The following is a 57671-nucleotide window of genomic DNA, read 5'->3' as shown; positions in this document are numbered from 1 at the left end:
GTTGAAAAATGAACGGCAACACCTCTTGCCCTGTGTATTGTGATAACGCTTCTATGTTGATGTTTTGAATCCTTTTCGGCGTCGTGTTTTCTAGCCCAAGTTCCTGACTTAATGGATTCACTGAACGAGTGTACAATCGCCCAGACATCTGGATAGGTAGCGTGATCTTTCCTATTTGTGGTAGCTCCCTTCTGTCATTACTTGCTGCAACGAATCCAAGATCGATCAAAAGCTGTTTTCTTCCATCTTGAGTTTGGACTTCGCTCAGCATGTAAATAACATACCCCACCGTTCCTTGATTGATTTGATTGTCCAGCAAGAGAATTAAACCACTCGATTTCACTAATTCGACGTCAGCTTTCAAGCCATTTAAGGTCGAAGGGGGCACCGGCTGCTGAGTTCCAACGCTTGCCTCTCGCCATTCATTGAGCACTGCATCTAGTGGTTTAGAAGGTTGCATAGCTCTCTGCGATAGCTGCTGCTCATAACGTAGTTTCTCGTTACCTCTGTCTAACTGCCATAAACCCAACTTGATTAAAGTGCCGACTGAAACCAAAGTTAAAGCAACCGCAAACCAAAAACCTTTACTGCGGAACGTTCGTTCATCATGATTCAAACGGTTTGGAGTTATCACTATGGCGTCACCTACCTTTATCCTGTTATTCAAAGTTGTGTTAGTTGCCCTGCTGTTTTTCATTGCATTCAACTTAATGAAAGGGCTCATTCAAATCGCTTCTAGCAAACACAATGGCAAAAAGCTGAGTCACTTCTTGGGGCGTCGAGTCATGTGGTCAGCTGTTGCTGTGTTACTGCTATTGCTTGCTTTAGGGTCAGGAGTGATAACTCCCAACCCTCGTCCTTATTAAGCCCTTTAGCTCTGTCGCTTCACTAAAGTACGTATACAAACACGAATAATCCTAACCAAACCACATCAACAAAATGCCAATACCAACTGCCTGCTTGGAACGCAAAATGGTCTTTGGGTGTAAAATGATCTTTGGCAACCCTAGCCAACAGGACGATTAAAAAGATCGTCCCTAAGCAGACATGTAAACCATGGAAACCCGTCAGTAAGAAGAAGGTGTTGCCATAGATTCCCGATTGAAGGGTAAGGCCCATATCTTGATAAGCATGGATATACTCTTCAACTTGGAAAAATAGGAAGAACCCAGCCAGAACGATGGTGATCTCTAACCAAACGATTAATGCCATGCGCTTGTTTTGTTCGAGGCTTAGATGGGCCATATGCAGCGTGATAGATGAGAGCAGTAGGATAATGGTGTTTTTGAGTGGAATTCCTTGCCATGGCATAGCTTGTGTTGTTACGCCATCCGGTGTCGTAGTCAGCGGCCACATTGATTGGAACATTGGCCACAACACTTCATGAGTCATTTCATTGTTGCCCGCCCCGCCAATCCATGGGACAGAGATCATCCGAGCGTAGAACAGCGCACCAAAGAAAGCGCCAAAGAACATGATTTCAGAAAAGATGAACCAACTCATACCTTGCCTGAAAGAGCGAGATATTTGCTCAGAATAGAGACCGCTCAAGGATTCTGTAATCACGTTGCTAAACCAACCCGCAAGCATGTAAAGCAACACCGCAAACCCGACGAACAACACAGCCTTACCGAAAACACCGCCAGCGGCATCAGTGCCCATGTTTTGCACGGTTAACCCTGCTCCAACCGCAACAAGAAATAGCGCAACGGCACCGACTAATGGCCAATGGCTTTGATGTGGAACGAAATAAACTTCCTTTTTAGAACTCATCGCTCAACTCCTTTTGTTGATTCTGGTTCCTAGTTACTCGCGATTACATTAGGCTCGGCACTACTTGATTCCCCGGCCACCTCATTCGTAATGTTAAATAGCGTATAAGAGAGCGTCAGTGTGTGAATCGATTCTGGAATATCTGGCTCTATGTAAAATATCAAACCCATTTCAGCGCTTTTATGCCCCTCTAATGGCTGTTGGTTAAAGCAGAAGCATTCCATCTTATTAAAGTAAGTCGCCCCCATCCCTGGAGATACTGAAGGCACAGCCTGCCCCACTAGAGAGTTTCCTGATAAATTTTTGGCGATGTAATTCGTTTGAATTACCTCACCAGGGTGAACCTCTAACACACGATCTTCAGGAACGAACTGCCAGGGCATATCAGGTTTGATGTGCGACATAAACTCCACACGAACCGTGCGAGAATAATCTGGCTGCATCCCACGTGGCTGTACCGCAGACACCGTATTAGTTTTGCCGTTGATTCCCAAAGCCTCGCACATGACATCGTAGAGCGGCACCAAAGCGAAACCGAAGCAAAACATCGCAACCACGCTCAACACCAAGTAGCCCGTCAGCTTTTTGGTCGATCGCTTATTAGACAGGCGCTTAGGTTGTTTTTTATCTTGATTGGGATCGCTTTGCTTATCACTCATGGTTCTGCCCTCTAATCCACTTTCGGCGGATGGGTAAAGGTGTGGTGAGGCGCAGGGCTTGGTACTGTCCATTCAAGACCTTCAGCTCTATCCCAAGGCTTACTTGGCGCAGGCTCTCCCCCTCTTACGCACTTAATCGCTAGCCATAAGAAAATTAGCTGAGACAACCCAAACGCAAAACCACCAATCGACACGACTTGGTTAACGTCAGCAAACTGAATCGCATAATCAGGAATACGACGCGGCATACCCGCTAACCCTAAAAAGTGCATCGGGAAAAACAGTACATTAACTGAAATCACCGACGTCCAGAAATGCCACAGGCTGAGCTTGTGGTCGTACATATGTCCGGTCCACTTAGGCAGCCAATAATAGGCAGCAGCCATAATCGAGAACACGGCACCGGTTACCAGAACATAATGGAAGTGAGCCACAACAAAATAAGTATCGTGGTATTGGAAATCAGCTGGCACGATAGCGAGCATCAATCCAGATAACCCGCCAATCGTAAACAAAACAATGAAGGCAATCGCAAACAGCATTGGTGTTTCAAAGGTCAAAGCACCGCGCCACATGGTCGCCACCCAGTTGAAGACTTTCACACCGGTCGGCACCGCTATCAACATGGTGCAATACATGAAGAACAGTTCGGCAAATACTGGCATACCCGTGGTGAACATGTGGTGTGCCCAAACCAAAAATGACAACAGTGCGATACTACAGGTCGCATAAACCATCGAGTGATAACCAAACAGGCGCTTACCACTGAATGCAGGGATGATGGCTGAGACAATACCAAAAGACGGCAAGATCATGATGTACACTTCGGGGTGCCCAAAGAACCAGAATATGTGCTGGAACATGACGGGATCACCACCACCAGCGGCATCAAAGAAACTAGTCCCAAAATATTTGTCAGTCAGTACCATGGTCACCGCACCCGCGAGCACGGGCATCACGGCTATCAGCAAGAAAGCGGTAATTAACCAAGTCCATACGAACATCGGTAGCTTGAACCAAGTCATGCCCGGTGCGCGCATGTTCACTATGGTTACGATCACGTTAATCGCCCCCATGATCGAACTGATCCCCATAATATGAACTGAGAATACGAATAGCGCGGTACTGTCTGGCCCATAAGTTGTCGAGAGTGGCGCATAAAAGGTCCAACCAAAGCTCGGGCCGCCCCCTTCTGTAAACAAAGATCCGATTAAGATTAGAAACGCAAAAGGCAAGATCCAGAAACTGAGGTTGTTCATTCTCGGCAGTGCCATATCTGGTGCACCGATCATCATCGGAATCATCCAGTTAGCCAAACCCGTAAATGCAGGCATTACGGCACCAAATACCATGATTAAACCATGGACTGTAGTCATCTGATTGAAGAAATCTGGCTCAACAAGTTGTAAACCCGGTTGGAACAGCTCCGCACGGATCACCATCGCCATGGCGCCGCCCGTTAAGAACATTGCAAAGCTGAACCACAAATAAAGTGTACCAATGTCTTTATGATTGGTTGAATACAGCCAACGAGCCCAGCCTTTAGGTGCCGCATGTGAATCGTGATCATCAACAGGCAAATCATTATTGCCCAAGGTGCCTTCCACAGAATGGCTCAGTACTTGATCTTCTGCTGGAGCCGATTTCACCGGCTTATTGATTGGTGAACTCATAACTGATCCTTAGCATCATTTTGTGCATCATCCGTTGAGCTTTCAGAACTGCCTTCTTGCTTCGCCTTATAAGCGTTGATATCTGAGGCCTGAACAATATCGCCGGTATCATTACCCCAAGCGTTTCGTTGATAAGTTACTACCGCTGCGATCTCTTTCTCGGTTAACTGATTATCGAATGCTTGCATCGCCGTACCGCCACGACCATAAACAATTGTGTCGATATGAACATCCACATCACCAAGGGCAATAGGACTTCCTTTGATGGCAGGGAATGCTCCAGGAATGCCCTCACCGTTTGCTTGGTGACAAACCGCACATCGAGTTTTGTAAACCTCTTCACCGATGGTATCCAACTCCGCCAAGGAAAGTGACGCATCTAATGCATCTTTTGCGGCTTGTTGTTCGGCTATCGCTAACTCTTTCTGCTCCGCTAGCCATGCGTCAAACTCATCTTCTTCCATGGCATGCACCACGATCGGCATGAAACCATGGGCACGACCACACAACTCTGCACACTGCCCTCGGTAAACACCAGGCTCATCTATCTTAGTCCAAGCCTCATTAATAAAGCCCGGAATGGTATCTTTCTTAACGGCGAATGCTGGCACCCACCATGAGTGAATCACATCATCGGAAGTCATCAAGAAACGGACTTTACGGTCAACAGGCAGTACCAGCGGCTTATCAACTTCTAGCAGGTAATGCGCGCCTTTCACTTCGAGGCCTTCAATCTCTTTGTCACTGGTCGCTAGAAGGCTGAAAAATTCGACGTCTTCACCAAAATAGCTGTAATGCCATTTCCATTGTGACCCGGTGATTTTAACGGTCAGATCTGATTGGGAGGTATCTTCCATCGCTATTAAGGTTTTGGTGGCGGGTATCGCCATAGCGATGAGAATGATGATAGGGATGATGGTCCAAAGAATTTCGACTTTCGTGCTTTCGTGAAAATGGGCAGCAACTGCGCCCTTCGATTTCCTGTGCCTCAAAATCGAATAAAACATCACACCAAAAACAACAAAGGCAATCGCACAACAGATGTAGAAGATCAGCATATGAAGTTCATACACCTTACCACTGATCTCAGTGACGCCTTGAGTCATGTTGTAATCACTGCTAGCGTGCACTAAAGGCGATACTAAAAGCACAACAAAACTCTTCAAAAGCCACGCTAGCCTAACCAGTAATCTTTTCAAAAGATCTCTCCTTGTCCTTCCTAATTGGATACTTGCGACCTAAATGTCGTTGCGAACTGGACAACATTCATTGTTATTCCGGCTACACATGAAAAGGCTGAATCTCAATCTACAACTCACATGGAACTAGCCTGTGAGCAGGCTACTGACCTCATATAAACCCAAGAACTAATACGGTTCAAAAGCGTTGGAGGTTTCCATGAAAGATTCAAAAACGGCGAACTTGTTAAATTTTGTTATATTTATGTAAAAGGCTAGTTAGTGATATCCAATTATTCAAGGTAAGTTTACTTACTAAACAGTCAATTATTTGAAGTGGCTTAATCTACGTGCCCTCTTGCCGTTGGAATTTATTTTATATCGAGTTTTACGATTGTCTCCATGGAAATGAGAATCAATATCACTTAAATTAAATCAACGGTAAGTCATACAGACATTAATAGGTTTAGTGATTATGCAAGATGCAATGAATTGGTTAGCGAGAGACCCAGATCCAAGAACTCGTGAAGAACTTCAACACCTCATCGATGAGGGAATGCACGACGAACTTGAAGACCGCTTTACTCAACGATTAGAGTTCGGAACGGCAGGACTTAGAGGCAAAGTTGGATGCGGCCCAAATCGAATGAACCGTTTAGTCATACAGGAAACAGCAACCGGGCTCGGCCACTACTTAATCGAACATGTCGCTAATGCGACCATTCGCGGTGTGGTCGTCGGTTATGACGGCCGTTTAGATTCAAAGCAGTTCGCGATTGATACCGCTTCCGTACTCACGGCTTTAGGCATTAAGGTTTATCTAACCTCGAACGTCGCGGCGACCCCTATCGTTGCCTTTGGTATTGAGCACTTCAACGCTGCAGCTGCCGTTGTGGTGACGGCCAGCCACAACCCACCGGAATACAATGGTTTCAAAGTGTACTGGGAGAATGGCGCTCAAATCATTCCTCCTCACGATGCGGGTATTGCCGCTGAAATCGATATCGCATCGACCAAGCCGCTCCCTTTAATGAGCCTAAGTGACGCTGAATCGCAAGGAAAGTTGGTGTGGTTAACTGAAGGCTATTATCAAACCTACCGCGCTGCGATAAATCAGAGCCCATACGTGAGTGACGAGATCGAATCGGCGAACACCACTATCACCTATACCGCAATGCATGGTGTCGGCGCACAAATGGCCGAGGATCTACTTCACGATTCTGGTTTCCATAAGGTATTCAGCGTCGCAGAACAAAGAGAGCCCGATGGTAACTTCCCGACCATCAACTTCCCGAATCCGGAAGAAAAAGGCGCGATGGATCTGGTGGTTAACCTAGCCAAAAGTGTCGATGCCGACATTGCTTGTGCCAACGATCCAGATGCAGACCGATTTGCGGTTGCAGTGAGAACATATGATGGCTCTTACAAAATGCTAACAGGTGACCAAGTTGGTGTGCTATTCGCGCATTACTTGTTATCAAAACCTCATACCAAAAACCAGTTAGTTGGTAACAGTATCGTATCTTCAACATTGCTTGAAAAAGTAGCTCAATCCCACGGGGCGACTTATTTCCAAACGCTGACAGGCTTTAAATGGTTAGCCAATATCGGCATGCAATTAGAAGACGAAAGCAATGAGTTCTTATTCGCCTATGAAGAAGCGCTAGGCTATACGATTGGTACTCAGGTTCGAGATAAGGATGGACTGTCTGCCATCGTTGTTTTCGCTCAACTGGTTGAGGAGCTGAAATCTCAAGGCCGAACAGTTTGGGATCTTCTTGCTCAGATATCGTTGGAACATGGTGTCCACACCAACGCACAACGCAGTATCGCGCTTGACCCAGATTCACCATCGTTAGGTTCGAAGCTTAGGTCTGCACAACCTAAAGCAATCAATGGCGTCGCTATATCAGTGATTGAAGATCTGCAGTCGTCTTTACGCTTTGTTATTGGTGGTAATACTGAGGCGATTAACCTGCCCGCAAGTGACGTACTCATCTATCACCTCGAAGACGGCTCACGCATTATCGTAAGACCTTCCGGCACTGAGCCAAAAGTTAAGGTCTACTATGAGACGGTGACAAAATTTGAAGGGACAGAAACCTACGAAGACACTCGCCTGCGCGGTGAGAAGTACATGGACAAACTCATCGAACAACACCAGCAAGAGCTGAATTCATAGCGATTTAGCGCGTTCAACATGTAACGGTTAAATATAAAAAATGGACGCTCGTAGCGTCCATTTTTGTCTCAGCGGCTAACCACGAGAAGATGTCTGATTTGATTCGCCTACGAAGTAAAGAAAGAAGACAACATCCAGATAGCTAACACGATGAAAACTCCGCCCATGACTTTCTGTTGATAGGTACGAAACTTCGCGTTTTCTACGAGAGACTTACCAATCGTACCGACCAACGCTACTAGTAAGAAATTGAACGTTAAACCTAAGACATTCAGTAGCAAACCAAGCACTAACATTTGCTCGCCCGAAGTCGCTTCAATATTCGTTGATACAAACTGAGGTAAAAACATCACGAAAAATACCAAGGCTTTAGGGTTAAGCAGGTTGCTGATCAGCGCTCGTTGATAATAGGCTTTTGCAGCAAAATTATCGTTTAACTCCGGCGCATTACCCTGCTCTGTTCGCAGGCAGTCCCATCCCATCTTCAACAAGTACGCGCCGCCTAACAAATGTAGAGCTTTAAGCGCTATTGGGCTCATTGCGATCAACGCTGATACACCCATAGCCGCTAATACTGTCAGAATGATTCCAGAAGTCGCATTACCTAGGCTTGCAAACACGCCGACCTTACGGCCATAGCTCATGCTTGAACTCGCAATCAGTAACATATCAGGGCCAGGTAAAAGAAGAAGTGCAACAACGGCAGTCAGGTAGACAGGTAAAATGGTTAAGTCGATCATGAGGGTCAGCATTGATAAAAACGGAGGCGGATTTTATATCAATTACCAACACCCTTCCAGATGCAATCAGTTGTTCGACGTTTATTTAATCGAATTAAAAACCAACATTAAGCGACAAAACCAATTTATTAACTAAATAGAAAAGACTAATTAACTTGCTACCCATTCGATCTCAATCAATGTCGTATCGCCACACTTTAGGCGACCAAGGAAGATATCGCCTCGATGTACGGCCCCAACACCTTTTGGCGTACCTGTCATCACAACATCGCCGTCTAGTAAGGTGGTATAAGAAGACAGCTCTTCTAGGATAGTTTTTGGAGAGTAAAGCATCTGCTCAACATGTCCTTTCTGAACACGAACACAGTTAATAAACAACTCTAGGTTTAAGTCTGCAAGGTCTAAGTTATCAATTGGAACAAAGCGACTCAAGACAGCGGAACCATCAAACGCCTTGGCGCGCTCCCAAGGTAGGCCTTTCGCTTTTAAGCTACTTTGTAATTCACGTTTGGTGAGATCTAGTCCTAAACCCACAGCGGAGTACTGGCCATTTTCAACAATAAAACAGATTTCTGCTTCGTAGTGCAGCGCTTCTTGATGAAAAGAAGACAGGGATGACGTAACGCTGGTACTTGGCTTATTGAAAACCACCATAGAGTCAGGGATCGCATTGTTAAGTTCTTCAATGTGATCGACATAGTTACGCCCAACACACAGTACTTTTGTTGGGGTTGCTGTTCGTCTCGAATTCATCAATTGTTTCTGATCTACAACGCTGCTCATAGTTTATCCCTTAACTATTTTTAGAGAGCAGAGTTTAGCGCATCATAAAATGAGAGTCTTCGACAAGATGATTACCGATCTCTAAATTCTGATCTTGAGCTCAATTCATTGATTTGAATACTTTTAGGTAAATATCGGTGTATATCTCGACCGACCCACCAGGAATAGAGTCATCGGCTTACATAAATTAGAGAAAATGAAACTAAAGTAGGCAGTTAAATTTGAAGAGCATTAAAACGAAAGAAGCCCTCTTAAACCATAGGTTTGAGAGGGCTTAGCATGGTGTCTAGGACAGTATCCTAAAAGGTAAACTTAAGGAGTAAACACTATGCTAAATAAGTCTGCGACTTATAGGTAGTAACGAGCACCAAGTAGCCACTGGTCGTCAGCTTTTTCTTTGTACACGCCAGAACCTTGTAGATCGAACTGGTAACCAGCAAAGCCTACGAACTGAGATGTGAAGTTGTATTCAGCTTGTAGAGCAGTTGTAGCAAATACTGTTTCGCTCATCTTGTCATCTTCTACAGCTTCGTAGTTAACGCTTAGGTTAAGGCTGTTAGACAATGCGTAAGAAGCTAGCAATTCAACTGCAACTGACTCTTCAAGAATCTGGCCGTTACCAGAGTTCATGTAGTTATTCATTGCGTAAACACCAGCAAGGTAAAGACCTTCAGCGCCGTATGAACCGTAAGTTGCACTCAACACGTGAGAGTCAGCAGTTTGTGAGCCAGCACCAACGTACTTAACATCACCAGTGTTGTAAGCGTAGTTTGCAGTAACGTCAGCAATAGCGTAGTTCAAAGCAATTTGACCACGGTTGCCGTATTCATTCAAACCGTCAGCTTTACGACCTTGCCATGCAACAGCTGCGCTTAGAGAACCTGCGTTACCGAAATCGATAGCATTGCCGTAGCTCACCATCTCTTCACCACGACCAGTACCTAGGTTACCGTGATCTTCGTAGATGAAGTCATTCGCGAATGCGATTGGCATATCTGCTACGCCAGCAACGTTGTAGTAAGGTGCCCATTGAGTACCTACTGCTGTACGACCGTAATCGTCGTGAGAAAGACCAACGTAGCCAAGACGAGTCGTGAATGACTCATCACCACCGTCAAGCATGTTTAGCGCCCATTCACCTTTAGCGTCAGCAGTAAAACCGTTGCCAAGATCGTGAGTTGCACCGAAGTTGATACGTGGAGATACAGACTCAACACCGATGTCATCGCTATTAAGGCGGTCATCACTGTTTACGTCGCCAACTGCAACTGATACGTGACCACCTACAGAGAATGTTGTGCCGTCTTCGTTGTAAAGTTCTACAGCAACTGCCTGTGTACCAAATACTGCACCAGAAATTGCTAGCGCTAAAAGTTTCTTATTCATTGTCATATCCATTATGTAACTGGGTGAGTTATTCACTAACAACCTCGTGCTTACGGAGAAGTTGTTACCTGCATTTAACAAGTAGGCAAACCCTAATATACGAATGACAAGAAAGTTGCATTAAAATATATAAAATAAAAAAATCGCACTATAAAAACAAAAATACCTTTTAAAACAGTTGATTAACACGACAATTGCTGGGATCTCCTTTCATTCTTTGAGATAAATACTTTGATTATTTTTGATTTTATAATCACTAAAAAAGCATTAAAAATCTAAACCCAAGGTAACTCATCAGACCATCGAGAGGCTCGCCTTTGCCTTTGAAACATTTTGTAACACGTAGAGCTCAGCTGAAATATTTAGCTTTGTGAAACAAATCCCAATATGAGCTAGGAAAAATCGTTCAATAGAAAGTTCATTAGAGAAAAACAAAAAAAGGGCAACCAATCAGCGACTGGTTGCCCTTCATAACTCATCATTGAACTCTTATTTGAAGCAAACCTCAGCCCAACGAGCTAAACCTGCAGTTACTGAACCGAAGTAATTACCACTCACAATCGGTACATTCGGCACAGCTTGTTGTACGGCTTCACGAAGTATCGGTGAACGAGCGGAACCACCCGTCATGTAGATTACGTCTGGCTTTTTCTGGCCTTGTTGAATCGCTTCTTTAACCAACTCAATCATCTTAGACTTTGGTGTTTCAATCGCTTCAACCATCTGTTCGACTGAGATATCTACCTCGACCAGTTCAGAGGCAACATTAATCGCAGCACGATATTGAGGGGATTCTGCCAGCGCAATCTTGGCCTCTTCCGCTCTACGCACAATACCGTAACCCAAAGTGTCGTGATAAACCTTCATCAAACGTTCTAGCTTTTGAGGCTCTGACGCTTCTTTACGAAGTAATTTTAATGCCGCTAGGTTTTCTCTTGAATAGAAGTTCTTTTGAGCTTCAACATTATTAATCGCAATTGGGTTCCAGAATTGAGTCAGTGGCATATCAATACCCGAAATGCCTTTGCTGCCCATACCAAAAGGTGACATCAGTTGTTTGAATGCAAGATAGATATCGAGGTCATTCCCCCCTACCCTTTGCCCACTGTGTGCCAACAAGCTCTGGGTACGATCCGCTTTACCAGACCACGTTGGTCCCATTTCTAATAATGAGCAATCGGTGGTACCACCGCCAATATCAACAACCAATACTGTTTGGTTTTCAGTTAATGTGCTTTCGTAATCAAGGCCTGCGGCTACGGGCTCAAATTGAAAAGCGATATCAAGGAAACCGGCACGCTTAGCTGCGCGAGACAGTATGTCTTCAGCTTGTCTGTTCGCCTCTTCACCACCTCGACCGTGGAAGTTAATTGGTCGGCCGATAACAGCTTGCTTGATCTGCTCTTGAGTCGTGAGTTCGGCTTGATTCTTGATATTTGCCATCATGGCGCACACTAAATCTTCGAAAAAGCTCACCTGCACATCATGCAGTCCACTCGCGCCAAGGAAAGATTTAGGGGACTTAACATAATAAACATCGCGAGGGTCTTCTAAATATAAGTCCAACGCAGCCTGACCAAATGCCATGTCTTCTGGCACTAAGTCGATACTCTCTTCTCTGTTCAGCGCAATCGCACGTCGTAGTACTTGCTCACCGATCGCATCACTCGGCTTGATATTCAAGTGGCGGAATAGATGTTCAGAAACACTCTCACGAGTAGGCGCAAACACGGTTGAGGGAATATAGTGGTTGTTACCTTCTAGCGGTAACAGGCTTGGCTCTCCATTAACCATCGCCGCGACAGAACAGTTCGCTGTTCCATAATCAAATCCAATAAACATAATATCCCCCCACTCAACAAAAGGGGCGAGATGCTACATGAAAAGCCTAAAAATTACGAGGTCATTTCTAAATTTAACTGAGTAATTTCTTAGCTTAACGGCTCTTCAAGAAGAAACAAATATGCTACATTTCAGCCCAAATGAATCACAGGTTAGAGAAATGAAAACACCTTGCCGAGCGGCTTGTAAAAATAATGGCGGAATGTGTAGTGGCTGCTTTCGAACAATGGATGAAATTATAGGTTGGAAAGGCTTATCTGAAGAAGAGCAAACGTCGGTTATGGATAATCTTAGTGGCGCGAGTTCGACTCACCAATGTCCACAGTGTAATGAGCCAGCTCAATGCGATATCAGTGCGGGCAAAGAGACGTGTTGGTGTTTTGAGTTAGAAAAACGAGATACTAGCGATATTCCAAAGGCTGGAGTTTGTATATGTCGTAAGTGCTTGTCTGCCCTGCCCGTTCAGTAGTTTAGAGCCCATTTAGTAAGTTACTGGATAGCAAGTTACTAGCCAGTTCAACATAGACAAAAAAAGCGAGAGGTTGTTTTCTCGCTTCAAAATACTGAGATTAAATTTCGACCTAATCGTTACCTGGTTAGTGTCTACTTCACTTTTGCAACCAGCGCAGGTTGAGAAAACTGGATACCATTCCAGCCATGAACCATAAAGTTACGAATATTTTGATGGTCGCTGTTCTCAGGAAAACCTAGCACGTCGTTACGATAAAATTGACCAAAACAAGCAAGTGTTTGCTCTGCTGATAGGCCTTGCTCTAAACCAAAAGCAAAAATCTTACACGAACCATTATTCTGCCCTGCAGCGTTCACTACCTCACCATTGCGAAATTCGCGCTCAGAAAAATCATAGTGAGCTTCGATCACTTGCATTGTATCTTCAAATTGCACGGCCTCTGGGGTTTCAGCCAGAGTATTCAATAAGGTTTCCAGTTCCATTTACTATTTCTCCATCAAGTATATATCTGTCAGCAGTGTATCTTGTTTTACGACAAGAGTAAGCCGTTGTTTACTTGAGATAGCGATTCACTTTTTTGTTGTACGCTGCTAATTACTTCAATGAAACTAATGACATAGTTTTATCAGGGCGTTATATTATTTTATCAAACGATTAACATTGTTCAGTAACGAATATGCATAAAGATAAAAACTTAGAACTGTTCAGATACCTAAAGCCAGGTACAAAAACAGCAGGTGTATTGGAATTTGGCCCAGACGACTCAATCCAGATCAGTACACTTTATATCGGACACAAAGAAGATCAGTACCTCATCCTAGAGCTTACGCAAAAAGCGACAGAAGCACTGACGCTGAGAAAGCTCACAAACGTTGATATTATTGTTCGTGCGATTACCGACACCGAACTTGGGCACATTGTCGCGTTCAAAACCAATGTACTGGCTCATATCACCTCTCCAGCACATCTAATCTTCCTTCGCCCACCCTCAAACTTTGCAAGCAAGCCTATTCGTGAACACGAAAGGTATAAAGTACGTCTCAGCTGTGAAGTCACTTTTGATACCTTGTCGCTGGATGCCACACTAGTCGACTTTTCAGCGTCAGGGTGCGGTATCTATCTTACCCAGCAATCAGATCTTGATGTCGGCTGGAAGATAAAAGTCAATTCTGACTTAAATGAGTACTTAGATGACGATCTTGTCTACAAGGTGGTAAGTAAGAAAAGGCAAAGACAAGGCTGGCTGCTAGGTATCCAATTCCCTGAACACCTAGATATGAGTGATGAGTTGAAAACGCTGCTATTGGAACAAGCCTTTGTCGCTGGCTCGATATAAAGGCAGAAAATTAGTTACTTCTCTTCAACAGACTCCATTAAAGAGCACTAAGTTAAAGCCTAGTGCTCTGTGTCATTCCAGTATGAGTTTTTGAAATGAACAAACGCTTGGTGGAGCGACTCTTCTTTAATCGGCTTTACAATCACGTAATTCGCCCCTGCGGCCATAAAGCTGTCTCTAGTTGACTCTTGAGCATCAGCGGTACACGCATAAATAGGGGCTGACACACCAATCTCACCTCTTAGCTGCTGAGTGGTTTCAACACCACCGAGATTAGGGAGTTGGTTATCCATCAAGATCAAGTCATAGGTAATCGTCTTAGCCATCTCAATCGCTTCTAAGCCATCTTTTGCCCAGGTGACGACCATGCCATATTTCTTACAGAAAGCCTGAGCAATAAAGGCGTTGGTGTGATTGTCTTCCACCAGCAACACATTCAAAGGTCGACTAAACAACGCCTCTGGCTCAACCTCAGCTTGTTGCTTAGCATCGACTAATAGCGGCTTGGCGTGTACGACTACAGGAATTTCTATCGTGAACTCTGAGCCTTGACCTATCACGCTGCGGACTTGAATGTCCCCTTCCAGCATATCGACCAGATTTTTTACAATTGTAAGTCCTAAACCAGTGCCACCATATTCACGAGTGGTGGTCTCTTCGGCTTGAACAAAGGGTTCAAAAACAGCATCAATTTTGCTTTCATCAATACCAATGCCAGAATCTTTCACTCGAACGATCAAGCTGGCGTGATCGGAGTTAAAGATACTCTCGATCTCAAAGCTGACGGAGATACCGCCTTGATGAGTGAATTTAAAAGCATTACTCAACAGATTAAACATGATCTGATTGAGGCGTACTTGGTCGGTATTGATTTCAATGTCATCAACCAAGTGATTCACAATGGTAAATTCGACGGATTTATCTTCACACAGCGGTCGATAGATGCTGTCTAAGGTATTAACTAACTCCCCTAAACGGAAGTCTTTCTTTTGAATATTAAACTGCCCTTGCTCAATCTTTGAGAAGTCCAAGATATCGTTAAGTACCGCCAGTAAATGTTCCGCACTATTACACAGTACATCCACCTGCTCGCGATTATCTTCATTGTGCATAGAGCGCTTGAGCAGCTGAGACACACCGAGAATACCGTTGAGCGGCGTGCGAATCTCATGACTCATCTTAGCTAAGAAGTCTGCTCGCACATTCGCATGATGCTCAGCTTCTTCTCTTGCTCGATCAGCCTGTCTTTCCGCCTCGATAAGCTTAGTAATATCTTGCCCTTGTACCACCACTCCTGTGATGCCGTGTTCCACGCGAATAGCAGACATGTTCCAACGAAACACCTTTTCACCAATGGGTACGTTAATACCCGTCAGTTTAGAACCCTGAACCACCATTTGAATATTAGGCAGCATTCGCAGCTCAAACTCTTGGGCAATTGGACCATAATTGTCATCAGCATCGAACAACGCCATGCGAGCGGCGGGGTTCATCTGAATCAAATCGCCTTTTTTCAGACCAAACTAAGATAGGCGAATGAGCAAAGTTAAAGAGATCTTGGAATTTTTGATTCTGTTCAGATAAGCGCTCAAAGGTGTCTTCAAGAGTACAACCAATATGATGAAATTCGAAAATGTTAGAACCATCGAACTTGTTGTACTCTTCGCTAGCACTTGCCGAACGAGTAAAGTCCATTAGCTTATCAAGCTCGGCTGAGACTCTCTTTTGAATCCAAGTTCGAGCAAAAAAAGACATCAATATGATCACCACAATCACCACGCTGATCGCACGCTGATAATTCTCTTCTAACGCAATGAAATTATTATTTTTTTGAACAGCTCGAATGATTAAAGGAGTTTCAACAAGCATTAATCTTAATGGTTGCGATGGTAACGAAATGACGCGGCAACTGTTCGTACATTTGGTAATTGAGGATGTCAGTAATGGTGTAGCTTTCATCACCACTGAATGTCGATGTCACCGGTGTACCGTGCGCTTCAATCACGATATTTTCGCTATTACTGCCCTGTTGGATTGACTCAGCCAAAGAGAAGTTGTTGTCAAGCACAATGGCGATATAGAGTTGACCAAGGACTTCCCCAGTAGCGTTATCAACAATAGGGGTACGGCGAGCCAACAAGTGACGCTTACCTATATCTGTCCTCAGTTTAATAAAATGCCAATTACTGCTGAACGAAACCTCATCAGAAATATGCTTTAAGTTGGACTCATCCAAACCATAAAATTGACTGTTGCCGTCTTCCCAAGCCAAACCATCGTGGGTTGAGACAAAGCGTAAATCTGGTGCATGATCCGGTTCACGTTGGTCAACACCAAAGAAAAAGTAGCTCAGAGTCTCGTCATTACCCGTATCAAAATACTCTCTGAGAGTTTCACTGTGTGAGCTACTGTCTTGATGGATTTGCAGCACCGACAAACGATAATCAAACATGTTTTGGATCAGGCTTGAGGTTTGCTGTACCGTTCGATTCGTCTCTTGCTGTACGATATTACTGCTGGTTTCATAATTATGAATAAGCACGCCAAGTGCCATCACGCCTATCACCAAAATAACGATACGCGTAATGAGTCTAGCTAAAGTGTTTCTAGGTGTGCTGGCGTAACTTTTCTTCATTAGTGACCTGAGTACCTAAATGCTCGCTGTTTAAGTTCTGAAATACGTTCTGGGGAATCTTCCTTGGTGACAATTTCAAATTCACCAGAGTAAACGGTAGGCACTTCCAAACCGGCTAGATCCCACTTGATCGCCTCTGCCATTGCAATGCCTGTATCGTCGTTCATACGCATGACAGTAACATCTAGGTCGCCCCTTGCAATGGCTTCAAGTTCAGCAGAGCCGCCTCCCCAACCATTCACTAAGATGTCTTGGCCCGATTCACGAATCGCTTCCATTGCACCGAGAGCGACATCCGTTGAACATGCATAGATAAAGTCTAGATCCTTATCGTTCTCTATGCTGATTTTAGCCGCTTGGTAGCCACTGTCTTTGTTTGATTTTGTGTAAAACGAAGACTTAAGGGTAAAGTTGGTATCCGTATTCACTTCATGGATAAAAGTATCTCCACGCGCATCACTGATATAGCCTTGTGAGTAATACAAAACAGAATACTTACTGTCTGGCGGACTTACTTGTTTAAAATAGTCCGCCAGTTTTAAACTGCCTGTCGCATGGTCAAAACCCACATACATAAATGGCTGTCTATCTGCCCAAGCTCGCACTGGCGTCGTGATATTTTGAAGAATCAGTTTGGTGTCTGTAGAGGTCAACACGTGCTCGATAAACTTGCGGTGGCGCGTGGTATCTAGCGTGAAAATCAAATAATCCGTCTTGTTTTCAATCGCTTCTTGCAACGAAATACTCTGCTGCGCGAGATCGGCATTAATACGGGTAAACACTTGATTTATTTGATAGCGGATCTTCAGCCTATCGAGACGCTTCTCAAAAGCTTGAATATTGCGAACCCAGTAATCCGAGATCTGTTGGCCCGGATACACCACGGAAATCGTAATTGGTTTGTCTTGGATTCTTCTCAGTGGCACAGGGTGATTTTGTACAGCCTCGACCATTTTATCGGTCAATGCTCTTTGTTCTGGAAAAGTGGAAAGATAATCTTGGTATTCCCAGTACCCATTGAGGACATGAGTACCATGGGAGAGAGCGGACGCAGAAAATACGGCAAGTCCAAACAACATCAGTAAACGTTTCATATTTTTCTCGTTTTATATGAGCTACTTTGGCTCATTTTTTAACCTAGCATGACACCATCTCTTTGTATGGCTAATGGATATTATGTAGGACAACGATGATAAATGATAGCGTCTAACACTAATTAGAACGACATTCTAAATGAGCAATATGTTAATTTGGAATGGAGATTAAGAACAACGAGTTAAATTATGATTTCAGCCCATTCACGGTAAGAGTAATTACCATTTAAATTCATAAGCTTAGCTAGAGCCGATATAGCTCCTTACACTATTAAGATTTAATCAATAACAAACATTTTAGCTATGAATTATGAGACTTCGATATATTGAATTTTGTCTTTTTGCCACTCAATAATCAGTTTGAGTGATACCAGTTTTTCTTTGCGGGATTTGGGCAACTGCTTGATCGCGTATTCGGTTTTCAACGCCTCACTTTTTGAGCCAACACCAAAGCTCCAAACCAGCTTAAGTGGGCCTTTACCTTTTAAAGCTTTGGCGCCTTTACCGGTTTGATGTTGTTCAAATCGACGTTCTAGATTGTTCGTCACGCCACAATAAAGGGCATTGTGACGATTGCGGATCAAGTACACGACCCAATCCGCATTTTTATCAGCATCTGACATTTAAAGCAGTGATTCAACCAGAGCCTTAAGCTCTGCCACTTCTGCTCGTAGGCTTGCAACTTCAGACTCAAGCTCTTCAAACTTTTCACTCGTTGCAGAGGGGGCAGCCGCGCTTACTGATGCCATCGCAAACGCTTCAACGTCCACTTCACCGCTCAAGAAATGCTGGTAGCGTGATTCACGTTTACCCGCTTCGCGTGGCAGCTTCACAACCAAGGCACCTGCTTCTCTTGCAGCGAGTTTGTCTAATGTTGCTTCTACTTCTTTCACATCACTAAAGTTTGCAAGGCGACCCGTTCGAGTACGAAGTTCACCGGGTGTTTGCGCACCGCGCAGTAACATACAGCAGATGATTGCACGCTCTTGCTCTGTAAATTGCAGATCGCCGAACTCAGTGTTGCAGAAACGATGCTGATACTTATTAACACGGCTATTGAAGCTGCTCTCATCACTCACCATGCGACGTCCGATTAAACCATCAACTGCATCTAAAACATCTGACTCAGAAAGAGAGAGAACAGGTTCACGGTTACTCTTTTGATTGCATGCCGTGGTTAAACTGTTCAGTGTCAGTGGGTAATGATCGGGAGTAGTGACTTCTTTCTCGATCAAACAACCGATAATTCTCGCTTCAATTGGGGAAAGTACTGTGTTCATCGTTTTTCCTTTTTATTATTTTGATAATTCCATCTCAACACCTAACAATGCAGTAACTAGTGTTCAGACAAAATTGGTACTCGTTTCTTTCTGCCCTGTTCATCAATCATTATGATCTTAGAACGGTTTAGCTCTATTTCCACGACTTCCAAATAAGTACGCTCTTGTACATACGCATCACGAAGCTTGTTTTGTTCTGCTGAAGATTCAGTGACATTGTCGTCCAATTCTTCGTTTTCCAATTGTTGTTGATTCATTTCACATTTCGTATCAATGCAGTATCTACATGGGATACTAACTTGAACGGTAAGATAAAAACAATCACACATCAGCGAGAGTGACGAATAATTAAACAACCTTACTTTTGCTTTGATCTAAAGACTGTTACATCATCAATTGATGTGCTTTAATCAGAAGCAGACAACGTATTTGACGAATAGGAAAAGGAATCTATGAGCAGCGTATTTGAAATTGTTAACCAAGCACGACGTAAGAACAAACTTAAGCGTGAACTTTTAGACAACGAAAAGAAAGTTCGTGACAACCGTAAGCGTGTCGACCTTCTTGATAACCTACTTGATTACATCAAGCCAGAGATGACCCACGACGAGATCCTAGGCATTATCAAAAATATGAAAGCTGACTACGAAGACCGTGTTGATGACCACATCATCAAGAGCGCTGAGATTTCTAAAGCTCGCCGTGACATCAGCCGTCGCATTCGTGAACTGACAGAAGAAGACAAGCAAATCCAAGGTAAGAAGTAATCTAACCTCGCTAATTTACTTGTAACAATGTTAGTAACCCACTCTTAGTAGTGGGTTTTTTTACCTAAACTCCAGCGTCTATACTTAAGCATCTAAACCTAACCGTCTAGGCTTAAGCGTACCTAAGCAAAATGAATGAAACTCAACAGCAGTATCAAACTAAATAACGAGTGTACACTAGCGATGGAGAGACTTTATGTACGGAAGTATTCTGATTACCTTGGCGTTATCAACGACACAACCTTACCCTGAAAAATTTGAGAAACTTTATACCGAAGAAACCGAAATCACTTATGACGATCTCGTGGTCGATGTTCATGGCTACAAGGTTCCGACCCGATCAGCATTTCGAGGTTGGATGCTCCTCAATCACGCTCAAGACCAAGTGAGAGCAATCGGACAACAACTCAAGGACAATGGCGTTACTCAGAGCATGCCTCTGCATCTCGTTCTATTGCAAGGGACGGATTGGGCAATGAGTAATACAACCTTGTTTACCCTCCCAAATAAGAAACATGTGCCAAACATGATCAATACCCTGAAGTACATACAACAATATATTGAGCCTGAAATCGGTGTTGTTATACCAGTATCTGGAGAGCGAACCGATATCTACAATCAACAAGCTGGTGGTGCACTGCGAAGTAAGCACTTAGAGTTTTGTGCCTTAGACCTAGTGCCTGCAAATGACATTACTCGCGAAGATCTACACGTGAAACTTAAAAAGATTCATTCGGAATTCGGGCAAAAAAATAATGTTGGGCTTGGTTTATATTCAGGTGTTCGATTCCACATCGATACTTGTGGGTTTAGACAATGGTAAAGAAACACGATCAAGTCATAAAGACCTGAAATTCGCACGTGTCACTTAGACTCTAAAAACAAGTGAAATTACATAAGATTATGATTTTAAATGTAAATTAAAACTGGAACGCTAATTGATATTAATAACAAGTATCATAATTATTAATAGCAATTAGGAATTCAATATGAAGACGATGACTCAACGCTTTCAAACTCTGCTTTCTGTTTCAAACTTCAGTCTAGCGATCACAACCTTGCTTATGCTTCTCAGTATTATTGTTGCTTATCCAATGGCCGATCACTTCTCACTGCCAATTCAAATCGTCGCCCACATCAGCACCATCTTAGTCGCAGCCTTGCTGAACATCAGCTATGTCGGTCGTTGCCTTGCACAATACAACCTTGGATTGGAAGTTCGTTAAGTAGCGCCGCGCTAGCCTTGATACGGGAGCCCTAGACAATATCAAGGCTACTGAAAAGATCGTACAGCTGGTGAGATTTATAGGGTTTAGGTAAGTAGGCGTTCATACCGGCTTCAAAACAATCTTTGATGTCTTCTTCTAGAACACTGGCGGTTAAAGCTATGATGGGTAATGGTGTGACTTGTTGATCGGCTTCCCACTGACGTATCGCACGAGTCGCCGTTATGCCATCCATAACAGGCATCATGCAGTCCATTAAGACTGCATCAAACTGAGCACCCTGGGTGATGACATCCACCGCTTCTTGGCCATTACTGGCAATCAAATATTCATAACCCGCTTGCTCAAGGAAGAAGCTCGCTATTTTTTGATTCATCAGATTGTCTTCAACGATCAAAATGCGTCGATTCAGAGAGCGAACTTCTTCATCTTTTGCTTCCACTTGAGGCGTTTGCTCTTCGCCCACATCGAGAGATTGTAAGCTGGTTAAGAAACGTCGGCCCAAGAATGGCAAGGTATGAGTCGAGTGGACCGTTTCTCTGATTAGGTTGGTTTTAAATAGGTGATGCTGACAAACGATGACGCGAGCAAGAGGATATATCACCTTCAACGTCGCAAGATCTTTTTCCATAGAGTGGTGCAAGGTATGACAATAAAGTATGAAGTCACTTTCTTTTACACTTTCACTAAGGGCAGCAATGGATGACACCACATTGGCTCGAACATTCAAACGCTCACACTCTTTAACGAGCTGATCGAGGTAATTGAAAGAGTTCGAGATGATGGTCGCTCGGCTCAGGTTATCGAAAGTTTGAACAGGCGCTTCCACAACATCGACATACAAACAAAAAGTGAATGTAGAGCCCTCTCCTTTCACTGAACGCGCGGTAATGTAACCACCCATCAAATCAACAAGCTGTCGACAAATCGCAAGCCCTAACCCCGTACCGCCAAATTGACGGGTAATGCTGCCATCTTCTTGAGTGAAAGGTTCAAATATGGACTCTAACTTCTCGGGCTCAATCCCAATCCCGGTATCAGACACGCTGCATTCAAGCTTGCCCCTGCCCATAGACATAGGTGTATAAGCAATGTCAGTTGTAATTGTGCCCTTAGACGTAAATTTGATGGCATTAGAAAGCAGATTGGTCAGCACCTGTCTCACGCGGTACTCATCGAAAAACAGTTGTGACGGCGTTTGATAATCGATATTGATGTCGAGCTCAATATCCTTACTTATCGCTTTCGACTGAATCACACTCACAGAGTCATAAACCGCTTCTCGCAAATCAGCATTGTGTGGTGACAACATCAAGTTACCCGACTCGATTTTAGACAGGTCGAGTATGTCATTCAGCAGCACCAGTAAAGAGTGAGAAGACGATTCGATATCCCCCAGTACTTCTTGTTGATTTGGGCTCAGTTGGCTTTGAGATAAGATCTCAGCCATGCCAATGATCCCGTTAAGTGGCGTGCGTATTTCATGTGACATATTTGCTAAGAATGCGCTTTTGGCTTTGTTAGCCGAAATCGCGTCTTCTTTTGCTGTTATCAACTCTTTGTTGTGCAGATAGTTGCGTTCCATCACTCGATTTAGGGTTTCAGTGAACTCGGCAAGCTCATCGTTCCCTTGGATACGAATCACCTTTGGCTGGCCGTAGCTATCAGCGCATTCCGACACACCTTTCAAGATAATCGACAGGTTTCTGTTTAAGCGCAGAGATGTCGCAACCCCAAGCCACATCAAAACACCAGAAGCGATGAGTATAAGCAACGTCATGACCAAGGTTTGCCTTTTCTGCAACGCGATATTCTTGGTCAGTTCAAACTGTATTTGATTGGTGTAAGCGCCAATCGCGTTTGAAATAGCCCGTTTTTTAACCTCTAAGCTTTTCAAGTGTTGATATATTTCGGGTGATGAAAAGTCCCCTTTGAGGATTCGAGATGTAAATTTGTCTTGGAATTCATCTTTGGCGACAGCGTTTAGCAACTGTCTAATGTTTGGAGAACGCGTATCCGAACGGAAAAATGTATCTAATAGCTGTTGCTGCCTCTCTAGAGCAGCGACATAGCTAAGCAAGTATTGGTTTTTAGACTCTGGGGAGCGATTCAAACTGAAGCTTAACCACGCTTCTCTCTGAGTCCAAAACACATAATGCGTAAGATTGATAAACATCGCTTCAGCTTGACCGATATTTTCATCGACTAAGGCCATACGATATTCAGACAGCTCCATCAGCACGTCTTTTAACAAGTCGAAAGCGCGCTCTGTCAATTTTCTGCTGTCTGTCGTTTCAGGTGTACTAGCTAGGATCATCAACAACTTTTTCAATTCAGCTAACTGAGGGTCAATACTCCAATTGCTGTCGAACCGTTGAAGTCGCATTCCATACTGAGTCAGTCTATCCAGTTCTGATTGCAGTGTTAAAAGCAACTGACCTTTCTCAGGGGAGTCATTAGACAGCACCAACCATCGATAAGCATCACTTGAAACCGTATTAAAAGATTGAAGCGCTTCGACCTTAATACGCGTTGTTTCAAGGTGATTCATCTTCTCATCGTTCTTAAGCACTTCATTCACTGTAAACCCGAACATAATGAGTACAGAAACCGTGGAAAGAAAAATAAGACGCCATCTAATTGACATGTTTATCATTTTTATAACTACTCCCTTCCCGAAAGTAATTTACCTAACCCAAATTAAGAATAGGACATTAACAGAGGGTTATTGATCAAATTGGATATGAACAAACGATACTCTGAGCCCAGAACGAAAAATTAAAGCCAACTGGTATCCAGAAAAGTGCTTTAAAGCGGAAAGGCGTGCTTTTATTAAGACTGGTTTAAACAAGCGAGGTTTCAGTGAGCAAAATGTAAACAAAAGACGTTTTCTCCAGTTATTATCACCGGCATAACAAGTACACATCCACATTCTGCGGCTCAACTAGACTGTGAATAATGACTCTGCGTGCTAACAAAGTGGATAGTTAGGTTAAAATTGTGACATCCAATCGTTTGCGTGATGCACTTTTCACACTCAAGCTAGGCTTATTCAAAGGTCAAACATCAATACTCGTTAATTCCCTTATTTATCGTTTACTGTTTACGTGTAACTTGAGTTAGCGATCACACCTTTAATGTTCAATATGACCTGTATTACATATTATCCTTTGAATTGAGTATTTTTTGACGAAAAATAAGTGCTACAGATTATTAAAGTCAATAGTCTTTATCGACGTTCAAATCTTGATTTATGGCTAATATAAAGCCAATTTACAGATATTTTGTCTGCATTTATTTTTCCTAGCAGAATAACCCGTCGTACCTTACAATCCTGCCACATAAAAATTACAAGTTACACACAAGGTATATCAGCACATTTAAGTGGCAATAAAGACCACAGACTGATGCCTCAAATCCCCTATGCTGATTGGCTTCCCTACAACCGCCATGAATGCAGAAACTTAACGTGAAAGGTCCCGAGTAAAGATGAGTCCCGAAAAGCACCTCCTAGATTGGCAAACTAGTCAAACCATTGCTGAATCCATCGCTCCAACTTTAGGTCAGTTATACCGTCAAAAAGGCGTAGAAGTTATCCTCTTTGGTAAGACCTTAGTTAACGCGACAACTATCGACATCATCAAAGCTCACCGCATCGCAAAACGTTACACTGGTTCTCCTCTTACAGCAGAACAGACTCAACCTATTATTCAACACCTTCTCTCTATGGACTTATCTCCATGTCGTATTGATGTTGGTCGCCTTGCGCATTCATTCTGGCAAGATCGCGAACACACACATGGGTTGGATGATTTCCTACAAACTGCACTTATCGAATCGCTTGAAGGCGATGCAATGACAGAACCTCGTGACGTTGTATTGTACGGTTTTGGTCGTATTGGCCGACTGCTAACTCGTCTGTTGATCGAGAAAAGTGGCCCGGGGTACCCACTGCGTTTACGTGCAATCGTTGTACGCGGCGGCAAAGATGGCGACCTAGAAAAACGTGCAAGCCTGCTTCGTCGTGACTCTGTACACGGCCAATTCAACGGCAGCATTGTTGTAGACCAAGAACGCAAAGCGATCATCGTTAACGGTAACTTCATCCAAGTTATCTACGCAAACAAACCAGAAGAAGTGGATTACACGGCTTACGGTGTTGAAAATGCACTTGTGGTTGATAACACAGGCGTATGGCGTGACGCGGAAGGCCTGAGCCAACACGTTGCGTGTAACGGTGCGAAGAAAGTGCTACTGACTGCACCTGGTAAAGGCGACATCAAGAACGTGGTATTTGGTGTGAATGAAAATGTTATTCAGCCAGAAGACACCATCATCTCTGCAGCAAGCTGTACTACTAACGCAATCACGCCAGTATTGAAAGCGGTTCACGACAAGTTTGGCGTGCTGTCTGGTCACATCGAAACGGTGCACTCATTTACCAATGATCAAAACCTAATCGATAACTTCCACTCGGGTGATCGTCGTGGTCGTGCTGCATCATTGAACATGGTACTGACATCGACTGGCGCTGCTAAAGCAGTATCAAAAGCGATGCCGGAAATGGAAGGTAAGCTAACAGGTAATGCGATTCGCGTTCCTACGCCAAACGTTTCAATGGCAGTTGCGAACCTAAACCTTGAGAAAGGCACAAACAAAGAAGAGTTGAACGAGTACCTGCGTGAAATGGCGCTGTCTTCTGCTTTGTCTGCACAAATTGATTACACAGACTCGACTGAGATTGTATCTACCGACTTGGTTGGCTCTCGTCACCCAGGTGTGGTTGACGGTGTGGCGACTATCGCACAAGACAACCGTGCCGTGCTGTACATTTGGTACGATAACGAGTTTGGCTACAGCTGCCAAGTTGTTCACTGTATGGAACAGATGATGGGTGTACGCTACAAGACATACCCAGAAGTTTAATTAACTTCGCTCTTGTAGATACGTCCATCGCAACAAGCTCCACAACATAATAACTATATCTGCGAAGTCTGTATGGACTTCGCAACCCCTTTTGTTTTACTCCCCCGTATAAACAAGAGGGTTGCCACTTAGATCTGCTCTCTCTAACTGATCTAGGTGGCCTTTTTACATCTAGCGCCCTAACTTTTATCGCTATAATAAGATCTTGTCTTCATCACTCTTGCACAGCTTTACGTCTGTTATAACTCAACCTCAACATCTGACTGAATCGAGCTTGAACATGCAAGCACGTAGCCCTGTTCAATCTGCTCTGGCGTCAATGTTTCTTGGCTGCTTGATTCCACAGATCCTTTGGTCACTTTGCATTTACACGAACCACAAATCCCACTACGACAAGCGATAATAATTGGAACGCCTGCTTTTTCTAATGAATCCGCCAATGGTGTGCCAGTTTCCGCTTCAACTTCAGCGCCGAACGCAGGCACAAATACCTTAACAGCACTATTCGTATCGTCAGCAATTTCGGCGTTTGACGCTTCTGATTGAGCATCCTGAGTAGCAGGAGTAAAGCTTTCTTGATAGAAGTTATCCATGTTGAACTCAAGCTCTTTCAGATAACTCTCAATATCTTGCATGAAGCCGACAGGCCCACACAGGTAAACCGTTCTATCTAAGATATCTGGGCTCAGTTTCACCAACCAGTTTTTATCTAAACGACCTTGAGGGGCGGTTGTTCCTTCGTTGTCTTTTAACAGCAGTTTTAAGTTGAAATTCGCATGTGATTCATCGAGCTGATGAAGTTCTTGAAAGTAGATAGTCTCAAGCTTGTTGCGTGCCATGTGGACGAAATCAATCTCAATGTCACTGTCTTGAGACAGCCAATATTTTACCATCGCCATTACGGGTGTAATGCCACAGCCCGCACTCACTAGCGTTACTTTCTTTGTTGCCGTTGGCATGCAATCAATACAGTTAAACGAGCCTGCCGGCTTCAACACAGAAACCTCGTCACCTTCATCAAGCTCATCAACAATAAAGTTCGAAACCAAGCCACCTTCCACACGCTTGACCGTCAACTTCAGGCGGTTATCTTCGGGGCAAGAAGCCACGGAATAAGCACGGTAATCCGTTTTCGTCGGCATATCTAAACCCAAGGTGATGAACTGACCGGGCTTAAAATTGAAATGTAAATCTTGTGGAATACTGCCAAGCTCAAAGCTGACCGTATCTGGCGTCTCGTGCCATTTCTTTAAACACACTAAATTGATTGAATCGCTATCCGACCATGCATACATAGTTCACACACCTCACTGATACTAAAGAATTAAATCTAAAAAGCCCCGCCGCTGCACGTTCCTAGAGAACAGCAACAACGGGGCTTGGGAGTGGGCTTAGATTAAGCCGCTAAGATTGTTTTAAGATCTTGCTCTGGCGTTGAGATAGAACGCATATCGAACTCGTCTTGAATAATCTTTAGTAGGTTTTCAGTTAGGAATGCAGGCGCTGTTGGGCCTGTGTAGATACCTTTCACACCCAGTGCGAACAGAGTAAGCAGGATAACGATCGCTTTTTGCTCGAACCAAGAAAGAACAAGTGTTAGTGGTAGTTCGTTGATGCCACAATCAAACTCTTGAGACAGCGCAAGAGCAAGCTGAATCGCTGAGTATGCATCGTTACATTGGCCAACATCGAGCAGACGTGGAATACCGTTAATGTCGCCGAATTGGTTTTTGTTGAAACGGAATTTACCACATGCCAATGTCAGGATTACTGAATCTTCTGGCGCTTGAGCTGTGAAATCTGTGTAGTAGCTACGTTCAGATTTGTCGCCGTCACAACCACCCACTAGGAAGAAGTGTTTGATGTTGCCTTCTTTCACTTGTTCAACAACCGCAGGCGCTGCTTCCATCAAGGCGTTACGACCAAAACCGACAGTGATCATTTGCTCGATCTCGTCATGCTTAAAGCCTTCTTGCGCAAGAGCACAATCGATCACTGCACTGAAATCGTCACCTTCAAGGTGAGCAACACCCGGCCAGCCTACGATGCTACGCGTAAATAGGCGGTCAGCGTACGAGCCCACATCTGGGTTAAGCAGACAGTTAGATGTCATTACGATCGCACCTGGGAAGTTCGCAAATTCTTTTTGCTGGTTCTGCCAAGCGCTGCCGTAGTTACCCGCAAGGTGTGGGTACTTGTTTAGTTCAGGGTAGCCGTGTGCAGGTAGCATCTCACCGTTGGTGTAAACGTTAATGCCCTTGCCTTCCGTTTGTTGAAGGATCTTTTCTAGATCATGCAGGTCGTGACCAGAAACAAGGATACAGTGACCTCGCTTCGTCTTCACATTCACGGTTGTTGGTTGAGGGTGACCGAAGGTATCTGTCTCGCCTTTATCCAACATTTCCATGACCTTGTAGTTCATTAAGCCGATCTGCATAGACGTATCTAACAGTTGTTTTAGGTCTGATGGATCTGTACCTAGGAACGCCATGATTTCATGGTATTCAGCGAAAATAGCATTATCAGTTTGACCAAGAACACGTGCGTGCTCCATGTAAGCTGCTGCACCTTTTAGACCGTATAGGCAAAGAAGGCGAAGACCAATCACATCTTCGTGTTGAGAGTCGTGACCACGGTTTACCGCCGCTTGAGGGGCAAGCGCCAATAGCTCTGAAGAGTCCGTTGGAAGGTCGAATTGAGCAGCAGCAGAAAGCGCTGGGATCTCAAAACCAATCAATGTCGCTGCCGCGCGAACCTGTTGCTCTAAACGCTGCTTGAATTCATGGGACTGTTGTGCGAATTCGATGATACGAGCAGGGTCGAAGTTAACGTTGGTTAGTGTTGCGAAAAACGCTTTTGGCGCCCACTCGTCGATTTCAGTATCAATAACATCACACGCACGGCCCAAATTGGCCCAAAAAGAAACACCTTGAAGAGAATGCACCAACACGTCTTGAAGGTCGGATACTTCCGAAGTTTTACCACACATACCTTGTGCGAAAGAACAGCCTTTTACGGTTGGGGTTTGAATTGTTTGTTCACATTGAATACAGAACATATAAGGGCTCCAGTAATTTTTATTAACTGTAAGTACTTTGCTTACAGTGACTTATTCCAACCCCGATAGAGCATCAAGCGTGCCAACTTTTAACATATTGATTTTATTAAACTTAGTTTTATTCCATGTTTTTAGTGCGTGATTATGACTACATATAAACTCCCTAACAGCACACATCCGTGTCATAGTGACTCTCAGAGATTTATTAACGGCGTTCATGTTTCGTTCAGAATAGAAGCGATAAAGTAACAACATAGAAAAAGAGGAATGAATATGAAAAATATATTAGTTACGATTGTTGCATTGTTTACTGGCCTTTTGGCGTTATTCACAAGCTTGATCCTTGCTATTCCTTTAGCTATTGCAGCTTTAATTACTGGCAAGCGCATTCAGAATCAAATGAAGAAACAAGGTTTCGCAGCTCATATGAACACTCGTCAGTCATCAACCAATGATGCCGGTGTTATTGAAGGTGAATACGAAGACCTTTCAAGCAAAAAGTAACCTAAACTTTAGTTTCAGACATAGTGAAAGCACAACAGAGACAAGATTACATAATGCAAAGAAAGCCCCTCCTAGCACTGCTGGCCTTAACGACTTTAAGTCTCGTTGGTTGTTCCAACGAGACACCGATACCCGCTTACGAAACATCTCCAGACTTGCCTAGCTATCAGCAAGACAGCTTTGATGCCTACGTCAATGACACACAAGATTGGTTATTGAAAAACCGCGTGTTCATGACGGAAGACAAGCAACTCGAGATCCAACTCAATTCACCAACCGAGTATCAACCAACCTCGCCAAACGGCAAGGCGGTATTATTGGTTCATGGATTAGGCGACTCACCTTACTCATTTAAAGACATCGCTACCCATTTGGCAGAGCAAGGTTACTTAGTGAGAACCGTATTACTTCCGGGTCACGGCAGTCGCGTGGGTGATTTAATGCAGCCGAGCCTAGAAGATTGGCAAGGTGTGGTGGCTCATCATACGAAGTTACTTGAGCAAGAGTATGATTCTGTTTGGCTAGGCGGCTATTCAACCGGCGCGAACCTCGTGACTTCACAGGCGATGAACGATCCAAAGATCTCTGGGTTACTGCTGTTCTCACCTGCGTTTCAACCGAGCTCGTCTGCCGTTCAATACGCGGGACTAGCAAGCTACTTTGTCACTTGGGCGGATCAAGATCCTGAAGACAATGTGTTGCGTTACAACTCGTTGCCAATGAATGGTGCATCGGTTTACTACGAGACATCAGAAGTCGTACGTGGTGACTTACAAGATAAACACTTCGATAAACCAGTTTTTATTATGATGAGTGAAGGCGACAGCGTGATTGACACCAACTACGTTCAGCAAGCCTTTACTGAATCTATGCCGAATCCAAACAATGTGTTGGTTTGGCAAGGAGAGACGACTCTCGAGGATCCTCGCGCTGTTCAGTACAGCATGAAGATCCCAGAGCAACGCATCTCGAACGGCTCTCACATGGGCTTACTGTTCTCACCAAACAACCCTTATTACGGAATCAATGGTAGCGAGAAGATTTGCTCCAATGGTCAGGCAGAAGGGTTTGAAGAACAATGCAATGCAACCAGTGAGGTTTGGTACTCAGCTTGGGGCTATCGTGAAGAAGGGAAGAACCATGCGCGTTTGACCTACAACCCCTACTTCTCAGACTCGATGGCGAAGCTAGATGCCGTACTGAACTCTGAAGGCTAATAAGCTCAAGTCTTCCAAAAGCTAATCCAGAGAAATCAAAAAGGCTCACTAGATAACGTCTAGTGAGCCTTTTTTAATGAGTGTCGTTTCTGGTGAACGTCTAGGGTCTGTTGACCTTTAGAGCTGATTTTTGCAGCACTTTGTGGGAAATTTCTACAAGGCAGAGGCTTTGAAGTGTAGCTAGCCTACATGAGAAGCCGATAACGCAGTAGAAATGAACCACAAAGGCTGCCCGAAGGGTTCGGCTAGAATCGTTTTATGCTTTGTTAAGAAGTATTAACTTAGAATGACTAGGCTACATACTCCTTGCCGCGCCTAAAACGATTCTATCTCGAACAAAATTTAACCACTAAAAGTTAACAGACCCTAGTTACTTATTCTTATCGTTTACTGCTATATCGTCCACACCACGCGAACAGCAAGCAGGATCAGCACCACGCCAGATAGTCGATCAATCAACTGAGCTTTCGAGCGAATACGTTCAACAATCAACGGGCTAGACAGTACCAAGGTGATAAAGGTGTACCAAAGGCCGTCGACAATCAGTGGCGTTGAGACAATAATCACTTGATTGGTCAGTTCATTACCTAGCGCTACAAATTGGCTAAACAGAGCGATGAAGAACAATGCGATCTTTGGGCTCAAGATAGAGATCAAGAAAGCCTCACGAGCAGACTGCATGTAACTCATCTTTTCACCCGCTTCTAATTTCGCGGCAACACCACCTTTCGAACGTAACGCATTAACGCCAAGATAAAGCAGATAAGCAGCCCCCGCTAAGCTAATACCTTTAAATAACATTGGGGATTGCTCAAGCACAACGGCTAAACCAACAATGGTTGCGAACGCATAAATACCGATACCAGCAGCGTGTGACCAAGCTGCGATAAGCCCGTTCATACGGCCACCAGCCAAACTGTGTTTAGCGATCATCGCCAAGCTTGGGCCCGGAGACATTGCACCCAACAAGCAAATCGCTAATAAAGAAAACCAAATTGTTACTGTCATCATTCCATTCCTAATAAAATAAAGCGTTCCAGCTGAACGCTCTACGCTTAATACTCAATACTTGGCACTTACCATAATTCGCAGGAGGTATTATTTGAAATCAAAGATTATCATCACACCTATGATTTCAAGTCATACTGATATTGTAACTCGACTTTTGCATGGCTTGGAATGCTTTTTCTCGCGCCCATTTGTGGGCAGAGTCGTTGTCATATTTAGGATGCCACATTAACCAATAGGTATGCATTTCCGTATCAAATGGCAACGAAAAGTAGGTAGTATCGAGGTGTCGACCTAGGTTATAGGCGATATGTTCTGGCACGATCATCAGATAGTCGTCTTGCAATAACACAGTACCAGCAGATGAAAAGAACGGAACCTGTAAAGCCACTCTTCGCTTCAGCCCTTGCTTCTTCAATGCTATGTCCGCGTAACTGTCTTTATCTCCACCACCCGTCACTTTGATGTGAGAGTAGTGAACAATATCTTCTGCACTCAAAACCGCTTGTTGAGCCAGCGGGTGCGACTTTCGCATCAAACACACCGACTTATCTTCACCAAGTTTGATACTTGAGACATGTTCTGGCTTTGTGGGAAACATACTGGAAGCCAAATGAATCCCAGACTCGTTCAGTGCTTCAAGGTAGTTTGGCTGCCACAATCGATAAGCCAAATTAATGTTCGGCGCTTCAGCAGACACCTCTGCCACAATCACAGGAAGAATATACTGAGCGACATAATCACTCGAAGACAACACCAATTCACCCTGCCAGTCTTGCGGCTCGAAGGGTTTATCATCTAACAGGTGGTCAAACTCGCCAAGCAGGTCGTCGAGTTTACCTTTGAGTAGCAATGCACGGTTGGTCGGCACCAGTTTGTTGCCGTCACGGACCAGCAAAGGGTCGCCACACAAATCACGTAACTGGCTGAGCTGACGGCTCACCGCGGATTGTGTGATATGCAAACGTTGGGCGGCACGGCTCACATGACACTCTTCAAGAAGTACATGCAGTGAACGCAGTAGGTTTAAGTTGATATTGCCTAACATGAATGCACCGTCGCATTCTGTTTGTTGAAAAACTCGGTCAAAACCGTATGAGTCATTAAGTGGCGAAGATCCGGGTAACTTTGCAGCTGATCGCGAACTCGGTTCAAGCTCTCCATGCTTTCCACTTCCACGTACAACATCATATCTGTCTCACCGCTAATAGAGTGGCACCATTGCACCTCATCAATACTCTGGATTTGTTTCGCGTAAGACTCACAACTATGGTCACTACTCGACATGTCGAACTTCAACAAGATATAAGCGCACACATTCTTCGTTTGGTTGGGTTCTGCCACTTGAGCGCAGTAGCCCGTAATCACTTTGTCGCTTTCCAGTTTCTTGATTCTGGCGTTCACCGCTGAGCGCGAGAGGCTGACATCTCGGGCGATATCGCTCACTGAGCATCGTGCATTGGTTTTGAGAATATCCAAAATCTGGCGATCAAATTTATCCATGCTTCTGATTCTTTTCATTTATTGTTCTACTTATAACGCCTAATTTGACACAACTTTCCTACTTATAACAGCCATTCTGACAGCCGACACTTTCACACTGAATCGGATTAATACCGTTAAAATGACGGTGTCTTACGACGTTTCGCTAGCTGTATTATTGATGTCAACAATGTATGCTCTCAATCATAACTTCTCACACACCAGAAGAAAGTTACTGGAAGACCGTGACCAGAATCAAATAGCTAGGAGAGCGAATGACACAACTCAAACAAGAAATCACGCTTATTTCAGGAATCGGACAACTCTCGACGACCTTGCTAGGCACTGGATTATTTATGATCCCTGCGATCGCAGCAGGCATTGCAGGACAGTTGTCTCTTCTCGCTTGGTTAATCCTGTTTATCGCTATTTGCCCGATTGCACTGACCTTCGCATCATTAGGAAAACGCTACCCGAATGCAGGTGGTACTGCCTATTTTGTGCGCCAGGCGTTTAGCGAGCGATTAGAAACAAGCGTGGCGTGGTTGTTTGTGAGTGTTATTCCTGTCGGTATTCCAGCGGCCATTGCACTGGCTGGTGGTTTTGCTCAACAATTGTTACCCGCACCTCTCGATACACCACTTGGTGCTCAATCCTTTACCGTCGCCCTGCTTATTGCCGTCAATTTGATGGGCAGTAAATCTTCTGGCCGACTGCAAACCGTGATCGCATTGTCGATTTTTGCCTTAGTCAGCGCTTTTGTTTGGAAAGCCGACATCACGGCAACCGATGTTGCTCTTCCTGCCATCTCATCCAATTCAATGTGGTCTATCGGCGCTGCTTTAGCTGTCATGTTTTGGTGCTTTGTCGGAATAGAAGCTTTTGCTCACATGGGAGAGGAATTCAAAAATCCACAACGTGACTTCCCAATCGCCATCATTGCAGGCTGTTTTGTTGCGGGGCTAGTGTACTGGGCTTGTTCAGTAGTGATTCTTAAGCTGGGTGCTTTCGGTTCATCTGAATTCGATGCCGCATCCATCCCTTGGGTAACAGAACAACTGTTTGGTAATGGCTTCAAAACCGTCATCAGCGTGCTGGGGTTCTTTGCTTGCTTTGCCAGCCTAAACCTTTACACACAAAGCCTGTCTCGGATGATCTGGGCTCAGGCCCGCCAACACAGCCCTGCAAGTCGAATGGCTCAACCGAACAGCCGCGGCGTACCGCTCTACCCAACGTTAGCAATTGGCTTTGTCGTGCTTATTTCGTGTGTGATTGGTGAGCTGTCTAATTTAGACCTTGAGTTCTTTCTCAAGCTCGCCAACGGTATTTTTGTTCTGGTTTATCTGCTCGCAATGTTAGCCGCTTGCCGATTACTAACAGGCGCATCTAGATACACTGCCATGCTTTCATTGGTCATCTGTACCTTGGTGTTTATCTGTTTAAGTTGGTCGATGCTCTATGCTGTGACTGTTTTTGTGACATTGTCACTCCCTTGGCGGAAGTGGTTGGGTAAACCCACTGTTTCTGTCGACAAGCTGTAAACGATACCTACCAATATCACTGATAAAAAAGCCGAGCGATCTGTTTGATCTTCGGCTTTATCTCAGCCAGACGGATATTTCCAAACCCCAACACCGCCCCATTCCAATCACGAGCATCACTTGATCCATATTCATAAAAGTCAAAAGGACGAATGATGATATTTTCAAGCTCTGCTCTACGGCTCCACTCATGTTCAGATATGCCTTGATACCACTTCACGGTCACATGTAGCCCTGCCGCTTGGCTAATCACTTCAAGATCGCCATGAAACTCACTTTTAATCGCTTCTATCATCGCTTCATGCTTAAGTTTGTATGAACGACGCATCTTTCTAATATGACGCAATAAATCGCCTTCGCGAACAAAATCCGCCAAAGCTTCTTGTGTATGAGACGCCGTGTCTCCGGTGAGCGCGTCTTTAATCTCAAGACACTTCGCCACCAGACTTTCTGGCACTACTAAATAACCTAATCGGAGGCCATTGAACATCACCTTACTCAGGGAGCCGACATAGATGATGCGATCGTCGAACCCTAACTTACCCGCCAAACCTTGCATGCTGGTATAAGGGCGATGAGCAAACTGGAACTCACTGTCATAGTCATCTTCAATGATCCATGACTGATGTTGATTGGCCCAATCGATCAGTTTAAGGCGCTGCTCAGTATTTAAAGTCGTGCCCATTGGGTATTGGTTACTCGGTGTGACATACAGAGCCTTAGCATTACTGGCCAACACTTTCTCAATATCCAACCCCACCTTTTCACGCACACTTACACCTTCTAACTCTAGTCTCAACAGATCGATAATTTTATGTACTTGTCGATAACCGGGTTCCTCCACGAGGATTTTGTCGCCCATCGCTAACGTTGCCATTAATCCGATTGAGATGGCTTGCTGCGCACCTGCGGTGATGATGATTCTGTCGGCATTACAATGAACGGAACGACTGCTTGCAAGATACCCACTCAACGCTTCCCTCAAGGCTGAGCTTCCCTGAACCTCTTGATTGCCCGCAATGTTCTGACGTGTAGAGTGACGTTGCAGCAACCTCTGCCATTTCGCAAAAGGGAACGCATCTAAGTCAGGAACTCCTGGGGCAAAGCTGCGGTTAATGTCGTTAGGTGTCGCTATGTTTGTACTCGGTTTACTGACTGTTTGTTTGACCTTCGGATCCTGAACACTGTTTGGCTTAGACAAACTTAGAAAGTGTTCTGGTTGTTCAACCGAGACATAAAACCCTGAGCCTTGCTTACTCTCGATATAGCCTTCAGTAACCAGTTGTTCGTACGCATAAATCACCGTATTTCGACTCACCGATAACTCGACAGCCAACTTACGTGTTGAAGGTAACTTACTGCCCTTGCTCCATAAATCTTGAACGATCTTCTCTCTTATCGCGTGGAACAAGGCGGTTTGACGCGTGCCGTGTTGTTCGTCTAACTGTAGATCACCGACATCGATAGGCTGCATAACTGGATCCAAATAGTGTTTAAAAGTGGCTCTATTTAAGCGTGTTTCAATGATGCCTCGTATCCAGATGTATACCGAAGAGAAGTACGTGCTGATGCGAGTTAACCACCAAGCGATTCGCAATATTAAGGTCGGTCAACCTGCGGAATTTGCGACAGCGGTATACCCAGGAAAAGTGTTCTCTGCAACCGTAGAAGGCATGGTAGAAGCCACAGGTGAAGCGCAAGCAAGTTTGCTGGGTATCGATGAGCAGGTTCGTGTTACCACAGGCAAAAACCTTCAGAACAAGCACCACTTTGTTCGTTTAAAAATTGATGAGGCAGAGGGTTACGATATTCCTGTTGGTTCTGTCGGATTAGCGTGGGTAAGCGGTGAGAAGCCTATCAGCTTTATGGCGTTCCTAGACGTAATACGCGGGATCATCATTAGAATGAAGTCTCAACTGTACTTCTTCTACTCCATCTAATACTTCCTATTGGTGAAACAATACCCAAGCCCGTGCGCTCTTAGATCGCACGGGCTTTTTGTTTATTTCACCATTCGTCGCCAGAAAGAACACAAACCCGAAAAACGAATAAACACTCTAAAGTTGCAAATCGCAATTGCATTTTGCAATTGGGTATTTCAAAAACGCAAATTAAACGCTCAAATACGCACCAGATTGCTATAAAACTGCCGTTTTACGTGGTTTTAAAAGTTGGCACACTAACTGCAATGTATATATTGACCCTTCTTAAGCCGAGGGTCACCTAGCCAACTGACGTTGTTAGTGAACCTATTCTTGTTCACAAAATATATAGGCCAATTGCGATTATTGCGATTGGCTATTTTTTTGCCTGCAGTTTGGCCAACCGCCCTCTTTTTCGATACAGACACCCATTCAGACGTATAATAATAAGCATTCATAGCCAACCAAGAACAGCAGATAACCAACGCATTATAGAAAACGTTTTCTATTTGTTTTTTTTAAATAAAGACAGAAAATAACCCTATGTTTTACAAGATAATTACTGCAATAACTGGTTTTTATGGGCAATTATTGACAAAATTAGCATTGACTATGTTATTTATATCACCACAATGCGCAAGTTTGCCTGCAATACGGCGACCGTTAATTTTAATTTTGATCATTTGCGGAGGTAAAAAATGGCTACTGATAATAACTACAGTCTAGGGCCGGTTCCTACATCGGCTAGGAAAGGAGTCGCTTCACTCACCATGGTAATGCTTGGACTCACTTTCTTCTCTGCAAGTATGTGGACAGGTGGTTCACTCGGGACAGGTCTTTCATTCAACGATTTCTTCCTCGCCGTTCTCATCGGTAACCTAATCCTCGGTATTTACACTTCTTTTCTTGGCTACATCGGCTCATCTACTGGCCTCTCTACCCACCTTCTTGCTCGTTTCTCTTTCGGTACTAAAGGCTCATGGCTTCCTTCTGCTTTACTTGGTGGTACACAAGTCGGTTGGTTTGGTGTGGGTGTTGCGATGTTTGCTATTCCAGTACAAAAAGCAACGGGCATTGATACCAACACCTTGATTATCGTATCTGGCTTGTTGATGACGGGGACAGTGTACTTCGGCATTAAAGCACTAATGGTACTTTCAGCGATTGCAGTACCTGCGATTGCGATTTTGGGTGGTTACTCAGTACTGACTGCCGTAGACAGTGTTGGTGGACTAGAGCAACTGCAACTAATTAAACCGGAGACGCCAATGGACTTCTCAATGGCGCTAGCAATGGTTGTAGGTTCGTTTGTAAGTGCGGGGACGTTAACTGCCGATTTCGTTCGCTTTGGTAAAAAGCCAGCAAGCGCAGTATTGATTACTATGGTTGCATTCTTCATCGGTAACTCGCTGATGTTTATCTTCGGCGCAGCAGGCGCAGCAGCAACAGGTCAGGCTGATATTTCAGATGTGATGATCGCGCAAGGCCTACTGCTTCCAGCCATCATCGTGCTTGGATTGAATATCTGGACAACCAATGAAAATGCACTTTATGCATCTGGTCTGGGTTTATCTAACATCACTGGTCGCTCAAGTACTACAATGTCTATCATTAACGGCATTATCGGTACGATTTTCGCGCTTTGGTTATACAACAACTTCGTTGGTTGGTTAACCTTCCTTTCGCTGGCGATTCCACCAATTGGTGGTGTAATCATCGCCGACTTCTTCGCGAACCGTAAACGTTACAAAGATTTTGCAAATGCAGAGTTCCAAACCGTTAACTGGGCTGGCATTATCGCGGTAGCAACAGGCGTAGCCGCTGGTCACTTCCTACCTGGCGTTGTTCCTTTGAACGCAGTGTTAGGTGGTGCAATCAGTTACCTCGTGCTTAATCCTCTATTGAACAAAAAAGCTCTGAAATCTCAGGCCGCTTAAGGACACACTATGACAACCTTATTAATCAAGAACGCGAAACTTCAAGACCAAGAGGGCTTGAAACAGATTCTGATTGAAAATGGTCAATTTTCTCGCATTCTCGATAATGACGCGCAAATCAATCATCAAGGCGACATCCTTGATGCTGAAGGTGGCATTGCAGTTACTCCTTTCTGTGAACCGCACATCCACCTAGATACTACTCAAACTGCTGGTGAGCCTAACTGGAACATCTCTGGCACTTTGTTTGAAGGTATTGAGCGTTGGGCTGAGCGTAAAGAACTGCTATCAATCGAAGACGTAAAGTCTCGTGCCAAGCAAACACTGAAATGGCAGATAGCTAACGGTGTTCAACACGTTCGTACGCACGTTGATGTGTCAGACCCAACACTCGTTGCGTTAAGAGCGATGGTTGAAGTTCGTGAAGAGATGAAAGAGTGGGTCGACATCCAGATCGTTGCATTCCCTCAAGAAGGCATCCTTTCATACCCTAACGGCAAAGAGTTGCTTGAAGAAGCAGTGAAGATCGGCGCTGACGTTATCGGTGCTATCCCTCACTTCGAATTCACTCGTGAATACGGTGTTGAATCTCTGCATTACGTGTTCGAGCTTGCACGTAAGTACGACTGTCTGATCGACGTTCACTGTGATGAAATCGACGACGAACAGTCTCGCTTTGTGGAAACATTAGCAGCTCTTGCTCATAAGTTTGAAATGGGCGAGAAAGTAACCGCTAGCCACACGACTGCAATGGGCTCTTACAACGGTGCTTACGCATCTCGCCTATTCCGTCTATTGAAGATGTCTGGTATCAACTTCGTGGCAAACCCGTTAGTGAACATTCACTTACAGGGCCGTTTCGACGATTACCCGAAACGCCGCGGTGTAACGCGCGTTAAAGAGATGCTAGCAGCAAACATCAACGTTTGTTTTGGCCACGATGATGTGTTTGACCCATGGTACCCACTGGGCACAGCGAACATGCTTCAAGTTCTGCACATGGGACTGCATGTGACACAGGTTATGGGCTACGATCAAATCAACAACTCACTTGATTTGATCAGCAAGAACTCTGCTCGCACATTGAACATACAAGACAACTTCGGCATCGAAGAAGGTAAGCCAGGTAGCTTACTGATTCTTCCTGCTGACAATGGCTTTGATGCAGTGCGCCGCCAAGTACCAGTGCAGTACTCAATACGACACGGTAAGGTGATTGCAGAGACTCAACCAGCGAAAACAAAAATAAATTTAGATCAAACTGAAGATATCAACTTTAAGCGTTAATATCGTCTATACTAATGATCAAAAGGAAGCTGAGATGCTTCCTTTTGTTGTGTTGGACGAAGCGACAAAACTATCACTAAATCAGTGTAAATCTTGTACATTCGCACGGTATGACAAAAAAAGCACAAATTTCTTAAGCAATGCGTGTACATCTCAAAAGACTGTGTTAACATGCTCTCGCTCTGTTAGCCGGAGTTATTTAAGTTAGATGAATAGTAAAAAATTGACATGTAAAATCGTTACCCGTTTTTGTAAGTAGTTTTTCCTTATTTCTTAGCAATATTAAATAATTCAATTATCAGCGCATTGCATTAAATGCAATCAACAACTTAGAAAATTTATGAATAAGGGACAAATTATGTCTAACACAAATACTGGCACTGTAAAATGGTTTAACGAAGAGAAAGGTTTCGGCTTCATTTCTCAAGACAACGGCGGCGCTGACGTATTCGTACACTTCCGTGCAATCGTTTCTGAAGGCTTCAAAACTCTGAAAGAAGGCCAAAAGGTTTCTTTCGAAGTTGAAAACGGTCAAAAAGGCCTACAAGCAGCAAACGTTGTTGCTCAATAATTAGCTCTTATAGCTAAAAAGAATTTTAAAGCGCTGATTTTTATCGGCGCTTTTTTATGCCTGCTCATAAACATTTCCCCTCTTGATGCAAGCTTCACCCGTTAACTCTGAACAAATACAAATCACCAGCCAAGCCTCCCAATCTAACCACTCTCAGTTAAAGCTCGACGCCCAAATAACTTCACTTTTTGTATGCACTTCCAGAGACAACAACACTCATTTCTCAGCAATCTTTTGATACTAACTCACGCTACGCCGAAAGTTTGATAAGCCCAAATATGGTTAAAGAACAATCCATTAGATTGTACTTATGAATACGCAATCGATATTCATAATAAAAATGAGTTATTTATCCAATCCTCATCCACTAATTATATAATTTTTAAAGCAAAGACCTTCGAAATCCGCTAACCTTGTTCGCAAGTGGCTTAGTTGTTTTGGTATCTGCAGTAAAAATAATGAACAAAGACGAATTTCAGAAATCCACCGCAAATCTAAAAAAAGCGGTGCCTCTTATGATGAAGAACAGGGTGTCAACGACACCTGCAAATTACGCACTTTGGTACACCTATGTCGATAACGCTATTCCCCAGCTAACTCAAGACATGGATGGTGTTTTAGAACACTACGGTATTTGTCCTCCTGCCGTTGGTGAGCAGCTATACAACAATTATGTTGCCAGCAAATCCGAAACCAATATCAATGACCTTCGCGCTAATTTGGAACTGTTAGTTTCTGAAGTTTCCAATTCAATGAATGACACCCTGACCGACACCTCCGCTTTTTCTGACATGATCGATAAAAGCTTCGAGGACTTGGCTCGTGTTGATAATGAAAGCCTATCTATTGATGAAGTCATGTCCTTAGTTCGACAGCTGGTGTCTGAATCCCGTCATATTCGTCACTCTACTCAGTTTTTAAACTCTCAGCTAAACTCTGCAACCTCAGAGATCACCAAGCTAAAAACCCAGTTAGTAGAAGTTCAGAAAGATGCGCTTTTCGATAGTACAACCACACTCTATAACCGTCGCTCTTTCGACCGTGACATAGAAACCCTGTGTGAAGCACAACAATCTTTGTGTCTGATTCTTCTCGATATCGACCACTTTAAAAATTTCAACGACACCTATGGCCACTTGTTTGGCGATATGGTGCTTAAAGCGATCGCTCGCAAGCTGAAGTTAAGTTGCCGTGAAGGTATTTCTGCCTATCGATTTGGTGGTGAAGAGTTCGCGCTGATTGTGCCTAACAAGTCTTTGCGTATTGCTCGTCAACTCGCTGATACCAATCGTCGCTCTCTAGAAAAGCTGTCGATTAAAGATCGCCGCAGTGGTCAACAAGTCGGCAGTATCACTGCATCGTTTGGTGTCGCTGAACTTGAACCCGGCGAATCAGCTCAATCGCTGATTGAACGTGCTGATAAGCTACTTTATGAAGCGAAATCACTTGGCCGTAACCGAGTCATGCCTTTGTAAAACACACCAACAATGCTCTTATCGACATATTAGTCGGCTCGTATTGAGACTAGAAAGCCCCAAAGTTCATTATCTTCGGGGCTTTTTTTCTTTAGTTGTATAAATTACTTTAGCTAACTAGGATTCACCGTTAGATCTGGAAGCAATAATTCAAGCAGTAGTCTTCACCACTCTTTGCTCTGAACTCTTTATCTTCACTGCATGCCTTTGGTTTACCCTTTGCGTCACCTTGAATCAAACTGATCCAGTGGCGCATCGCTGCAATGGTCTCTTCACGCATTGTGGTTGTTGCTTCCATTGGTGATTGGCCAAACGTGGTGCATGATTCCAACTGAATATCATCAATTTCTACTAGCTCAATACAACCTGTCCCTTTGTGGCAACCAAACATCACCTCTAGGTGGCTGCCACTGCCATCTCGAAACAAGATAGAGTCTGGGTCGTTCTTCTCACCCATGTACGCTACAAACTGCTTAGGGTGCTTCAGACCGCTGTGCTGACCGTCTTTAAAGTAAGCCATAATATGGCGGTAATCGACTACGTAGCTGGTTACGTCTTGATGTGAGCCATTCTCTAGTGGGAATAGTCGATCAAGCAGCTGCTTTGCTTTCACTTGCTTTTCAGTTTGCTGATTAGCATTGATTGTCTCCACGGCAAAGACAGCTTCAGCGATAAATGGCTTTGATTGTTTTTGGATTTCTGTTTTATCGAATGTAAGCATATTCATAGTCTTTCCCTCTTGACCAGTCCGGTGATAACCACCGATTTCTACAGCAAAAATGTGTCCTAGAGCAATTATTCCAAACTAACGTTTAATTTATTTGTCATTTTGTGAATTGCTTAGTTTGTAGATTAGCGCTTTTTTACATACAATTTCACAACAAAAATTTTACAATGTGAATTTTACAAATATGGCCTTGTCAAAAAGTTTAGTTCGTCAGTCACATTTCCTAGGTACGAAAATACGTAACCTAAGAAAACGTAACCATTTAACGATGGAAGACCTGTCTGCGCGTTGTATTAGAATCGACCCAGAATGTGCTCCTTCCGTTTCTTACCTTTCAATGATTGAACGTGGAAAGCGGGTTCCGAGCATCGATATGCTGGAAGTGATTGCACAGGTCTTTCAGAAGAATCCGACGTGGTTCCTCGACGACGAATCTGAACAACAAGCCATTGCTCCTGATAAGGGGAATCGTGGTGGGATAAGTGGCATGGCGCTCGAGCCGAGCTTCCTATTCTCAAACGACATCCTGCAAATTGCGATTCCTGAGATGCTGTCACAAACGGGCATTTCAGGCCGCCAGTTTGCGCACCTCTTGATTCGAGCACACCAAGAGAGCAACCAGAACCACTTCCCTGACCTTGAGCGCGCTGCGGAAGAAGTAGGCTTAAAACGTCTTAACCTCAGCGTAGAAGACCTGATAGACATCGCTAGAAGCCTAGGAATCAACATCCGCTGGGTGACGCGCACGCCGCAAGACGTCGTCGATGAGCTCGGAATTAACGCTAAGCAGTTAGTGACCTCCTTCTTTGAGCCTCCCGGTACTATCTTCTTAAACGAGATTCTTAAAGAGTATCCAACTCGTCTGAAATACGACCTTTCGGTTTATATCGGTCATTGCATTCTGCACAGCAAAGAAGGCCTAAAGAGTGTGTTGTCGGTCGGTAACAACAACACGTGGGACGACAACCAGGTATCAGGCTCTTCACAGCTCAACTCCCAAGATATTCTTCAAGCATGGCGAGACTTTGAATCCAGCTTCTTTGCTGGCGCACTTCTGTGCCCGAAAGTCCCGTTTAGGCAGCTACTTGACCGCACTGGTTACGAAATCGACGTTCACAAAAGAGCAGGGGTTTCCCCCTCTGTTGCGATGCGTCGAATGACTGTAGTATCGCCCTACCCTCACTGGCACTACTTTGATGCTTATGGGCCGGGGAAACTCAAGGCGGTATATCGCGGGAACGGGATTCCGCTACCTTGGGGAAATATGAGAACGGTCGCTGACCCATGTCAACATTGGGCTGTGTTCCGTCGATTATCAGAACCTCGAGCGGGAAGCTCGGCTCAAATCTCCATTTTGAACGTGGGTGATGAGCCAAGAATCTACTGCTGTGAATCCATCAATATGACGGATCCTGCGGGTAACAATCGTGTGTTGTGTGCTGGTATAGATCTCAACCCTGCGATTGATGCTCAAGGCGGTAATTCAAGAGACATAGCAGAGCAGCTTAAAGCGTCATGCGTTAACAATGGTGGCTCTGTGGCAATTCCGCGTAACATCAAAAAAGATCTCACGACAATAGCCAAGATTCTAAATATAAATTGGATTGAACGTGGGATTGAGACAGAGGCGAGGCTTATCTGCTCCAGAGGTGGAGAATGCCCACGCCAACCAAGCTGTTACTCTAAGTGTGGTGAGTAAAAAAGTAATAACAAAAAATAGAACCTAAATTTCAGGCAAAAAAAAACCAATCACAATAAGGGTGATTGGTCATATATTTTGTGTGAACAAAAAAGGTTCACTAACAACGTCAGTTGGCTAGGTGACCCTCGGCTTAAGAAGGGTCACCATTACTAATGCAGCATGCGTGCCAACTTTTAAAACACGTATTTACTACGCATCTGGACACATATCGGCCGGATATCCTTGTTTGTTTTGCAAACTGGAATTGCAAATTGCAAAATTCAACAAAAACGCTAGTGATTATGTTATTATTAATGAATCATTAAAGATTCATTACCCTTCCCAAAAATGTCATATTTCCCTTAGATTCAATCACTTTAAACAGCAATAAACCTCCCCTAGCTTACTCAAGCTATACGGATACTCAACATAAACAACGCCCATAAAAAAACGCGAACATTGAGATTCAATATTCGCGCTTATTCGATTTCTATGACAGAAAGAACTTAACCCACGAGACGCCTTTTTATAAAGCGACTCATGTTCGTTGCTCTTTCAATATCTCAGAAAAGATTACTTCTGAGGAGCTGGCTTAGAACGGCTTCGAGACGGTTTGTTTGTAGAAGGTTTGTTGCTTGTCGGCTTATTTGACGACTTGCTTGGGCCGTAGCTACCGCCGTAACCAGACTTCTTAGGTTTGCCTGCAGGTTTACCCGCGTTGTTTGGCTTACCAGTACCGTTAGATTTACCCGCACCGCTTGGTTTGCTCAGAGTGTTCTGAGCACCTGCGTTATTTGCAGCAGGTTTATTGCCCGCACTACCGCGTTTAAAGTTGCTGCCGTTGTTTCTTACTGATTTATCTTCAGTTGTCGCAGCTGAGTTGTTTTCAGCAGGTTTCTTACCAGATGTCGGCTTACGCTTTGGAGCCGAACCATTACCAGCTACATGACGCTTGTTCTTACCTGCTGGCTTGTGCCCGCGAGCGTTATCACCAGAACGTTGACCATCAGCATGTTCACGTGGCTGTTTTGCTTTCTTCGGTTTCTTAGGCTTGATTGGACGTGAATCCAACCGAGACTCAGGTAACTTATTTACTGGAGAGAAACCTTCCAGTTCACGACGCTCTAGCACTTGTTGAATCAGGCGTTCAATACCGAACAGCTCACCCACTTCATCAGCACAAACCAATGAAATCGCTTTACCTACTTCACCTGCACGGCCAGTACGACCGATACGGTGTACATAGTCTTCTGATACATGAGGAAGATCGAAGTTAACTACTTGAGGCAGTTGCGGGATATCGATACCACGAGCGGCGATATCAGTTGCAACAAGTACTCGTACCTTACCTGTTTTGAAGTTCTCTAAGGCTTTAGTACGTGCACCTTGGCTCTTGTTACCATGGATAGGTGCAGCAGTGATGTCTTGCTCTTCAAGGAAGCGAGCAAGCTTGTTCGCACCGTGTTTCGTCTTGCTGAACACCAACACTTGTTGCCAATCGTTATCTTTGATTAGCTTCGCTAGCATTGCGCTCTTTTTCTTTTTGTCTACTGGGTAGATGCTTTGCTCAACCGTTTTTGCCGTTGAGTTTGCAGGGCTTACTGAAATCTCAACAGGATTGTTCACCAAGCCTTTCGCTAAGCTGCGGATATCATCAGAGAACGTCGCTGAGAACAGTAGGTTCTGACGCTTCTTAGGCAAGAAAGCTAAGATCTTACGAATATCGCGGATGAAACCCATGTCTAGCATGCGGTCCGCTTCATCTAGCACTAGGATTTCTAGTTGGTCAAAACGCACTGCATTTTGGTTGTATAGGTCAAGTAGACGACCAGGTGTTGCCACCAACACGTCACTACCTTTACGCAGTTTTTGCATCTGAGGGTTAATCTTCACACCACCAAACACTACCGTCGAAGTCAGCGGTAAGTTAATACCGTACTTCACTACGCTGCCATTCACTTGCGCAGCAAGCTCACGAGTTGGCGTTAGCACGAGCGCACGAACTTGGTTCTGACGTACGCGAGTACCTTTCGATAACATTTCAAGAATAGGTAGCGTGAAGCCTGCAGTTTTACCTGTACCTGTTTGAGCAGCGGCCATAACATCTTTGCCCGTTAGGACAGCTGGCACGGCTTTCTCTTGTATTGGTGATGGCTTATCGTAACCTTGTGCTTCAATAGCTTTAAGGATCGGTTCAGAAAGGCCAAGGGAGGTAAAACTCATAGATTATTTTCTCAGTTGAATAACATTTAGTATGAGCAACACGTTAAAAAGTGCGTTGCTTCAGCTTTTGCTCATCAAATACATTGATACGGAGCAAAGCGCGGTATTCTGAGGCTTTTCCCCCCATTCAGCAACTAAATTCTAATCGCAGCTAAAATTCAACCTAGATAACTTGTCGCTTCTGTTCGTACATTTTTTCATCAGCGGCTTTCAAGAGCGCATCGACATCATTGTAGCTACTATTGTGAATAACCCAACCCACACTGATTCTGAGATAAATAGAGTGCGCTTCGTACACAACTGGCGCCGAGCATATCGCCTTTCGTAGTTTAGTCACGATTGAAGATACGTGTTGATCATCGATGATGCGTGGCAACAAGACCAAGAACTCATCACCGCCTATCCTTGCAACGATATCTGAAACACGCAGCTCACTTCTTATGCGGTTAGCACACTCGATCAATACCTGATCGCCTGCCGCGTGACCATAAGTGTCGTTGATTGCTTTAAACCCATCGAGGTCGATATTTACAACAGCAAAGGTTCTCGCTCTCTGTTTTTGAGTGGTTTTGAAGGCCTGCTTGAGGCTATACATGAAGTATCGACGATTCGGCAACATCGTTAACTCATCATGCATAGAGCGGCTATCTGCAATGCGGTAAAGGCGATAAATAGTAAAGAAAGCAAACGCCAGCACTAATATTATGGAGTAGCCCACCAGCCTTACCGCTTGGATGCGATACCAAGGCTCATCCATCAATACATGTTCGTTACCGGAGAGAGCAAGGTACCAACCCCCGTATGGAAAACTCACCTGTTCAGTGGTAAACGCATTATCGAACACATCCTGAGTACCATAAAAGACAGCGCCATCTTTACCTGAACTGTTTGCACCACGAATTGCTAATTCATACTTGTTCTCTATCTTGCCGATTCCAACATCTTCAAACAGCTCATCTAAACCGATAACAGCACTGGAGACACCCCAATAATCTTGATTAAAAGGCGGATCTCGGAAGATCGGAGTACGTGTAATAAGGGCTTGCCCACCTTGAAACAACTCAAAGGGACCAGCAATAAAGGTGTTGCCAAGATTACGGGCTATCTCAACAGACTCCCATTGATTTGGGTGATCACGATAATTAATACCGAGAATCTGCTCATTACCTTCCAGCGGGTAAACAAAATTTAGAATGTCGTCTTTGGCGAGTCCGATAAGTCGAATATGGAAGCCATCTTGAATGATATTCTCTGCAATCTTATCCCAATTTTTTACCTCTCCATCGGGGTTGATGGTCACTAAGGTCGAGAAATTATTGAGGATATACATATCTGACACGATCGCGGCTTCAATCCGAGAACGAATAATGGATAGTTGCTTTTTTGCCTCTGAATACGATTCGTTTTTAAGAAAAGTTAATTGCTTGGCATTTACGAACCTCTAACACTATTGTTCTATATACTGCCTTATAACGGCTCATTTCTGGCTTATTGCTCCAGTATGCCGCTAAGTCATTAAAAATCCATACTAACGTCGACTATCTATCAAATATTGGGTGATCCATCACTTCAAACTTCTTTACTAAACGAATGGTTTAATCAAAAAGGGTTAGTGAACCTTATAAAGCTTACATTGTATTGACTCAACGCTTACATTGAAGGATTCATCAATGTTATTTTACATAGACTAATAATCAGCTTGGTACCTCACGACATGAAGTTAAAAACTATCACACTGTGTACATTGCTATCAGCCTCGGTTGCCGTTCACGCACAAGAAAACGTTCAAGCGCCAACCGCAGTGAACGTTCAATCCCAAGCAGATTCGCTCAATTCTCAAGAACAATCTTTCAAGCAATCTGCAGACCTAATTCGCACCACCTACGAAAGCCAGCTTTACACCCTGCCTGCATTCAAAGAAGGTCACTACGGGCTGCGCATGTATCGTCAAACATTAGACGATAAGTATTCAGCGGCGGTGTGGAGCGACATGGCTCGAGTGGCAAGCAAGCTCAGCACCCTGTCGAATGACGTTCAAACCATGGAACAAATCGTACTCTACTCAGAGAAGCGAGTTGCATCTTATATTGGTGATAACGATGAGCGCAGTATTCGACGCTACAACATCACCAAGCACATGCCTGAATACCTTTACCTTGGTGTTGACCTTCTAGGCTCTATGGCTCGTGCTAACGAATACGGTTTAGAACACAAGAACGATGCCAAGCTACGCGAAATCATTCGTCGCTATGACTTCTCACGATACGTGACCAATGAAGACATGGTGAAAGCGTGGGCCGCTCAATTAGCGAATCAGGTTTACTGGTTGCGCCAACTGGGTGAGCAGGATGTCGTTGATGAGTTTGTCGATACCTTCAAAAAAGCCTACCCAGATTCGCAAGACAGGAAGCTTTCAAGCCAGCAATACGGCAATAAGATCTATGGTATGACCCATGTGATCTTTGGTGATTCAGAATATTACCAACATCAAGTAAGCGAACAAGACCATCAATGGATCTACGATTACTTCAGAGAAAACATCGATACGATTCTGCTGCGTGCGAAAGAAGATGTGATTGCTGAGGTTGGATTAACCTTCTTATTGGCAGGTTTAGAAGATGACCCAGTTCTAGAGAAAACTCGACTCGCGATTCAAGCTTCAATCGATGAGAAACAAGGCATGATCCCTTCTATCACTGGTGATTTTGATCTTGAGTACGGTGAACACCGCAACGTGTTAGCAATCATGCTACTCGATTGGCAGCAAGTGAATGAAGCGCCGACTTATGAAGGCAACCCTAAGGTGTTTACTAACATCCCTTACGGACTCATTAAAAACCAACCACCGAAGAACTAGCAACATACCTAGCCTAGGTTCATCATAGAACCCAAAAAGCCTCATACCTTTCAAGGCTGCGGCTTTTTGCTGTTTACTACGTCAGTACTCGTATCAAAAGTTGTTAATATCAAAACCTGCGTAAAGATAAAAACAAAGACGACATCAAGCTCCTGACACGGCTTTGTTCATCACTATCGTAAAATCCCCTTCTGCGTAGCCCTCCGTTAAAGAGACATCATCGCAGAGCGTTTTACAGAAACGATAGACACCTTGAGGGTGATAACTCATCAAGGTATTACGCGAAGGATACTGGCTTGAGTTGAGAAGATTAAAAATCACCGTCTGATTCGCCAGTTCATACATGCGAGTAATCATGTTTGTCAGATAATCAGAATCACGAGAGATGTAGTTCAGTGAACCACTAGCGATGACAATGTCGTGCGCCTCAAGGTTCATTTTGCTCATATCACCCGCCAAAAACTGACAACGATCTTCTGTGTAGTTTTGCTTCGCCTTCTTAAGAAAGCCTGCGTGTTGGTCAACGCCGGTATAAGATTGAATACGATAGATGCTGTCGAGCAGTTCAAACAGCTCGCCATAGCCGCAACCCAAATCTAAAACACTCTTCTTTTCGAAGTCCGCCGCACGAGCGATTACTTCAAAGCGACACAATTGACTCTCTTCGCTAGTCCAACCTAAAGCTTTAGCCTTGTCGCCATTCGAGCGGTTAGTTTGTTTCCGATGATAGCGATACACCTTCCAACGATCGAGCCAGTGCATTCAAATCAGCCCTACTTCAATGAACATCAGCACACCTTGATAAGATTAAGCTTTAGAACTTGAAGAAAAGAGCCCACCGATTTTATAACCGATCGCATAGCAAACCACGGCGACAGTAACAAACACCAATGCCGAGAAGAAATACGCTACAGACGCTGCGACACCAGCCCCCCACACCACGCTGAACACCAAACCGAGATAAGCCTCTTTTGGCCACTGGTAGATAGGAAACTGAGCGCCGCCAGCAATTAGGTAAACCATCGCAAACAAGCCAATGAAGGTAACAATAAGACCGATGAGAACGCGAATGTTCATGGAGAGACCCTTGATTAATTTAGCTTGGTTGCCATTGTTCCTAATCGAAAGCGGATATGCTTAGTCGGAACCGAATATTCTCAATCGAAATCGAATATTCTCAATCGAAATCGAATGTTCTTAATCGAAGCCGAATGTTATTAATCGCAACCTGATGATATTCAAGTATATCGGATAAAAGGAACTGGCTCTATTACTCTTCCGAGTGAGCTTTTACTCACGATAGACAAATCACAGTCGACGGCCAAACCTGATTTCGCCTGATTAACAGGCACAAAAAAGCGGACACCCTCCTTACGTTAACTCCGTAAGTAAAGTGTCCGCTTTAACTGAATATAGCTTAAAGCAGGATGAAAATACCCGCTAAGCATGCACTCATTAGGTTTGCTAGCGTACCAGCAGCTACAGCTTTCAAACCTAAGTTTGCAACTTCAGCACGGCGCTCTGGTGCCATAACACCGATTGAACCTAACTGAATCGCGATAGAACCAATGTTAGCAAAGCCACATAGAGCAAAAGTCACGATCACTTGGCTGTGTTCAGATAACAGAGCTTTGTTCTCAACGAAGTCGATAAAAGCAACAAACTCGTTCATAACGATCTTCTGACCGATGTAAGAACCTGCCATCAATACTTCATCACTCGGGATACCGATCAGCCATGCAAGAGGCGAGAACAGGTAACCGAAGATAGCTTGCAGCGTAATGCCCGCAAAACCGAACGTTTCACCTAGGCTTTCTAGGCCAGTGTTGACCATCGCAATCACACTCACGAAGGCAACCAACATTGTACCAACCGCTACTGCAACCTTCATACCGTTCATCGCGCCGCTTGCCAATGCATCAATCACGTTGCTTTGGTCAGCTTTATCGAGCTCAATGTGGTCGTAGTCACTTGGTGTGCTGCGCTCAGGAACAATGATCTTCGCCATTAACAGGCTACCCGGAGCCGCCATAAAGCTTGCAGCGATAAGGTATTTAAGCTCAACACCAAGGCCAGCATAACCACCAAGTACACTACCCGCTACCGACGCCATACCACCTGCCATTACAGCAAACAGTTCCGAACGAGTCATAGACTTTAAAAAGGGACGAATAAGAAGAGGAGACTCACCCTGAGAAAGGAAGATATTACCTGTAGCAACCAGAGATTCAGCTTTACTTGTACCCAGCAGTTTTTGCACCGCTCCGCCCAAGATTTGAATCACTTTTTGCATGACGCCTAAGTAATAAAGCGCAGAAATCAAAGCACTGAAGAAGATAATGATTGGAAGCACGCGAACCGCGAAAATGAAGCCTTCAGTAGCAAGGTCACCGAAAAGGAATGCGATACCAACGTCTGCAAAACCAAGCAGGCTAGAAACACCATTACTTAGGCTTGTTAGCGCCAATTGTCCCCATGGGAAATACAATACTAAGGCTGCAAAACCGATTTGAAGTAATAGTGCACGAGAGACCGTTTTCCAGTTAATTGAAGAACGACTTTCAGATAACAGGTACGCGCAAGCAATCAGTGCAAGAACACCGACAAAACCAAATAGAATATTCATAATGTGTCCTAGTAATCCTTAAAGAGTGAACATGAGCCAAGCAAATGACATCAAAGGAAAAGGACAAAGAACCGCAAGCAAAACGCTACGCGATGAAGGAGCTAACAGGGTTAGCGAATGTAACAACGAGTTGTTCATGTAAAAAATCACCTTATACAAGCAGTGGAACGTAGCTGGTCCGGTCCGTGGGGTCATTCACATATCCATGTGACGGCTTGTATTGGCTAAGCACCGGCTTAAAACCGGAAGAGAAGTATAAATAGTTAAATGAGACTTTCATCACATTTTTTAACGCAAACGATCGCGCGGTCAAGGATTAGCCAAAACGTATTGTTTATCGTCGTTTTCGTGCTTCAAAACTGTAAACAATCTGTAGGGAGTTGAATTTGTAATGTTAAGTCTTTAAGTGTGTGAGCGTAATCACTCGGTTAATTCTGTGTGATTCTTACTACTTTTCTGTGCTCTGCCTCATTTCCCGAGACTTCAAGATTCATCTTAAGTTTAGATGCGTATATACTTTGTATGACCTCACCAAATAATTATCTATAAAATACCAATAGAGCTGATTAGATATAACAGCCATCGAGACTAAGAGAGGAAACACGTGAAGAAAATGGAAGCTCCGCACGACATGAACAATGGAGCTAGATTCAAAACAAATAGACACGGCTATGTGACAGTAGTTGAATATTATAATACCTATACTGTTATTGTCGCGTTTGAAAATACTGGAAATATCCGCGCTATCAGTGCGGCGAAATTACGTACAGGTCAACTCACCGATCGTTCTGTCGCGCCTGAATCAATTATGATTGGTGAAAAGGTTGAATCGGTTAAACACGGGATACTAACCATTACTCAAGTTGAATCTGAAAATATTGTGGTACTGACCAATGCCAATAACGAAGAAATTAGAATGTTATTGCCTGCCGTACAGAAAATGAAAGATAAAACAGAAGAAGTCGACAGTGAAAATATTGCCTCCCCAAAACCAACCTCTCTTAGCGAACTGACTAAAAGAAATAAAAAGACCAAAGACGTTAATAGCATGCTTAAGAAAATGCTTACTGACTACGGTCGATACGATTAACTCTCTGTTTTCAACAATAAAGCCTCTATAGATTTATATTCTAATATAAAAATTAGTTAAGCCTGCCTTTCTCAATAAAATACGTTGCATATTCGAGTGAAAAGTTAAATTTGATCAAAGTCTCACTCTGGATCTTTACTACAAATTAACGAGATCTCCATCACAATCTCATTTTAGTTTTGTGATGGGGATCTTATTGAAATCTGAATACTTCCATTACTATGCTCTCACACAATAAGAGAACGAAGTTTCTCAACCCCTAAAATCCAATTGAGACAAATATTATGAAAAAGATTCTTGTAGTTTGCGGTAACGGCCTTGGTACTTCTCTAATGATGGAAATGGCAGTAAAAGAAGTCGCTAAAAAAATCGGTTTCGAAGCAGAAGTTGATCACGAAGATCTATCATCTGCAGCATCAAGCAATGCGGATATTTGGGTTGCAGCAACAGACGTTGCAAACCAACTAAAAGACGCTGGTAAAGAGAATATCATCAGCCTTAAAAATATTTTTGACAAAGCATCTATTGAAGAACAACTAAAAACTTTCATGTAAGGTCAAAATTATGCAAAACTTTTTCGAGTTCATGCTCGGCTTATTAAAAGAGCCGGCGATCATGGTAGGTTTAATTGCTTTTATCGGCCTGGTTGCACAAAAAGCAGATGTTTCTACCATTCTAAAAGGCACAATTAAAACCGTAATGGGTTTCCTAATTTTAGGTTTTGGTGCTGGCGCTCTTGTTGGCGCACTAAATAACTTCTCTGTTGTATTTACTGAAGCATTCGGCGTAAGTGGTGTTATTCCAAATAACGAAGCAATTGTTGCACTAGCGCAAGAAGCATTCGGTTATGAAATGGCTCTAATTATGTTCTTCGCATTCGTTGTGAATATTTTATTGGCTCGTTTAACACCTTTAAAATATATTTTCTTAACGGGTCACCACACAATGTTCATGTCTATGCTGGTAGCGGTAATCCTGTCTACAGCTAACATCGAAGGCACTGCTCTCGTTGCAATCGGCTCGATCATTGTGGGTTCACTGATGGTTATCATGCCTGCACTTGCTCAAAAATACACAGAGAAAGTGATGGGTACTGATCAGTTGGCGATGGGTCACTTCTCAACGTTCTCATACTTAGTATCGGGTTACATTGGTAGCAAGTTTGGTGACACTTCAAAATCAACAGAAGACATCAACGTACCTAAAAGCCTAATGTTCCTGCGTGATACGCCAGTTGCTGTAGCAACAACAATGGCTATCTTCTTTATGTTTGCCTCAATTGTTGCTGGCGGTGACTTTGTTGAAACAGTATCAGGCGGTCAAAACTGGGTAGTATTCACCTTCATGCAATCTCTTGTGTTTGCCGGTGGTGTTTACATCGTACTGCAAGGTGTGAAGATGCTGATTGCTGAAATCGTTCCTGCATTCAAAGGTATCTCTGACAAGCTAGTACCGGGCGCAAAACCTGCTCTAGACTGCCCTATGGTATTCCCTGTAGCACCAAACGCGGTACTTATCGGTTTCCTTTGTTCTTTCGCTGCTGGCCTACTAGCAATGGCAGTTCAAGGCGCGCTTGGCTGGACAATCATTGTAGCTGGCGTCGTTCCACACTTCTTCGTAGGTGGTGCAGCAGGCGTTTACGGTAATGCGACAGGCGGTCTACGCGGTGCAATTCTCGGTTCATTCACGCAAGGTCTGTGTATCTCTTTCCTACCAATGCTACTGCTTCCAGTACTGGGTGGCCTTGGTCTTGAAGCGACAACGTTTGCTGACTTCGACTTCGGCGTTGTTGGTCTTATCCTAGGGTGGATTGTTTCATGAGCTTATTCGATTTAATTGGTAACCAAGGCGTTATCATCAACTCTGAAGAGAACCTAACGGTTGATGCTGCGATAGATGTGACCTGTTCAACACTGCTAGCGAGCAACAAAATCGAAGCAAACTATGTTGAAGCTATCAAGCAAAAACACAAGGATATTGGCGCGTACTATGTTCTAGCACCAAAGATTGCGATGCCTCATGCTCGCCCTGAAGATGGTGTGAACGAAGCATCACTGCAAGTAACGGTATTCAAGAAGGGTGTTGATTTAGAGTCAGAAGACAACGGTGACGTTTACCTTTCGATTACTCTGGCAGCGATGGACTCAGATAGCCACATCCATACGATTATGGCGCTATCAGAGTTGTTCCAAAATGATAATGACATTGATGCCATCATCGCAGCGGAAACTGAGCAAGCGATCATCGAGATCTTAAAGCGATACTAATCTCGATCTAAAAATCCTGATAAGCCCCCATTAAAAAAAGCGATAGCCTCGGCTATCGCTTTTCTGTTTCTGGTGTTTAGTCATTTCGACCGAGTATGAGTTTAGGCGTCACACCTCGAAAGCATTCAGTGGCGTTAAAACGCGTACATTCGTTTGTCTGTCGATAATTCAAAGCAATATTGCGCGTGTTTATTAAGGCACTCAAACACTTCTCGATCCAACTTAAAGTTATCAACGTGGTCCCTCAAAATAGCGAGAGTCTCTTCTAACGTCATGCCTCCACGATAAGGTCGAGACTGAGTTAGCGCTTGAAACACATCCACCACAGCAACAATTCGACTGGGTTGATCCAACTCTTCCGCCGTTTTTCCCATTGGGTAACCCGAACCATCTAACCTTTCATGGTGATTAGATGCCCACTGACAAACCTGAGGTGAACTGAACAACTCCTGCAATGCGAATCGAGTGTCCGTTGCATGGCGTTTAATACAGCAATACTCTTCTTCAGTGAGTAAATCCGGCTTATGCAGAATGTCATTAGGGGTTTGCAGTTTACCGATATCATGGACTAACCCAGCCAGATAGAGTTTGCGCTGAGTGGTGTAGGAATAACCCAGCTGTTTGGCGAGGTATTCTGAAAGCTGCCCAACCTTTAAAGAGTGCTTAAAGGTAAACGAACTTTTGGTATCAACAACATTGGCGATAAACTCGGCAAAGGCCACCGTCTCATCCAGCGACATTTGCTGGGAGAAAAATGGCACAGGTTCAAAGTTATCCCTCATGTTCTCGATGTATGGAATCTCCATAGAAAACCAGAAGTCATCCAAATCAACCAACTCGCACATGTGTTGCACAAGGTTGGTTTCGAACATCTCATCGGCTTGTTCAGTCAAACGTTCAATGATGCTCGCTTTGCCATCTGGTGTTAGGTTTCCATAACGATCAGAAGAGGTTATGCCGTATAGATAATCCACTCTATCAGCAAGCATCACGATAGCTGCTAACTCTTTTTCTAACTCGCTGATATGAATAGCCTTTAGCTCAAACCACGGAGTATGATGATAAAGAACCGGCTTAGCAAATATAGAAAGAACTGGGCACTCTTTTAAGATTTGGTAGCCCTTTTGACAATGGTGATAGCTTGAGTCAGGTACAAACCCAGACGTTAAACTGAGCTGTTCATCAATTTGCGAGACACCACAGTCGTGAATCAAGCCTAACGAAAACGCGAGCTGCGCTTGCTCTTCTTCCCACCCCACACTCAGAGCACATCGATACGCGATATAGCCCACTCTCTGTCCATGATTTTTACTTTCGAAACCGACGTTATCAAGCGCCTTAGCAATACCGAATAGAGCCTTCCTTAAGTCCACGGTCACGTCCTGGCAATGTTGATTCATTATTTAAGCCTAGCATTTTTATATTTTTTATATATTTAGGCCGCTAATACTAATGCATAGCTAATGATTATATACACAACTATTGTAAGGTTTAATGAGTTTCGTGATAGAACCAACGTATCACGAAAAATCCGTGCTACAAATGGTTGCATATTAAAAATCATGCGACATTATAGCCTGCCGACTAAGATTCGCTTAAATAAGCAGCCATAAGAAAAGGAAAGACATGTTTAAAACGGTTATCGACAACGAACTCTCCATCGCATTGGTTGAAGAGAGCTTCGCTTCTCACTACGCGGAAATCTCACAAAGCCAGAATGAGTACCTAAGTCAATGGCTCGTGTGGCCGCCACATTGTAAAACCGAGCAAGACTTTAGGATCTTCATCCAACGCTCGCTACACGATTATGCGGAAGGGAAAAGCATGACCTGTGCGATCGTGTATCAAGACAAGGTCGTCGGTAACTGCAGTTTCAATACTATTGATCATGATAAGCAAAAGGTGACGATAGGTTATTGGTTATCTGAGACATACCAAGGAAAGGGGATTGTGACGCGCGTTGTCCAGAAGCTGATTGATATTGCTTTCAATGAGTTAGATATGGAAAAGGTAGAGATATCAGCCGCAACCGGTAACCAAAGCAGCCGTAAGGTTTGTGAGCGCTTACATTTCACGTTAGAAGGTATCATCACGCGTAACGAAAACTTGAATGGTCGCATCATTGACCACGCTATTTATAGCCTTCATCGCTCTAAGCTCTAAGCTCTAAGCAGTAGTACTAAGAAGTCACTCATAGACAGAACCTTAAGCACTAAGCTCAGCGTAAATTCCGTCTAACGTAATGT

General features: G+C 44.0%; 49 protein-coding genes and 3 pseudogenes (1 of these 52 running past the window's edge). 23 read left to right on the top strand and 29 right to left on the bottom strand.

What is annotated here, in order from left to right:
* On the bottom strand, positions 1-724 hold the 5' portion of the coding sequence (locus tag ACED46_RS04270; RefSeq protein ID WP_371720956.1) for an SURF1 family protein. 176 nt of this gene lie to the left of the window's left edge; only the first 724 of its 900 coding nucleotides appear in the window; the start codon lies at positions 722-724; its stop codon lies beyond the left edge, outside the window.
* Here ACED46_RS04270 and ACED46_RS04265 point away from each other — a divergent pair.
* Positions 636-866 carry a DUF2909 family protein gene (locus tag ACED46_RS04265; protein WP_061031236.1) on the top strand — a complete coding sequence of 77 codons (231 nt, stop codon included), beginning with the start codon at positions 636-638 and terminating at the stop codon, positions 864-866. The two genes, ACED46_RS04270 and ACED46_RS04265, sit on opposite strands and share 89 nt — an antisense overlap.
* Positions 867-888: 22 nt before the next feature.
* Here ACED46_RS04265 and ACED46_RS04260 read toward each other — a convergent pair whose 3' ends face one another.
* Genes ACED46_RS04260 through coxB form a run of 4 tightly spaced genes read right to left on the bottom strand, consistent with a single transcriptional unit; the run spans position 889 to position 5304 of the window.
* Positions 889-1773, bottom strand: a complete 885-nt coding sequence (locus ACED46_RS04260; RefSeq protein ID WP_105057991.1) for a cytochrome c oxidase subunit 3 — start codon at positions 1771-1773, stop codon at positions 889-891.
* 29 nt (positions 1774-1802) lie between these two features.
* A complete protein-coding gene (locus tag ACED46_RS04255) occupies positions 1803-2432 on the bottom strand; it encodes a cytochrome c oxidase assembly protein (protein WP_371720955.1) in 630 nt (209 codons plus the stop codon).
* 11 nt (positions 2433-2443) lie between these two features.
* Positions 2444-4105, bottom strand: coding sequence for a cytochrome c oxidase subunit I (gene ctaD / locus ACED46_RS04250; RefSeq protein WP_048612910.1), 1662 nt, complete (start codon positions 4103-4105; stop codon positions 2444-2446).
* Positions 4102-5304, bottom strand: coding sequence for a cytochrome c oxidase subunit II (coxB, locus tag ACED46_RS04245; protein WP_371720954.1), 1203 nt, complete (start codon positions 5302-5304; stop codon positions 4102-4104). Before coxB ends, ctaD begins: the two co-directional genes overlap by 4 nt.
* 454 nt (positions 5305-5758) lie before the next feature.
* On the opposite strand from coxB, the gene ACED46_RS04240 reads away from it, so the two are divergent.
* Entirely contained in the window at positions 5759-7465 is a 1707-nt protein-coding gene (locus ACED46_RS04240; RefSeq protein ID WP_371720953.1) for a phospho-sugar mutase, read from the top strand.
* Positions 7466-7572: 107 nt separating this feature from the next.
* On the opposite strand, the gene ACED46_RS04235 is transcribed toward ACED46_RS04240, so the two are convergent.
* From ACED46_RS04235 to yegD, 4 genes are all read right to left on the bottom strand, one after another.
* Positions 7573-8205: a LysE family translocator gene (locus tag ACED46_RS04235; RefSeq protein ID WP_017061759.1), complete on the bottom strand. Its 633-nt coding sequence runs from the start codon at positions 8203-8205 to the stop codon at positions 7573-7575.
* A 150-nt stretch (positions 8206-8355) separates the two neighbouring features.
* On the bottom strand, positions 8356-8988 hold the full coding sequence (locus tag ACED46_RS04230; RefSeq protein WP_371720952.1) for a fumarylacetoacetate hydrolase family protein: 633 nt from the start codon (positions 8986-8988) through the stop codon (positions 8356-8358).
* A gap of 348 nt (positions 8989-9336) precedes the next feature.
* Positions 9337-10374, bottom strand: coding sequence for a porin (locus ACED46_RS04225; protein WP_102450112.1), 1038 nt, complete (start codon positions 10372-10374; stop codon positions 9337-9339).
* Positions 10375-10863: 489 nt separating this feature from the next.
* The gene (gene yegD, locus ACED46_RS04220; RefSeq protein WP_017064846.1) at positions 10864-12216 is read right to left on the bottom strand and encodes a molecular chaperone; all 1353 of its coding nucleotides are present in this window, start codon (positions 12214-12216) and stop codon (positions 10864-10866) included.
* 160 nt (positions 12217-12376) lie between these two features.
* Here yegD and ACED46_RS04215 point away from each other — a divergent pair, with 160 nt between their 5' ends.
* Positions 12377-12685, top strand: a complete 309-nt coding sequence (locus ACED46_RS04215; RefSeq protein WP_371720951.1) for a DUF1289 domain-containing protein — start codon at positions 12377-12379, stop codon at positions 12683-12685.
* A 134-nt stretch (positions 12686-12819) separates the two neighbouring features.
* On the opposite strand, the gene ACED46_RS04210 is transcribed toward ACED46_RS04215, so the two are convergent.
* Positions 12820-13170, bottom strand: coding sequence for a HopJ type III effector protein (locus tag ACED46_RS04210; protein WP_017061764.1), 351 nt, complete (start codon positions 13168-13170; stop codon positions 12820-12822).
* A 194-nt stretch (positions 13171-13364) separates the two neighbouring features.
* Here ACED46_RS04210 and ACED46_RS04205 point away from each other — a divergent pair, with 194 nt between their 5' ends.
* Positions 13365-14024, top strand: coding sequence for a PilZ domain-containing protein (locus ACED46_RS04205; RefSeq protein ID WP_371720950.1), 660 nt, complete (start codon positions 13365-13367; stop codon positions 14022-14024).
* Positions 14025-14083: 59 nt separating this feature from the next.
* Here the strand turns inward: ACED46_RS04205 and luxQ are convergent.
* From luxQ to ACED46_RS04180, 5 genes and pseudogenes are all read right to left on the bottom strand, one after another.
* A pseudogene (luxQ, locus tag ACED46_RS04200) lies at positions 14084-16659 on the bottom strand (quorum-sensing autoinducer 2 sensor kinase/phosphatase LuxQ).
* The gene (locus tag ACED46_RS04195) at positions 16659-17753 is read right to left on the bottom strand and encodes an autoinducer 2-binding periplasmic protein LuxP (protein ID WP_371720949.1); all 1095 of its coding nucleotides are present in this window, start codon (positions 17751-17753) and stop codon (positions 16659-16661) included. Before ACED46_RS04195 ends, luxQ begins: the two are co-directional and overlap by 1 nt.
* A gap of 308 nt (positions 17754-18061) precedes the next feature.
* Complete coding sequence (locus ACED46_RS04190; protein ID WP_017061768.1) at positions 18062-18376, bottom strand: GIY-YIG nuclease family protein; 315 nt, start codon at positions 18374-18376, stop codon at positions 18062-18064.
* Positions 18377-19033 (bottom strand): YceH family protein, encoded by a 657-nt coding sequence (locus ACED46_RS04185; protein WP_371720948.1) that lies wholly within the window; start codon positions 19031-19033, stop codon positions 18377-18379.
* Between the two features lie 56 nt (positions 19034-19089).
* Positions 19090-19290, bottom strand: a complete 201-nt coding sequence (locus tag ACED46_RS04180; protein ID WP_017068647.1) for a hypothetical protein — start codon at positions 19288-19290, stop codon at positions 19090-19092.
* A 195-nt stretch (positions 19291-19485) separates the two neighbouring features.
* Here ACED46_RS04180 and ACED46_RS04175 point away from each other — a divergent pair, with 195 nt between their 5' ends.
* The 3 genes from ACED46_RS04175 (at position 19486) to ACED46_RS04165 (ending at position 21026) form a co-directional block, all read left to right on the top strand.
* On the top strand, positions 19486-19800 hold the full coding sequence (locus ACED46_RS04175) for a DUF496 family protein (RefSeq protein ID WP_004742367.1): 315 nt from the start codon (positions 19486-19488) through the stop codon (positions 19798-19800).
* Positions 19801-19996: 196 nt separating this feature from the next.
* Positions 19997-20623 carry a D-Ala-D-Ala carboxypeptidase family metallohydrolase gene (locus ACED46_RS04170; protein WP_017066096.1) on the top strand — a complete coding sequence of 209 codons (627 nt, stop codon included), beginning with the start codon at positions 19997-19999 and terminating at the stop codon, positions 20621-20623.
* A 166-nt stretch (positions 20624-20789) separates the two neighbouring features.
* Positions 20790-21026, top strand: a complete 237-nt coding sequence (locus ACED46_RS04165; RefSeq protein ID WP_017061772.1) for a hypothetical protein — start codon at positions 20790-20792, stop codon at positions 21024-21026.
* A 31-nt stretch (positions 21027-21057) separates the two neighbouring features.
* Here ACED46_RS04165 and ACED46_RS04160 read toward each other — a convergent pair whose 3' ends face one another.
* On the bottom strand, positions 21058-23622 hold the full coding sequence (locus ACED46_RS04160; RefSeq protein WP_371720979.1) for an ATP-binding protein: 2565 nt from the start codon (positions 23620-23622) through the stop codon (positions 21058-21060).
* A gap of 893 nt (positions 23623-24515) precedes the next feature.
* On the opposite strand from ACED46_RS04160, the gene ACED46_RS04155 reads away from it, so the two are divergent.
* A complete protein-coding gene (locus tag ACED46_RS04155; protein ID WP_017061774.1) occupies positions 24516-25952 on the top strand; it encodes a glyceraldehyde-3-phosphate dehydrogenase in 1437 nt (478 codons plus the stop codon).
* A 239-nt stretch (positions 25953-26191) separates the two neighbouring features.
* On the opposite strand, the gene ACED46_RS04150 is transcribed toward ACED46_RS04155, so the two are convergent.
* Both ACED46_RS04150 and hcp read right to left on the bottom strand, forming a co-directional pair.
* On the bottom strand, positions 26192-27247 hold the full coding sequence (locus ACED46_RS04150; RefSeq protein WP_371720947.1) for a 2Fe-2S iron-sulfur cluster-binding protein: 1056 nt from the start codon (positions 27245-27247) through the stop codon (positions 26192-26194).
* Positions 27248-27348: 101 nt separating this feature from the next.
* Entirely contained in the window at positions 27349-29010 is a 1662-nt protein-coding gene (gene hcp / locus ACED46_RS04145) for a hydroxylamine reductase (protein WP_017068651.1), read from the bottom strand.
* A gap of 273 nt (positions 29011-29283) precedes the next feature.
* On the opposite strand from hcp, the gene ACED46_RS04140 reads away from it, so the two are divergent.
* Both ACED46_RS04140 and ACED46_RS04135 read left to right on the top strand, forming a co-directional pair.
* A complete protein-coding gene (locus tag ACED46_RS04140; RefSeq protein WP_017061777.1) occupies positions 29284-29514 on the top strand; it encodes a hypothetical protein in 231 nt (76 codons plus the stop codon).
* Between the two features lie 53 nt (positions 29515-29567).
* Positions 29568-30731, top strand: coding sequence for a carboxylesterase (locus tag ACED46_RS04135; RefSeq protein ID WP_017061778.1), 1164 nt, complete (start codon positions 29568-29570; stop codon positions 30729-30731).
* Positions 30732-31124: 393 nt separating this feature from the next.
* Here the strand turns inward: ACED46_RS04135 and ACED46_RS04130 are convergent, their stop codons facing one another.
* The 3 genes from ACED46_RS04130 to ACED46_RS04120 all read right to left on the bottom strand — a co-directional run bounded on the left by ACED46_RS04130 (position 31125) and on the right by ACED46_RS04120 (position 33242).
* Entirely contained in the window at positions 31125-31739 is a 615-nt protein-coding gene (locus ACED46_RS04130) for a LysE family translocator (protein ID WP_017061779.1), read from the bottom strand.
* A 127-nt stretch (positions 31740-31866) separates the two neighbouring features.
* Complete coding sequence (locus ACED46_RS04125; RefSeq protein WP_017061780.1) at positions 31867-32787, bottom strand: LysR family transcriptional regulator; 921 nt, start codon at positions 32785-32787, stop codon at positions 31867-31869.
* The gene (locus ACED46_RS04120) at positions 32781-33242 is read right to left on the bottom strand and encodes an Lrp/AsnC family transcriptional regulator (protein WP_017061781.1); all 462 of its coding nucleotides are present in this window, start codon (positions 33240-33242) and stop codon (positions 32781-32783) included. Before ACED46_RS04120 ends, ACED46_RS04125 begins: the two co-directional genes overlap by 7 nt.
* 254 nt (positions 33243-33496) lie before the next feature.
* On the opposite strand from ACED46_RS04120, the gene yjeH reads away from it, so the two are divergent.
* Complete coding sequence (gene yjeH / locus ACED46_RS04115; protein ID WP_371720946.1) at positions 33497-34762, top strand: L-methionine/branched-chain amino acid transporter; 1266 nt, start codon at positions 33497-33499, stop codon at positions 34760-34762.
* A 16-nt stretch (positions 34763-34778) separates the two neighbouring features.
* Here yjeH and ACED46_RS04110 read toward each other — a convergent pair whose 3' ends face one another.
* Complete coding sequence (locus ACED46_RS04110; RefSeq protein ID WP_371720945.1) at positions 34779-36236, bottom strand: PLP-dependent aminotransferase family protein; 1458 nt, start codon at positions 36234-36236, stop codon at positions 34779-34781.
* 37 nt (positions 36237-36273) lie between these two features.
* Here ACED46_RS04110 and ACED46_RS04105 point away from each other — a divergent pair.
* The 5 genes and pseudogenes from ACED46_RS04105 to ACED46_RS04085 all read left to right on the top strand — a co-directional run.
* A pseudogene (locus tag ACED46_RS04105) lies at positions 36274-36702 on the top strand (HlyD family secretion protein); the annotation flags it as partial.
* 680 nt (positions 36703-37382) lie between these two features.
* Entirely contained in the window at positions 37383-38621 is a 1239-nt protein-coding gene (codB, locus tag ACED46_RS04100) for a cytosine permease (RefSeq protein WP_371720944.1), read from the top strand.
* Between the two features lie 9 nt (positions 38622-38630).
* Positions 38631-39908, top strand: a complete 1278-nt coding sequence (locus ACED46_RS04095) for a cytosine deaminase (protein ID WP_017064864.1) — start codon at positions 38631-38633, stop codon at positions 39906-39908.
* Between the two features lie 358 nt (positions 39909-40266).
* Positions 40267-40479, top strand: a complete 213-nt coding sequence (locus tag ACED46_RS04090) for a cold-shock protein (protein ID WP_004740083.1) — start codon at positions 40267-40269, stop codon at positions 40477-40479.
* 458 nt (positions 40480-40937) lie between these two features.
* The gene (locus ACED46_RS04085; protein ID WP_017060611.1) at positions 40938-41954 is read left to right on the top strand and encodes a GGDEF domain-containing protein; all 1017 of its coding nucleotides are present in this window, start codon (positions 40938-40940) and stop codon (positions 41952-41954) included.
* Between the two features lie 130 nt (positions 41955-42084).
* Here ACED46_RS04085 and ACED46_RS04080 read toward each other — a convergent pair whose 3' ends face one another.
* Positions 42085-42681 (bottom strand): malate synthase, encoded by a 597-nt coding sequence (locus ACED46_RS04080; RefSeq protein WP_017060610.1) that lies wholly within the window; start codon positions 42679-42681, stop codon positions 42085-42087.
* Between the two features lie 169 nt (positions 42682-42850).
* On the opposite strand from ACED46_RS04080, the gene ACED46_RS04075 reads away from it, so the two are divergent.
* Entirely contained in the window at positions 42851-44380 is a 1530-nt protein-coding gene (locus ACED46_RS04075) for a DUF3612 domain-containing protein (RefSeq protein WP_081090203.1), read from the top strand.
* A gap of 555 nt (positions 44381-44935) precedes the next feature.
* On the opposite strand, the gene ACED46_RS04070 is transcribed toward ACED46_RS04075, so the two are convergent.
* A complete protein-coding gene (locus tag ACED46_RS04070; RefSeq protein WP_017060608.1) occupies positions 44936-46585 on the bottom strand; it encodes a DEAD/DEAH box helicase in 1650 nt (549 codons plus the stop codon).
* 163 nt (positions 46586-46748) lie between these two features.
* Positions 46749-48023 (bottom strand): annotated as a pseudogene (locus tag ACED46_RS04065) (diguanylate cyclase); the annotation flags it as partial.
* 276 nt (positions 48024-48299) lie between these two features.
* On the opposite strand from ACED46_RS04065, the gene ACED46_RS04060 reads away from it, so the two are divergent.
* Positions 48300-49442, top strand: coding sequence for a DUF3541 domain-containing protein (locus tag ACED46_RS04060; protein WP_371720943.1), 1143 nt, complete (start codon positions 48300-48302; stop codon positions 49440-49442).
* A 144-nt stretch (positions 49443-49586) separates the two neighbouring features.
* Here ACED46_RS04060 and ACED46_RS04055 read toward each other — a convergent pair whose 3' ends face one another.
* The 3 genes from ACED46_RS04055 to ACED46_RS04045 form a co-directional block, all read right to left on the bottom strand.
* Positions 49587-50204: a class I SAM-dependent methyltransferase gene (locus ACED46_RS04055; RefSeq protein ID WP_017064868.1), complete on the bottom strand. Its 618-nt coding sequence runs from the start codon at positions 50202-50204 to the stop codon at positions 49587-49589.
* A 45-nt stretch (positions 50205-50249) separates the two neighbouring features.
* A complete protein-coding gene (locus ACED46_RS04050; RefSeq protein WP_017064869.1) occupies positions 50250-50519 on the bottom strand; it encodes a hypothetical protein in 270 nt (89 codons plus the stop codon).
* A gap of 340 nt (positions 50520-50859) precedes the next feature.
* On the bottom strand, positions 50860-52068 hold the full coding sequence (locus tag ACED46_RS04045; protein WP_017060598.1) for a NupC/NupG family nucleoside CNT transporter: 1209 nt from the start codon (positions 52066-52068) through the stop codon (positions 50860-50862).
* Positions 52069-52681: 613 nt separating this feature from the next.
* On the opposite strand from ACED46_RS04045, the gene ACED46_RS04040 reads away from it, so the two are divergent.
* The 4 genes from ACED46_RS04040 (at position 52682) to ACED46_RS04025 (ending at position 55425) form a co-directional block, all read left to right on the top strand.
* On the top strand, positions 52682-53158 hold the full coding sequence (locus ACED46_RS04040) for a hypothetical protein (protein WP_029235263.1): 477 nt from the start codon (positions 52682-52684) through the stop codon (positions 53156-53158).
* A gap of 284 nt (positions 53159-53442) precedes the next feature.
* A complete protein-coding gene (locus ACED46_RS04035) occupies positions 53443-53712 on the top strand; it encodes a PTS sugar transporter subunit IIB (RefSeq protein ID WP_017064872.1) in 270 nt (89 codons plus the stop codon).
* Between the two features lie 10 nt (positions 53713-53722).
* Entirely contained in the window at positions 53723-54979 is a 1257-nt protein-coding gene (locus ACED46_RS04030; protein WP_017064873.1) for a PTS ascorbate transporter subunit IIC, read from the top strand.
* Positions 54976-55425 (top strand): PTS sugar transporter subunit IIA, encoded by a 450-nt coding sequence (locus tag ACED46_RS04025; RefSeq protein WP_017064874.1) that lies wholly within the window; start codon positions 54976-54978, stop codon positions 55423-55425. The genes ACED46_RS04030 and ACED46_RS04025 overlap by 4 nt, the downstream gene beginning before the upstream one ends.
* Before the next feature lie 134 nt (positions 55426-55559).
* Here ACED46_RS04025 and ACED46_RS04020 read toward each other — a convergent pair whose 3' ends face one another.
* Entirely contained in the window at positions 55560-56825 is a 1266-nt protein-coding gene (locus tag ACED46_RS04020; protein WP_371720942.1) for an HD-GYP domain-containing protein, read from the bottom strand.
* Positions 56826-57051: 226 nt separating this feature from the next.
* Here ACED46_RS04020 and ACED46_RS04015 point away from each other — a divergent pair, with 226 nt between their 5' ends.
* On the top strand, positions 57052-57588 hold the full coding sequence (locus tag ACED46_RS04015; RefSeq protein WP_371720941.1) for a GNAT family N-acetyltransferase: 537 nt from the start codon (positions 57052-57054) through the stop codon (positions 57586-57588).
* Positions 57589-57671 lie beyond the last annotated feature (83 nt).

Origin of the sequence: Vibrio sp. 1S139 (assembly GCF_041439475.1) — a bacterium.
GTDB lineage: Bacteria > Pseudomonadota > Gammaproteobacteria > Enterobacterales > Vibrionaceae > Vibrio > Vibrio crassostreae_C.
Note: the sequence above shows the minus strand (reverse complement) of the source record. Positions and strands in the feature narration are given on the sequence as shown.

Excerpts from the sequence above, each read along its gene's own strand:
- ACED46_RS04120 (WP_017061781.1), bottom strand. The coding sequence starts at position 33,242 with ATGGATAAATTTGATCGCCAGATTTTGGATATTCTCAAAACCAATGCA.
- ACED46_RS04020 (WP_371720942.1), bottom strand. The coding sequence starts at position 56,825 with ATGAATCAACATTGCCAGGACGTGACCGTGGACTTAAGGAAGGCTCTA.
- ACED46_RS04085 (WP_017060611.1), top strand. The coding sequence starts at position 40,938 with ATGAACAAAGACGAATTTCAGAAATCCACCGCAAATCTAAAAAAAGCG.
- ACED46_RS04140 (WP_017061777.1), top strand. The coding sequence starts at position 29,284 with ATGAAAAATATATTAGTTACGATTGTTGCATTGTTTACTGGCCTTTTG.
- ACED46_RS04175 (WP_004742367.1), top strand. The coding sequence starts at position 19,486 with ATGAGCAGCGTATTTGAAATTGTTAACCAAGCACGACGTAAGAACAAA.
- ACED46_RS04110 (WP_371720945.1), bottom strand. The coding sequence starts at position 36,236 with ATGCAGCCTATCGATGTCGGTGATCTACAGTTAGACGAACAACACGGC.
- ACED46_RS04070 (WP_017060608.1), bottom strand. The coding sequence starts at position 46,585 with ATGAGTTTTACCTCCCTTGGCCTTTCTGAACCGATCCTTAAAGCTATT.
- hcp (WP_017068651.1), bottom strand. The coding sequence starts at position 29,010 with ATGTTCTGTATTCAATGTGAACAAACAATTCAAACCCCAACCGTAAAA.
- ACED46_RS04265 (WP_061031236.1), top strand. The coding sequence starts at position 636 with ATGGCGTCACCTACCTTTATCCTGTTATTCAAAGTTGTGTTAGTTGCC.
- yjeH (WP_371720946.1), top strand. The coding sequence starts at position 33,497 with ATGACACAACTCAAACAAGAAATCACGCTTATTTCAGGAATCGGACAA.
- ACED46_RS04260 (WP_105057991.1), bottom strand. The coding sequence starts at position 1,773 with ATGAGTTCTAAAAAGGAAGTTTATTTCGTTCCACATCAAAGCCATTGG.
- ACED46_RS04045 (WP_017060598.1), bottom strand. The coding sequence starts at position 52,068 with ATGAATATTCTATTTGGTTTTGTCGGTGTTCTTGCACTGATTGCTTGC.
- ctaD (WP_048612910.1), bottom strand. The coding sequence starts at position 4,105 with ATGAGTTCACCAATCAATAAGCCGGTGAAATCGGCTCCAGCAGAAGAT.
- ACED46_RS04170 (WP_017066096.1), top strand. The coding sequence starts at position 19,997 with ATGTACGGAAGTATTCTGATTACCTTGGCGTTATCAACGACACAACCT.
- ACED46_RS04150 (WP_371720947.1), bottom strand. The coding sequence starts at position 27,247 with ATGTATGCATGGTCGGATAGCGATTCAATCAATTTAGTGTGTTTAAAG.
- ACED46_RS04225 (WP_102450112.1), bottom strand. The coding sequence starts at position 10,374 with ATGAATAAGAAACTTTTAGCGCTAGCAATTTCTGGTGCAGTATTTGGT.
- ACED46_RS04095 (WP_017064864.1), top strand. The coding sequence starts at position 38,631 with ATGACAACCTTATTAATCAAGAACGCGAAACTTCAAGACCAAGAGGGC.
- ACED46_RS04185 (WP_371720948.1), bottom strand. The coding sequence starts at position 19,033 with ATGAACACAGTACTTTCCCCAATTGAAGCGAGAATTATCGGTTGTTTG.
- ACED46_RS04195 (WP_371720949.1), bottom strand. The coding sequence starts at position 17,753 with ATGAAACGTTTACTGATGTTGTTTGGACTTGCCGTATTTTCTGCGTCC.
- ACED46_RS04240 (WP_371720953.1), top strand. The coding sequence starts at position 5,759 with ATGCAAGATGCAATGAATTGGTTAGCGAGAGACCCAGATCCAAGAACT.
- ACED46_RS04060 (WP_371720943.1), top strand. The coding sequence starts at position 48,300 with ATGAAGTTAAAAACTATCACACTGTGTACATTGCTATCAGCCTCGGTT.
- ACED46_RS04180 (WP_017068647.1), bottom strand. The coding sequence starts at position 19,290 with ATGAATCAACAACAATTGGAAAACGAAGAATTGGACGACAATGTCACT.
- ACED46_RS04230 (WP_371720952.1), bottom strand. The coding sequence starts at position 8,988 with ATGAGCAGCGTTGTAGATCAGAAACAATTGATGAATTCGAGACGAACA.
- ACED46_RS04030 (WP_017064873.1), top strand. The coding sequence starts at position 53,723 with ATGCAAAACTTTTTCGAGTTCATGCTCGGCTTATTAAAAGAGCCGGCG.
- ACED46_RS04160 (WP_371720979.1), bottom strand. The coding sequence starts at position 23,622 with ATGTTCGGGTTTACAGTGAATGAAGTGCTTAAGAACGATGAGAAGATG.
- ACED46_RS04015 (WP_371720941.1), top strand. The coding sequence starts at position 57,052 with ATGTTTAAAACGGTTATCGACAACGAACTCTCCATCGCATTGGTTGAA.
- yegD (WP_017064846.1), bottom strand. The coding sequence starts at position 12,216 with ATGTTTATTGGATTTGATTATGGAACAGCGAACTGTTCTGTCGCGGCG.
- codB (WP_371720944.1), top strand. The coding sequence starts at position 37,383 with ATGGCTACTGATAATAACTACAGTCTAGGGCCGGTTCCTACATCGGCT.
- ACED46_RS04255 (WP_371720955.1), bottom strand. The coding sequence starts at position 2,432 with ATGAGTGATAAGCAAAGCGATCCCAATCAAGATAAAAAACAACCTAAG.
- ACED46_RS04215 (WP_371720951.1), top strand. The coding sequence starts at position 12,377 with ATGAAAACACCTTGCCGAGCGGCTTGTAAAAATAATGGCGGAATGTGT.
- ACED46_RS04035 (WP_017064872.1), top strand. The coding sequence starts at position 53,443 with ATGAAAAAGATTCTTGTAGTTTGCGGTAACGGCCTTGGTACTTCTCTA.
- ACED46_RS04050 (WP_017064869.1), bottom strand. The coding sequence starts at position 50,519 with ATGAACATTCGCGTTCTCATCGGTCTTATTGTTACCTTCATTGGCTTG.
- ACED46_RS04165 (WP_017061772.1), top strand. The coding sequence starts at position 20,790 with ATGAAGACGATGACTCAACGCTTTCAAACTCTGCTTTCTGTTTCAAAC.
- ACED46_RS04190 (WP_017061768.1), bottom strand. The coding sequence starts at position 18,376 with ATGTCAGATGCTGATAAAAATGCGGATTGGGTCGTGTACTTGATCCGC.
- ACED46_RS04125 (WP_017061780.1), bottom strand. The coding sequence starts at position 32,787 with ATGTTAGGCAATATCAACTTAAACCTACTGCGTTCACTGCATGTACTT.
- ACED46_RS04025 (WP_017064874.1), top strand. The coding sequence starts at position 54,976 with ATGAGCTTATTCGATTTAATTGGTAACCAAGGCGTTATCATCAACTCT.
- ACED46_RS04205 (WP_371720950.1), top strand. The coding sequence starts at position 13,365 with ATGCATAAAGATAAAAACTTAGAACTGTTCAGATACCTAAAGCCAGGT.
- ACED46_RS04135 (WP_017061778.1), top strand. The coding sequence starts at position 29,568 with ATGCAAAGAAAGCCCCTCCTAGCACTGCTGGCCTTAACGACTTTAAGT.
- ACED46_RS04080 (WP_017060610.1), bottom strand. The coding sequence starts at position 42,681 with ATGAATATGCTTACATTCGATAAAACAGAAATCCAAAAACAATCAAAG.
- ACED46_RS04130 (WP_017061779.1), bottom strand. The coding sequence starts at position 31,739 with ATGACAGTAACAATTTGGTTTTCTTTATTAGCGATTTGCTTGTTGGGT.
- ACED46_RS04210 (WP_017061764.1), bottom strand. The coding sequence starts at position 13,170 with ATGGAACTGGAAACCTTATTGAATACTCTGGCTGAAACCCCAGAGGCC.
- ACED46_RS04235 (WP_017061759.1), bottom strand. The coding sequence starts at position 8,205 with ATGATCGACTTAACCATTTTACCTGTCTACCTGACTGCCGTTGTTGCA.
- ACED46_RS04090 (WP_004740083.1), top strand. The coding sequence starts at position 40,267 with ATGTCTAACACAAATACTGGCACTGTAAAATGGTTTAACGAAGAGAAA.
- ACED46_RS04055 (WP_017064868.1), bottom strand. The coding sequence starts at position 50,204 with ATGCACTGGCTCGATCGTTGGAAGGTGTATCGCTATCATCGGAAACAA.
- ACED46_RS04155 (WP_017061774.1), top strand. The coding sequence starts at position 24,516 with ATGAGTCCCGAAAAGCACCTCCTAGATTGGCAAACTAGTCAAACCATT.
- ACED46_RS04040 (WP_029235263.1), top strand. The coding sequence starts at position 52,682 with ATGGAAGCTCCGCACGACATGAACAATGGAGCTAGATTCAAAACAAAT.